Here is a 57,671-nt window from a genome sequence, read left to right on the forward strand (position 1 = left end):
GTTCAGGATTTGGCTTTGGCCGTATTTAAGGGTCAGGTTTTCAATGCTCAGCATAATTTAGCGTCCCAGATACACGTCAACGACGTCTTGGTTTTTGGTGACATGATCAAGGCTGCCTTCAGCCAAAACCGCGCCTTGGTGCAGGACAGTCACCTTGCAATTCAGACGGCGCACAAATTCCATGTCATGTTCAACGACCACCACAGCACGGGTTTTGGCCGCGCGGACCAACAGATCGGTTGTGTGTTCACGCTCGGACGGGGACATGCCAGCGGCCGGTTCATCCACCAACAACAGTCGTGGATCTTGTGCCAGAAGCATCCCGATCTCTAGCCATTGTTTCTGGCCATGGCTAAGTGCGCCCGACATGTGATCCAATGCGTCGCTCAACCCGATCTCGTCGCTGATCGCACGCACCCGCACCTCTGCATCATCGGACCCGCGTTTGAACAACAGATCAAACGGACGGCGCGGGTTTTTAAGCGCCATTACGATGTTTTCGCGCACCGTTTGCGCCTCAAACACTGTGGGTTTTTGGAATTTTCGCCCAATGCCCGCTTGCGCGATTTGGCTTTCGTTCATCCCCAAAAGGGACACGGATTTTTCGCCCCAGATCACACGTCCTTCATCGGGCTTTGTCTTGCCTGTCAGAATATCCATGAATGTGGTTTTGCCGGCCCCGTTCGGGCCAATGACGGCGCGCAATTCCGGCTCACCGATCTGGATCGACAGGTTGTTTATGGCTTTGAAGCCATCAAAGCTGACGCTGACGCCGGACACTTCGAGAAGGGTGTTCATGCCCCGTCTCCTTTGCGGTTGTGCAAAAGATCGAACAGGCCGCCGATGCCTTTGGGGAAAAACAAGGTCACGGCAACAAACGTCAGGCCAAGCAACACCAGCCACCAGTCCGTCCAGTTGATGACGTAGAACCCAAGATTGATGTCGGGTGCACCGCCGCCTGTGAACCAAGACGACATCAGCGACACGACCGCTGCCCCAATGACCGCCCCGTACAATCGCCCACGGCCACCAATCGCAACCCAAACCGCCAAATAGATCGACGCAATCGGCGCGATTTCAGCGGGGTTGATGATGCCAGCTTGCGGATAATAGAGCGCCCCCGCGATGCCTGCAACAATGGCCGTGATTGTGAATATAAACAGCTTATAGCCTTCAACGTGATACCCCAGAAACCGCACCCGCGCCTCGTCATCACGAATGGCGCGAATGACCGATCCAAGTTTGCCTGCGGTGATCCACGCAAACAAAACGTAGCCCGCCCCCAAGGCAACAGCCGACGCCCAGAAGAACCACAAAGACACCGTGGCTTGTGATATCGCCTCTAGTCCGGGGATGTTTTGCAGCCCCGACAACCCGTTGTTGCCCCGCAACCCCGTGTCGTTCTGGAAAAAATACAGCGACAGCGCCAAGGTCATCGCTTGGGTCAGGATCGACAGGTAAACGCCTGTGACACGGCTGCGAAACGCAAGCCACCCGAAGACCAGCGCAAGCGCACCGGGCACCATTACCACAGCCAAAAGTTGCAACGTCAACGAATGGGAAAAAGCCCAGATAAGTGGAAAGTCAGAGCTGCCGACAACGCCGAATATTTGGCTGCCGATGGCGTTGGTGATCTCATCGGGTGTGGGCGGCAACGTCGCGTTTTCAAGCGAAGTCACAACAATCTCTTCGGTGCGTGCATACATCAGCCACATGCCGATTGCGTAACCGCCAATCCCGAAGAACGCGAAATGCCCAAGGCTCAGGATGCCGCAATACCCCCAGACAACGTCCATCGCGATTGCAACAAGGCACAAGCACAATGTTTTGCCGAGCGTTTTGAGGAAGGAGGTTGAGATTATGGCCGTGCCTGAGGCCTCGCTTAGGATCGTCATAGCGATGGTGAACACAGACAGCGCTAGTAGGAACCACAGCACCGATGGATTTTTTGCAAAAAATGAACGCTCCATCTTCAATCTCCTGCCGCGCGGCCCTTGAGGGCGACGATGCCTTTGGGGCGAAATTGGATAAACAGAATGACAAACAGGATCATAAAGGTTTGTGCAGCCAGGGTGTTGGACGGGTTCAACCATTCAATTCCCTTTTGGCCAAAGCCAATCATCGCAGCCCCCGCCAAGGTCCCCCAGACGTTGCCAACCCCGCCCACAACAACAGTCATAAAGCTTTGCACAATATAGTCGGACCCCATTTCAGAGGTAACTTTGGCATAAAGCCCAATGGCCACCCCCGCGATCCCCGCGATGCCAGAGCCAAGCCCGAAAGTCATCATATTGATCCGGTTCGGGTTGATCCCCATAGACGAGGCCATGCCGGGGTTTTGGGTGACGGCGCGAACCTCAAGCCCCAAGCGCGTGCGTTTGAGGATATAGATGATCAGCGCCAGAAAGATCAGCGCCATTCCAAAAATTGCAATGCGAATAAAACTGATCTGGATCACATCATTAACGATCCATGCACCCGCCAGCCAATCAGGGGATGTCAGGGGCCGTGCTTGGGTGCCAAAGACGTTCTTGGCAATCTGTTGCAGCGCTATGGAAATCCCGAAAGTCGCCAAAAGCGTTTCAAGCGGGCGATGATACAGACGCCTGATCACCAGACGTTCCATCACCACACCCGCCGCAAAAGTCACCGCAAAAGCCAAAGGCAGCGCGACAATGATCGACACGGTGTAGTTGGGGATGAACAGCTGTACGACATAGCCGGTGTAGGCGCCCATCATGATGAATTCGCCGTGAGCCATGTTGATCACGCCCATCACCCCAAAGGTGATCGCAAGGCCAATGGCCGCAAGGAAAAAGATCGACGCAAGCGACAAGGCATCAAGTGTCAGATCGACGGTTTGTGCGGCAGCCACTCGGGTTTCAACGGACGCAAGGGCCTTTTCGGCGGCCTGCGTAATGTCGCGACTGGGTTCGTCGTAAAGCGCAAAGAAAACATACGCAGAAAGTGTCGCATCACGCAGATCTTCGGTGATCAGTTCAGGCACTGTGCCGTCTGCGGCCAACGCGGCATAGGCCGCGACACGGACATCAGGATCGTCCATTCGCGCCAACGGCAGCCCGCCGATACGTCCCGCAACGATATTGGCCTCCAAGGCACCCCGAATATCCGCAGCGGTTTGGCGCGCCGGGGCAAGACTCGCATCAACCAAGGCTGCATAAAATGCGTCTGGTTCAGCCATCGGGTCAAGGATTGCGGCGATATTCCCATCTGGTTCGCTCAACGCGGCGCCAGAAGATGTGGATAGAATTTGGTTCAGCACGGCGCGGGCTTCGACTGATGTGTCCGTGGCAAGCCCGTCTATTGCTGCGATCCGGTCCGTCGGGGTTTTCGCAAACCGTGCCGACAAAAGGGCCGCCAGTTGGATCTTGCGGGTTTTTAGGGCCGCATCCGTTTCACCGTCGATGGACGCCATCAATGGCGCCAGTTGCGCGGCTTCGGGGCGGCGCGCGATGGACGCGACGGCAGTTTCGCGACGGTTCAGATCAGGGTCGGACAGTTGAAATTGCACAAGCGCCGTGCCAATCACGCGGCGCACGCCACCGTTGGGCTTAAGGCGCGTAAAACTCTCGGTGGGTGCCGTGCTTTGCGCACCTGTGTCGATGTCGGTCAACGTCAGGTCTTTGTCGGCTTTACTGGCAATGAAGAACACACCATCACTGCGCTGCCAGATATTTTTATTTGTCCATTGTTCCAAAAATTCAGTGACTTGCGGCAATCCGGACGCGACCAGATCATCCAAAGCCACCCCGACAGAATTACGCGATGGGCTGGCGATTTCTTCGGCGTGGGTTTGCAAAATCGTTTGTAAGGTCTGGCTGGATGCGGCCAGCGTGCCGCCGAGCATCATCATCAAAGCAAGGAGGATATGGCGCATAGTGATCTTTCGGTATTGAGCAAAAAACAGGCGCACGACGTCTCTATCGTGCGCCTGAAAGGTGACTTAGTAGTTTGACGTCAGCTGAACGCAGGTCTTGGTTTTGGTGTTGTACATACCGCAGCCCAACTCTTTCCAATCAGACGTCAATACGGCGGAGTCTGGCAGGAAATCCGTCCATGCATCGCCCGGAACTTCGGTTGTTTGAGAAATGATGTCGAACTGGCCGTCTGCGGTGATTTCACCGATCAAAACCGGCTTGGCCAAGTGGTGGTTTGGCAGCATTACCGCCGTACCGCCGGTCAGGTTCGGGAATTCTTGCCCGTACATCGCCGTGCGCACCGCGTCTACATCTGTGGTGCCAGCCGCTTCGACCGCAGCGACCCACATGTTAAAGCCGATGTAATGGGCTTCCATAGGGTCGTTTGTGACGCGGTCTGCGCCCGCAAAACCCTTCCAACTGTCGATGAAGGCTGCGTTTGCGTCCGATTCAGCAGACATAAAGTAGTTCCACGCCGCCAAGTGCCCGACAAGGTTTGTTGTATCGAGGCCCGACAGCTCTTCTTCGCCCACCGAGAACGCGACAACCGGAATATCGTCAGCAGAAATTCCAGCGGCAGCCAGTTCTTTGTAAAATCCGATGTTGGCGTCACCGTTGATTGTTGAAATCACACCGACCTGTTTGCCGTCTTCGCCCAGTGCCACAACATCCGCGACAATTGTCGCCCAGTCGGAATGGCCAAACGGCGTGTAATTGACGAAGATGTCCTCTGCGGCAATACCGTTGTCTGTGAGATACTGTTCCAGAATATTGTTGGTTGTGCGCGGGTAAACATAATCCGTGCCCAACAGTGCGAATTTCTCGACGCCAAGTTCTTCAAGGAAGTAATCCACCGCAGGAATGGCTTGCTGGTTTGGCGCGGCGCCGGTGTAGAACACGTTACGAGAGCTTTCTTCGCCCTCGTACTGAACGGGGTAAAACAACAGGCCGTTCAGCTCTTCGATGACCGGCAAAACCGACTTGCGGGAAACAGATGTCCAGTTGCCAAAGATCACATCGGTTTCATGTACCGTCAGCAATTCACGGGCTTTCTCGGCAAACAGGGGCCAGTCAGACGCCGGATCAACAACCACCGCTTCAATCTGACATCCCAATACGCCACCGGCAGCATTTTGCTGTTCGATCAGCATCAGCATCGTGTCTTTCAAAGTTGTCTCGGAAATCGCCATAGTGCCAGAAAGCGAGTGAAGAACGCCCACCTTGATGGGGTCGGCGCAGTCCGCGAAGGCCGCGGTGCCCGAAGCGGCCAGTGCCAGCGCGGAAAAAGATGTGAGAAGTGTGTTACGAATAGTCAATGGAAAGACCCTCTAGAGTTGGCCGCGCACGCCATCAGCCTGCTAGGCAAGGCCTTGTCAGTTTGATATGCGGATCACGCAGCTCTTTTGTTGCAGCCATGCGAGGGTCGTTATCTGCCAGGATTGCACCCTCGCGTGGCATTGAAGCGCCCTTAAGCGGACAACCAAACCTTTGAACGTGGTGCGTAAGAGGTGAAGCGCTATTAAGTCTTCCGTGCGCATTGCTGGCCATAGTGCTGAAAATTGCGTCTTTTCCGCTGTGGGCGCTTAAAAATGAAGCGCCATTTGCATACTGCAGTGCAACAACGCTATGGAATGGTCTTCGGACAAAGGGGTGAATCCGGTTGGACCTGCTGTAACGCCACGGCCAATACCCACCTGACCATCACGCTTCAGTTGGCTCTCATACAACTCAGTATGGTTCAATTTTGACCGAAGGTTATTCTATGGGTGGCCGCTACGCCCCACATAGCCCCTAGCCAAATACTCCTTCAAACGCCGCCTCGCCCGTCTTCTTAAACGCTACGATCCGTGTTTTCTGGTCGCGTGTCGCCCAGCCCAGTTCTTCCATACGCGCCAGCATGGCACGGCCAAGACTGCCTGCCAGATGCGTGCGCCGTTCGCTCCAGTCCAGACATGCTTTGCACAGGGGCGCCTTTTGGCGGTTTAGCTGGGCCACATCGATCCCGAACTCAGTTGCAAAAGCAGTGCCTGCATCCGTCAAAGCGACATCGCCGCCGCCTTGGATCAACAGTCGATGCGCGATCATGTGATCGAACATCCGGGTGCCCATTTCGCCAGCCAAATGGCTGTAGCACACGCGCGCCTTGCGCAAGGCGGCGTCTTTGGGGCCAGTGCGGGTGCGCAAGTGCCCCGAACTGGCCGCCAACCCCATCAAACCTTCTAAAACCCCGGCCACGTCATCGGACGCCAGCGCAAAATACTTGTGCCGTCCCTGTTTGTCAGCTTTCAGCAACCCGCCTGCATCCAGCTTTGCCAAATGCGCACTGGCGGTTTGGGGCGTCACGCCAGCCTCACCCGCCAGTTCGGTGGCGGTCAGTGCCTTGCCTGACATCAGAGCTGTCAGGATGTTGGCACGGGCGGGATCACCGATGAGCGCGGCGATAGACGCAATATCTGGACCTTCTTTCATACTTCGACCGTAGCCGAAGCATCGGCTGCGGGCAATCCTTTAGACAGGCCCCAGCATATGAAGGAGACACCCATGCTGACCTGCATTATAAAATACCAAATCGACCCCACCAAAAAAGCGGACTTCGTGCAGTATGCCCTGAACTGGGGCCAAGCCATCCCACGCTGTGGCGCCGATCTGGTGGGGTACTATGCGCCACATGAAGGGTCATCAACATTGGCCTATGGCATCTACAACATTCCCGATCTTGCCAGCTATGAGACCTACCGCGCCCGCCTTGCCGCAGATACATTGGGACGCGAGAACTATGAATTCGCGCAATCAGAACGCTTTATCTTGCGCGAAGATCGTACGTTTCTCAAACTGGTGTCAGCGCCACATTCGGCGCCATATGGAGAAACAAAATGATTGCCGTGATTTTCGAAGTCGAACCGGCTGAGGGCAAAATGGAGCCTTATCTGGAGATGGCCGCCAAGATGCGCCCGTTGCTGGATCAGGTCGACGGGTTCATTTCTGTGGAACGGTTCCAAAGCCTGTCTAACCCCGACAAATTATTGTCGCTGTCGTTTTTCCGCGACGAAGCGGCCGTGACTGCATGGCGCAGTTTGCATGCGCACCGGGGGGCGCAATCGGCGGGGCGTGATGGTCTGTTTTCAGGGTATCGTTTGCGGGTGGCGCATGTCATGCGTGACTACGGGCTGCATGATCGCGCACAGGCCCCAACAGACAGCGTGGCTTTGCACGGGTGAGATATTGACAACGGTGCTCGGCTCGGGCGACGTGGCGCGACCGCACCTAAGGGGAATCGCACCATGGAACTGAGCCAACGCATTTCGACCATTCTGGGCACAGGGTCCGACGGATGGGACGTGTTTTATCGCGCCCGTCAGATGATCAAGGACGGCACCCCCGTGACGGAACTGACCATCGGTGAACACGACATTCGCACAGCTGCCCCTATCTTGCGCGACATGCATGCCTCTGCGCTGGGCGGGCACACAGGTTATGCAATGGTGCCAGGCACGACGGCCCTGCGCGAAACCATCGCAGCGCGCGTACAAGAGCGAACAGGCGTGCCCACCACAGCCGCCAACGTCATGGTCACACCGGGTGGGCAATCAGCATTGTTTACCGCACACACCTGTCTGTGTGACCCCGGCGATGTGGCGCTGTATCTTGATCCATTTTATGCCACCTACCCCGGCACCATTCGCGGCGCCTCCGCAATCCCGCGGGCAATCCAGACCCGTGCAGAAGATGCCTTTCAACCGCGTGCCGCCGACATTGCCGCGCAAGCCAAGGGTGCAAAAACCCTTCTGATCAACAGCCCCAACAACCCCACCGGCACCGTCTATTCCCGCAGCACATTGGACGGCATCGCACGGGTGTGTCTTGATCATGACCTGTGGCTGATCTCGGATGAAGTCTACGACACGCAAATCTGGGAAGGCACCCATATCAGCCCCCGCGCCCTGCCCGGCATGGCCGAACGCACTTTGGTCGTGGGTTCTATGTCCAAATCCCACGCCATGACCGGATCGCGATGCGGATGGATCGTGGCCCCCGAACACGTGATCGAAGCCACGATCAACCTGTCGACCCACACAACCTACGGCGTGCCGGGTTTCATTCAGGACGCCGCAGTATTTGCCATGGATCAGGGCCCTGCTTTTGAAGAAGAAATCGCAGCCCCGTTCCGCCGCAGACGTGCCTTGGCCAAACAGGTTCTGGCCGAGCAAAACACAGTGGGTCTGGTGCCTGCCCAAGGGGCAATGTACCTGATGCTGGACGTCCGGGCCACCGGTCTGTCGGGCGAAGGTTTTGCAAACGCCTTGCTGGATGCCCACCACATCGCTGTCATGCCGGGGGAAAGCTTTGGCGCTGCTGCCGCGGGTCATGTGCGTGTGGCCATGACCATCGAAGACACGCAATTCTCGGACGCTTTGCGTACCCTTTGCGCGTTTGCCCAAAGCCTAGATACGTAAAAACCCGACCTAAAAGGGTCTGGAAAACACAACCTGACGGACAAGGGTCCTTGCGGTAAACTGCCTGCATCTACCAAGGGGGAGTTTACCGTGATCCGTTACCTTTTTGCAGTCCTGCTGTGCCTTTGCCCGTTGGCTGGCAGCGCACAGACCTTTTATCCCGACTATACATCGACAACCGTCAACGATTTTGCCGGGTTGCTGACGGCTGAACAACGCATGCAGCTGGATAGATCACTGTCAAAGCTGCGCGATGAAACCGGCGTGGAAATGACCGTTGTGACCCTGACGCGGCAAGCCACTTACAATCCGGATGTCACGATGGAGGCCTTCGCCACAGGGTTGTTCAATCATTGGGGCGTTGGGGACGCAACCCGCAACGATGGGATCATGGTGCTGGTGCTATATCAGGACAGGGCCATGCGCATCGAACTGGGTAAGGGATATTCGGGGGCCTGGGATGGTGTCGCTAAAACCGTCATTGACCGCAGCTTCTTACCCAAATTCCGCGACAAGTATTACGCCACAGGCATCTTGGAGGGGGTTCAGGATACGGTCGATACAATTGCTGTGCCCCACAGCGCCGGTGAAGAGGCCCCGAAAGGGAAAGGCGCGCCGTGGTGGTTGGCCGTGATTGCGGTGCCTTTCATCTGGCTTTTTGGCGGCAATTGGATCAAGGACCGCTTGATGCGTCTGCGCAAGTGTCCGCAATGCGGCCAGACAGGTGGGCTTCGCGCCACACGCCGCATTCTGCAACGGGCCACAACCCGCGCAAGCGGTTCGGGTGAACGCACAAAATACTGCACCAATTGCGACTACCGAATGGTCAGCGCCTATTCAATTTCCAGAATTTCGAAATCCTCCAGCGGATCCAGCTTTGGTGGTGGCAGCTCGGGGGGTGGCGGCGCATCAGGGCGGTGGTGATACGTCCATATGCCAAGACCGCTGGCGCAATACAGCGCCAACGGCCATGGCGTTTGTTTAGAAACGAAGCGACGCGCGTACCGTCACAGCCGTGGCATCCGCGTCAACACCACTGCCCGAAATATCATCAAAGCGATGTTCTAGAACTTCGCCCCCGACTACAAAACGGTCATTGACCTGATAGGCAACGCCAAGGCCCAGAAACTCTCCGGTTTCATTCCCCAAAGACGTATCGACCCGCGCCGCACCAGCTGTGGCATAAATCAAGGTGCGTCCCAAATCGTAGCCAGCTTTCAATTTTAGACGCATCACATTGTCAACGGTGGCCGCCCCGCCAAGATCAATATCGCCAAAGTCATAATCGAATTCCCCACCGACCACGAATTGGCCAAAGTCGTAGTTGTAGCCGCCGTGAAAACCAAAAATCACATCGTCACCGTCCGCAGCACCTGTTCCATCCACGTCCAGATTGCCCAATTGCAAACCGCCGTAAAAACCACCCCAATCGCCGCCCAATGACACCGGAGGCGGTGGGGGTGGCGGGGATGCGATCACCGGTTCGGGTGCGACTGTTTCCGTGGGGCTGCCCGCCAAAGCCGGCAGCGCGACAAGACTGGTGCCCAACCCTGCCAAAGCGGTGATCATTATCTTGCATTTCATAGTGTTTCTCCTGTTACTTGCCACAATATCCGCAGAAACGGTCCCTTATGCGGGTGCCGCTTTGCATGGGACAACACATGGTCGTTTTTCAGGTGCATGCCAGCCTTGACCATCCAAACACGCGCCGCTCGGCAAGCCTGTGCCAGAATGCAAAATCCCGCCGACATTTTCCCGCCTGTTGCGTGTTTTTCCGCCGAAAAAACCGCATTGCGGGACGCGATCGAAAAAACACATGCACGTCGCAAATGGACAAGACGTCGCAGGTAGACCACGGGCACACTGGCGACGTACGCGATGATCCACGCGTGATGTTTGGGAGGACGTCTGTGCAGCGAAGCCGGTGCAAAATCGCACTTGTTGTACGCACCATCGGTGCGGAACGCGGCCGTGCGGCGCGGGGGCGACCTGTGCAGGGCTAACCGCCAAGCCCTTTCTCTGACGTACCAAATGGATATTCCACAAAATGAACGCACAAAATCCGTCTCGCAGCGGCGGTCGCGCCGCACGCCGCGCCGCCCGCGCTGCCCCGTTGGCAGACAGCCTCCGCCCCATTCGCCCCGGCATGGAGGGTGGCCGGTACAATCCACTTTCCGATGCAGACGTCCAACGCATCCACCACGCCGCATTGGATGCACTTGAGCGCATCGGGTTGGCAGACGCGCCACCTTCCGGGATCGATTACCTGACGGGAGCCGGGGCAATTCTGGGCGATGACGGTCGCATCCGCTTTCCCCGCGCCTTGGTCGAAGACACCCTAGCACGCGCCAACCGGTCGGTGACCTACTTCAGCCGTGACGGGAAAACCGATCTGGAACTGTCCGGATCAAACGTGCATTACGGCACCGCTGGCGCCGCCGTGCACATGGTCGATGTTGCAGGCAACGCGTACCGCGAATCCACTGTGCAAGACCTGCACGACGCAGCAAAAATCGTTGATGTTTTGGACAACGTTCACTTTTGCCAGCGCCCAATGGTGTGCCGGGACATCACAGACAATATGGAAATGGACTACAACACCATTTTTGCGGCCTGTTCCGGCACCATGAAACACATCGGCACGTCCTTTACGGAACCCGATTTTGTCGCCCCTGCCGTAGAGATGCTGTACATGATTGCAGGCGGCGAAGACAAATTCCGCGAACGCCCTTTTGTGTCCAATTCCAACTGTTTTGTTGTGCCTCCGATGAAATTCGCCACCGAAAGTTGCGAAGTCATGGAACGCTGCATTGAAGCGGGATTGCCTGTGCTGTTGTTGTCGGCGGGCATGCAAGGCGCCACTGCCCCGTCCACCATTGCAGGTGCGATTGTGCAGGCCACTGCCGAATGTCTGGCGGGGCTGGTCTATGTCAACGCCGTCAAACCGGGCGCGCCTTGTGTCTTTGGCACCTGGCCTTTCGGTTTGGATTTGCGCACAGGTGCGATGTCCATCGGGTCGGGCGAACAAGCCCTTTTGACAGCGGGTTGCGGGCAAATGCACCGGTTCTATGACCTGCCCGGAGGGGCCGCAGGCGGCGCGTCGGATTCAAAAATGCCCGACATGCAAGCCGGTTGGGAACAGATGTGTTCCAGCGTTCTGGCGGGACTTTCGGGTGTGAATATGGTGTATGAAGCTGCAGGCATGCACGCGTCACTACTTGGATTTTGCCACGAATCCCTGATCTTGAGCGACGATCTTCTGGGACAGGCCATGCGCTGCGTGCGTGGCATCGAAGTGAACGACGAAACCCTCGCCCTGGATGAAATTGCACAGGTCTGTATGGGGGGGCCCGGTCATTATCTGGGCACCGATCAAACGCTGTCGCGGATGCAAACCGAAAGCGTCTATCCGACCTTCGGGGACCGCACATCGCCAAAGGAATGGGCAGAAAAGGGCAAGCCCGATCTGATCGCCAAAGCCACGGCACGCAAGGAAGACATTCTGGGTGCCCCGTCGCAGGCACAGTTTGATCCTGCGCTGGAAGCTGCATTAAGGGCGAAGTTCAACATTCACCTCAAGCCGTAACCTACTGAAACAAAAAGGCAACGCGACCCAATGAGTTTGGGGAATCATCGGGTCGCGCGCCCCCACCAACCGGTGCCATCTGGGCGATGTCAGATCTGGCACTTCCACGTGGGCACGCGAAAGCGCAAAGATGGCACCAGTATTCTTGGGTTAGCCTGCCGGCATAAGGCCTGCGTCTTGGGCCGCAGACACTTCTTCTGCATCCAGAGCGCCATCAGCGTTCAAATCCATCGCTGTGAAGCTGTCGGCAGTCACGTCTGGGTAAACGGCCTGGACTTCGTCGATGGTCAGCACGCCGTCGCCATTTGCGTCAGCGCTTTGGGCCAAGGCAGGGGATGCGAAGGCCGCGAAGATGGCCAGTGTACCGATGTGAAACTTTGTCATGTGATAACTCCCTTTCAGGATTTTGTGGTTAAGGACCGTCATCGGCCCTCACACTGATTGATGCGCAATTGGCCCTTTCCGTCCCTGCACCCAGTCCCCGCGCACAGAATCGCCGAATTGAGACAGCGCCATGCGCGACGCCTTGCCCAAAAAATGCGCAAACCAGCCATCGGCAAATTTCCCCCGTATGGTGTATTTCCGAGGATTTGAAACAGTGCCCGCAGGAGGCACTATTCATGCAAAACACATCTCTGGAAGACCTGATGCCCTTATTGAAAAGGCGTGCACGGCGTTTGACCCCATCACCCGCCGACGCCGAAGATCTGATGCAAGACGCGTTGCTGCGGATCTTGCAACGGCTCAAAAAGGGGCATTCCATCGACAAATTGGGGCCCTACGCGATGCGCACGCTGCACAATCAAGCCCGCATGAAATGGCGTGGTCCGCCGCCACCCGAAGAACTGGAAGACGATGCGGTTGCAGTTGATCCGGTGGCATTGACCCGTTTGGAATGTGCCGATGCTTTGCAGGCGATCGATGCACTGCCTGCCGATCAGGCCGTGTTGATGCGACTGATTTGCAGCGGAGAGACATCGCCCGCCACTTTGGCGCATCAGTTGGATGTGCCTGTCGGCACTGTGATGTCGCGCCTTGCGCGTGCCCGCGCACGTCTGCGTGACACTTTGGGCACCACTGAATAACACACAATGCACTCGCCAGCGCTTGAACCGCAGGCCATGGACCGCTAACCAAGGTCAAGTTTTGAAGGAAATACCCCATGGCCTCACTCAAACGCTGGCTCGACCGCCGTCGCAATCCTTGGAAAGGCGTGTTTCATGACGCCTACAAGGCCTGGAAGCGTGACAAAGGCCAAGCCCGTCTGGAACGCTATGACTTGTCCGCGGGCGCTGTTGTGTTTGACTTTGGCGGATATGTGGGCGCGTGGACCGAAGATGTTTTGCGGTCGCAACCCGAGGCCATCGTTCATGTTTTTGAACCCCATCCGGGATTTGCAAAGTCATTGCATGACCAGTTTGCAAATCGTGACAATGTTCACGTCCACAGCTTTGCTTTGGGTGCTGAAGACGGCCACCTGACGCTTTCGGATGCAGGCGACGCGTCTTCTGCTGTGGCCGATCACGCCACTGCATTTGAAGCCGAAATTCGCAGCCTTGACCGGTTCTTTGCTGACAACGACATTCCCGACATCGCATTGGCGAAGATGAACATCGAAGGTGGAGAATACGATCTGCTTCCCGCGCTGATCGATAGCGGGATCATGGCGCGTATTGGGACACTTCAGGTTCAGTTCCATCTGTTTGAGCCCCGTTTCAGTCCTGTGCGGGACGAAATTCGCGCAGGCTTGGCTGTCACCCACAGTTGCGATTGGGAATACCCGTTTGTTTGGGAACAGTGGTCCGTAAAAACCGGCTGAACTGTACACGCCCGTTAACGCGGGGTTTTGGCCGCTGAAATGACAGGTTGCGTGCCGAACACTGTAATATTTCCGACCGCGTCAATCATCGTCCAACGCGATACCATGATTTGATAGGCACGGGTTTCCCAGCCTGACACGTCACGCGAAAATTTTGGCCGAAACGCACCTTCGATGCGCAGTGGTAAACGTAGGCTTTCCACATCAACCGATTTTCCAAGCCCCTGCCCCTGTGCCCACCGCCGCGCATGCGCGACCATCGCGGACAGATGCGTTTCCAAAGGCGCCACTTGTTTGGCACGGCGTCCCGCAAACACCACATCAATCGACCGATCCTGCAAAAAACCGCGTACCACCAAATCCTGTCGCGCATTACGCTGCATTTGCGGCACCAACTCCACATCGATGGGTGACACAGTATTCTTGAACAACCCAGCATCTTCGTAGGCCGGAATATGATGCATGGACGGTTTACGGCGTTGTGGCATAGGCGCTCTGATTGCTGTGATCCATGCCGTTTACAGCCTGAGCCTTAAGGATCAGTTAGAGCGCTGGCTTTTAGCCGCTGAAAAGAAAGATGGGGACACCCAAACCCGGAAACAGCCATCAATGCACAACACAAGAAAAAAGGGAGGACCGAAGTCCCCCCATTAGTTTCGCCGTCTAAGCTCACTATGTTAACCGCTCGGAATTTTTTTGCCTGCGGCCTAGACGTCGTTAGGGGCGAGCGCACCCGCCCCGTGTACCAGAGACCTAAAAGAAGGCCCCCGTATAAGGTGGGAAGGACTACAGTCGCGCCCCACCCTGTTACTGCGGAAACTCAAAGAATTTCCTAATTCGTCGGGGGTCGGTCATTTGCATGGAGCCGACCCCCTACACATCTCCGGATCGGAGAGGTGAATTTCAGCTGCAGCCCGAAGTGCCACCGCATGTATTGCACTTCATGCAGGTGCCGTTGCGCACCAACGTGTAGTTGCCACATTCGCCACAGGCTTCGCCCTCATAGCCTTGCATTTTGGCTTTGACCCGTGCGTCCATTTTGATTGAGCCGGAACTGACGGTTCCAGAACTGACAGCCGTTGCCCCACCACCCGAAACGACGGCGGCTGTGGCGATTTCCGGCACCAGAGTTTCCAATGCACCCACAGGATCACTCATGCCTGCTTCGGCCATGCCTCCTTGCAGAACCACAAGATCTTGCGGCAAACGCTTGCGCAGATAGCCCGTTGAGCTGATTTGTTTCAGCACTTCCAAGGACTTGCTGGCCGCTGTTTCCGAAATCTCGGAGACGTTGCTGACGCCCTCTTCTTCGCCGCGCCCAAGGCTGTCAAATGACGCGCCTTCGGGTTGGACATGCGCCAGATCGGTGCGGTCCAGATAGGACACGGCCAGTTCGCGGAAGATGTAATCAAGGATTGAGGTCGCATTCTTGATGCTGTCGTTGCCTTGCACCATGCCGGCTGGTTCGAATTTGGTGAAGGTGAAGGCGTCGACAAATTCCTCCAAAGGCACACCGTATTGCAGACCCACGGACACAGCGATGGCAAAGTTGTTCATCATCGCCCGGAAGCCTGCACCTTCTTTGTGCATGTCGATGAAGATCTCGCCCAGATTGCCGTCTTGGTATTCACCTGTGCGCAGGTACACTTTGTGCCCGCCCACGATGGCTTTTTGGGTGTAGCCTTTGCGGCGCTCTGGCATCTTTTCGCGGTGCGACTTGACGATTTCCTTGATGATTACCTTTTCGACGATCTTTTCGGCCAGAACTGTGGCCTTTTCGTGCATGGAACCGCTTTCCAGTGTTTCCTGCGCGTCGTCGTCGTCTTCGACCAAAGCTGCCGCCAAAGGCTGGGACAGTTTGGAACCATCGCGGTACAAAGCGTTCGCTTTTACACCCAACGACCATGACAGTTCATAGGCTTTCTGGCAGTCTTCGATCGTTGCATCGTTTGGCATGTTGATCGTTTTGGAAATCGCACCCGAGATGAAGGATTGTGCCGCGGCCATCATGTGGATGTGGCTGTTCACGGACAAGTAACGCTTGCCGGTTTTGCCGCACGGGTTGGCGCAGTCAAAGATGCTGTAATGATGTTCTTTCAGATGCGGCGCACCTTCAACGGTCATTGTGCCACAAACGTGGTTGTTGGCTGCCTCGATGTCCGCCTTGGAGAAGCCCAAGGATTTTAGCAGATCGAAGGTTGGATCGTTCAGCTTTTCCGTTGGTATACCAAGCACTTGCGTGCAGAACTCTTCGCCCAAGGTCCATTGGTTGAAGACAAAGCGGATGTCGAAAGCTGATTCCAGCGCCGCGTCCACTTTGGCCAGCTCATTTGGTCCAAACCCATGCCCCATTAAGGACGTGTGGTTGATGCCCGGCGCGTTGCCGATGCTGCCGTGGCCCACGGCGTGGGATACGATTTCTTCGATCTGCGCCGACCCGTAGCCCAGCTTTTCCAAAGCCGCTGGCACGGATTGGTTGATGATCTTGAAGTAGCCGCCGCCCGCAAGCTTCTTGAATTTCACCAGCGCAAAGTCAGGCTCGATCCCTGTCGTGTCGCAATCCATCACCAGACCGATCGTGCCTGTTGGTGCGATCACAGAAGTTTGCGCGTTTCGGTAGCCGTTCTTTTCACCCAAAGCAAGCGCCTCGTCCCATGTGGACATTGCCAGATCAATCAGACGGGCATCCGGGCAGTTGGCGTGGTCCAATGGCACGGGTTTCACGGCCAATGCTTCATAGCCTTCTTTCGCGCCATAAGATGCGTTGCGATGGTTGCGCATGACCCGCAGCATGTGGTCGGCGTTCTTTTTGTAACCCGGGAACGGGCCAAGCTCGCCTGCCATTTCAGCAGATGTCGCATATGCAACGCCTGTCATGATCGCGGTCAACGCGCCACACAAGGCGCGGCCTTCGTCGCTGTCATAGGAATAGCCCATGTTCATCAGCAAGCCGCCGATGTTCGCATAACCCAGACCCAGCGTGCGGAAGTCATAAGACCGCTGCGCAATCGCTTTGGACGGGAACTGCGCCATCATCACCGAGATTTCCAGCGTCACAGTCCACAGACGCGAGGCGTGCATGTAGTCTTCCACTTGGAACTGGCCGTCTTTCAAGAAGGTCAGCAGGTTCATGGACGCAAGGTTACAGGCGGTGTCGTCAAGGAACATGTATTCGGAACACGGGTTTGATCCGCGGATTTCGCCGTCTTCAGGGCATGTGTGCCATTCGTTCACGGTGTCGTGGTATTGGATGCCTGGATCGGCACAGGCCCATGCGGCGTGGCCGACTTGTTCCCACAGATCACGCGCTTTGATGACCTTGTGTACTTTGCCGTTTGTACGGTTGACCAATTCCCAGTCTGCGTCTTTTTCAACGGCCGTCAGGAAGGCGTTTGTCACGCGGATAGAGTTGTTGGAGTTTTGGCCGGAGACAGAATTGTAAGCTTCGGAATCCCAATCCGTGTCATACGTCGGGAATTCGATGGATGTGTGGCCCTGCTTTGCGTAATCCAGCACGCGTTTCACGTATGTCTCTGGGATCGCAACCTTTTTAGCGGCACGCACGGCGTCTTTCAGCTGTGGGTTGGTCTTTGGATCGTAGGCGTCTGCCTCGGCGCCGTCCCATGCTTTGATCGCGTCAAAGATCAGGTTCAGCTTTTGCTCGTGCATTTTGGAGCCTGCGACGATGGACGCCACTTTCTGCTCTTCCAGCACCTTCCAGTTGATGAAGTCTTCGATATCGGGGTGATCCGCATCGACGATCACCATCTTGGCCGCGCGACGTGTTGTGCCACCGGACTTGATGGCCCCTGCTGCACGGTCACCGATTTTCAGGAAACCCATGAGGCCAGAGGATTTACCACCACCGGACAGATTTTCGCCCGCTGCCCGCAAGGACGAGAAGTTGGTGCCTGTGCCAGAGCCGTATTTGAACAAACGCGCTTCACGCACCCACAAATCCATGATGCCACCGTCGTTGACCAGATCGTCGGACACGGACTGGATGAAGCAGGCGTGGGGCTGTGGGTGTTCGTAGGATGATTTGGACGCAGTCAATTTGCCTGTCTTGTAATCGACATAGTGGTGGCCTTGGGCCGGACCATCGATGCCGTAAGCCCAGTGCAGCCCTGTGTTGAACCACTGCGGGCTGTTTGGTGCTGCGCGCTGCGAGGCCAGCATGTGGCGCATCTCGTCGTAGTAGGCCTGTGCGTCGGCTTCGGTGGTGAAGTAGCCACCTTTCCAGCCCCAATACGCCCACGCACCTGCAAGGCGGTCGAACACTTGCTTGGAAGATGTTTCGCCTGTGAACTCGACATCGTCGCCATCTGGAACAGAGCGCCACAGGAATTCGGGAACGTCTTTTTCTTTAACTTTCTTCAAACGGCTTGGAACGCCTGCTTTGCGGAAGTATTTTTGCGCGATGACATCTGACGCGACCTGGCTCCATTTGGCCGGCACCTCAACGTTGTCGAGGTGAAACACGATTGTACCATCAGGATTGCGGATTTCCGACACTGTGGACACGAAATCCAAGGATGCGTAAGCGTCCTGCCCGGCTGTCGTGAATGTTCTTTCAATCTTCATAGCGCTGCCTCATCACAAGCGTTTCAATTTTTTTGGCAGCCCCGGCGTTGCGGGCCCCCCACCTCAGTCGTTTGGGCGCAAAAATCGACGCTGCACGCAACGCATGTCACGCTGCACAGCCAGTTCAATTTGGAAAACCGAAGCTTTTTGCCGTCCCTACCGTTCCAACGTCCTGCTTAGTGTTAATCACTAAATCTAGTAGTGCGTTGGTTGGTTTACACAACTTGACGTATCTGCACCCATCCGGTCAACGCTCTTTTTGCACTTTTTTAACAACAAACACCCTTGACCAAACAAGATGAAACAGGGGGTCACGTGGGTGCCCGATTCACTTCGTTAACGTTAATAAATGTTAAGGATTTTTACCCCCAGTATCGGGTCACAGTTTTGTGAATGTTTGGGCCAGTTTAGCCCTAATTTGTGAACCATCCGATGAAGTTATCCACAAGTTAACGACCATGACTGTGGACGGAATTTGCTAAATCAATATTTTGTAGACCTTACGATGCGGGCCCTAAATATGGTGACCAAGATGCAACCAATTGCAACGAATCCGACGGTCTACGCCCCACCGATCAAAGGAATCACTGCAGCCGCTGGCGTACGAAACACAAGATGTTGAGATTTAAATGATCAAAACGACAACAGGCGCTACATGTAGATGTAGCGCCTGTTTGCGTCGCAGTCCTATGGGTGTCGGACTGGTTATATATGGTCGGGGCGAGAGGATTCGAACCTCCGACCCCCTGTACCCAAAACAGGTGCGCTACCAGGCTGCGCCACGCCCCGAACCATGTGCGTCTCTTTAGACCGCGTGTTCTGATTTGAAAAGCCCTTAAAGTACATCAAAGGTACCCCAATTCGATTTTATCTCACTTGTGCGCTGTGGCATTCAATTGGAACGATGAAAGCCCCTGCGCCATGGCCGCACAACCCGCCTAACAGGGCCAAGCGGCCAGAGATTTCACAAAAGAAGGATGCCGCATTTCAGATCCAACCGTAATGCCAAGCTGCTTGGCCAAACCGCCGTTGATCTCAAGAACGGCGACAAGCCCGTCGCCACCGTGGATCGGGGTCAGGTCTTGGGGAATCGCATTCGAGTGGATGTGCTTCACAACGCCAAACGGATCGACGAAGACCATATCCAAAGGAATCAGTGTGTTGCGCATCCAAAATGACAACGATTTTGGACGGTCGTAGACAAACAACATGCCCTTGGACAAAGGCATCTCTTCCACAAACATCAAACCGCGACTTTGAGTTTCAAAAGTGTCGGCCACATCGACGCTGAATCGCGCCTGCCCCCAATCGCCGCGAAGATACACAGTATCAGCACGACATTCTGCATACCCTGCCCCGCCTGTAGATAGAAAAACAACAGTCAGAGCCAAAGCAGACAGAATATACCGCACAATCAGGTGTCCTTGTGTAATGCAACTTCCCAGGCGTGAACTTCAGCCGCCATCTTACCACGTTTGCCGTCTATGACGCGCATTGCAAGGGCCTCGCCGGGTTGCAAATCAGAAAGCCCTGATCTGCGCAGCACTTCAACATGCAGGAAAACATCTTCTTCACGCGCAAAGATATTGGCGAATCCAAAGCCCTTGCCCTTGTCGAACCATTTGACCCTGCCCGGTTCCAGCGGCGCATCGGCCACTGTATCGGCGTCCAGCTCTGCGATGTCAGACAGGTTTGCTGTGCCGTCTCCTTCAGGCGGTTCAATACTGATAATTCCGACGGCTTGCACGCCGCGGTCGGTATTTTGGACATCTACAGTTATGCGCGCCCCGTCAGCGACAGAGCTTTGGCCAAAATTGCGCAGCACATTCACATGTAACAGGATATCGGGCCCACCTTGGTCCGCGACGACAAATCCAAAACCCTTTACGGGGTCAAACCATTTAACAAGGCCTGCAATCTGGTCCGTGGTATTTTCTTCGTTGGACACAGTATATCTTTCATTCATTTGCCAATAAAGTGGCACAATCTCTAACGCATAGTCTTGCGCGATTTTTGATTAAACATTCAAGCTGAAAAAAACCATACAAAACAATAAGCTGCAATTCACGATACGTGAAATTCAGGGATTTAGGCGATCTATCGCCCATGGAAGGTCGGTATTTTCACGGCGCCAGACAAACCGGTCATGCAACCTGTGATCTCCGTCTGCCCAGAATTCTATCTCAAGTGGCGTAATGCGGTAACCGCCCCAAAAGGGTGGTCGTTTGGGATTGGTGCCATGCGTGGCTGTGACTTTGGCAACTTTGGCCACCAACGCGGTGCGGCTGCTAAGCGGTTTGCTTTGATCCGAAGCCCAAGCCCCCAAGCGACTTTTAAGGGACCGCGAGGCGTAATACGCATCGGCTGATGGCCCGTCTTCCTTTTCGACCAGACCGCGTACACGAATTTGGCGGCGCAGCGACTTCCAGTGCATCACAAAGGCAGCTTTGCCCGCGCTGTCCAGTTCCTGTGCTTTGGCAGATGTATAGTTGGTGTAAAACACAAACGCTCCGGCTTCGATGTCTTTCAGCAAGACCATGCGCGCATTTGGCAATCCGGAGGCGTCTACGGTGCTTAACGCTATTGCATTCGGGTCGTTCAGTTCGCTGTCTTGGGCTTCTGCCAACCACTTTTGTGCAATCACAAAGGGGTCGTCGCCTGCAAATTTACCTTTACGCTCTGTCATAGCCGCTCCTGTTTGACCGATGTGCCGTTATTTCACGCCCTAGTGTACTACAAGCCTTACCTGACGGTAGCCTAAAGCTATTAGGAAACTTGATGCTCTTATCGCATTACCGTATTGGTCAAAACGACGCATCCGGGAACAATCGGTAATAAAAGTGGGGACAGGCATGCAAAACACTATCATGGCGGGAAAGCGCGGGCTGATTATGGGATTGGCCAATGACAAATCAATCGCGTGGGGCATCGCCAAAGCCTGTTCCGACGCAGGTGCCGAATTGGCCTTCTCGTATCAGGGTGACGCTTTGAAAAAACGCGTTGATCCGTTGGCGGCACAGCTTGGCAGCGACATCGTTCTGCCCTGTGACGTTGGTTCTGAAACATCCATGGATGCACTGTTTGACAGCCTGAAAGACCATTGGGATCACTTGGACTTTGTCGTTCATGCCATTGGTTTTTCAGACAAAAACGAATTGCGTGGCCGCTATGTCGACACCAGTCGCGACAATTTCGCGATGACGATGGACATTTCTGTGTTCTCTTTCACAGCGATCATGCAGCGCGCTGAAAAGATGATGTCCGAAGGCGGATCTGCCCTGACGTTGACATACTACGGCGCGGAACAAGTCATGCCGCATTACAATGTCATGGGTGTGGCCAAGGCCGCACTTGAAGCGTCGGTTAAGTATCTTGCCGAAGATTTGGGCAAAGACGGCATCCGGGTAAATGCCATTTCAGCGGGTCCGATCAAAACGCTGGCGGCGTCCGGTATCGGCGATTTTCGTTACATCATGAAGTGGAACGAATACAATTCGCCGCTCCGCCGCAACGTCACCATCGAAGACGTCGGCAAGTCTGCGCTGTATCTTTTGTCCGATCTGGCCTCTGGCACCACAGGCGAAAACCTGCACGTCGATGCGGGGTACCATGTCGTCGGTATGAAAGCCGTCGACGCGCCGGACATCAGCAAAGGGTAGTCGGCGCGTGACTTGGGACGCCCTTCTTGCCTTTAACACGATTCTAATCGTGGCCTTGGCCAGTCCGGGTGCCGCGATGCTATTTGCTATGAAAACCGCTGTAACCTCTGGCAGACGCGCCGGAATCTTTACGGGTTTGGGCCTTGGATGTGCGGCGACATGCTGGACCGGGGCCGCGTTTTTGGGCCTGGAGGCTGTGTTCACCTTGTTCCCATGGGCCTACACCGCTTTGAAAATCGGTGGTGCGCTTTACCTTTTGTATCTCGCTGTAACCATTTGGCGCAGCGCCCCTGACACATTGGGCCAAGCCCCCAAAGGACATGGCCGCGCGTTTCTGGACGGCCTCTTGGTCAACTTTGGTAACCCCAAGTCGATGCTGTTTGCGGCCGCCGTCATTGTGGTGATCTTTCCAAAGGATCTAACGTCAACGGACATCGCATTTGTGATTCTGAACCATCTAACGCTGGAAGTGATTTTTTACGCGGGCTTTGCAGTGCTTTTGTCCAGCCCGCCTGCCCGCGCAGGCTATCTGCGTCTTAAACCTCTCTTTGACCGTATCGCGTCCCTGTTGCTGGGCGGCTTCGGTCTGAAATTGCTGCTAGGAAAATAGTATGACCGCCAAAGATCCAAACCGCCTGCCCCACGAAAAAGGGTTTCACATCAGCTGGGACCAGATGCACCGCGACAGCCGCGCCCTTGCGTGGCGGTTGGACGGACGCGGGCCGGACGATGGCGCATGGCGCGCCATTGTGGCCATCACGCGCGGCGGCATGGCACCTGCAATGATCATTGCACGCGAACTGGACGTGCGCACCGTCGATACGATTTCGGTCAAATCCTACCATTCAGGCGGTGGCAAAGCGGATCAACGTTCTGAGGCCAAAGTCTTGAAATCCCCTGACAAAGAACTGATGGGGGACGGCACTGGCATCCTGATCATCGATGATCTGGTGGACAGTGGTAAAACCCTGGAACTGGTGCGGGAACTCTACCCTAACGCCCATTTCGCAACGGTCTATGCCAAACCCAAAGGGGAGCCTATGGTGGACACGTTCATCACGGGCGTATCGCAAGATACATGGATTTTCTTTCCTTGGGATATGGCGCTGCAATACGTCGAACCTTACCGCGGCACGGACTGACATTCAGGTCGCCTTTAACGGACCTGCCTTGCCAAAGGCATCCAACCTCTGACCACAAAGGCCAAGCATGGGCATCTCGCGCACATCCTCCACCTTCTCGCCCCCCGTCATGGAGGCACGGCGCTGGCTGGATGGCGTCACCCATCCTGATGATCGCCCATTGATCAATGTCAGCCAAGCAGCCCCTGTCGATCCACCCGTTCCACAGATGCGCGAAGCCATGGCACACGCAGCCCTCAATGACGACAACGTGCATTTGTATGGTCCGGTGCTGGGCACAGAATCGTTGCGCACGGCCTTGGCGGACAATGCGTCAAAACACTACGACACCCGGATCACAGCAGACAATGTGGCAATCACCTCGGGGTGCAATCAGGCTTTTGCAGCCGTGCTTGCGGCACTGTGCACGGAAGGGGATGAAGTTCTTGTTCCAACGCCTTGGTATTTCAACCATAAAATGTGGATGGACATGTCGGGCGTCGGGGCTGTACCGATCCCGTGCGAAGACAACATGCACCCCACTGTCGCCGCGGCAGAGGCACGGATCACATCGCGCACACGTGCCATCGCACTTGTCACCCCCAACAATCCAACAGGTGTGGAATACCCTGCGGATTTGGTTCTTGCCTTCTTTAAGCTGGCGCAAAAACACAGGCTGGCGTTGATTGTCGATGAAACCTACCGTGATTTTCACTCAAACCCGGTCGCCCCACACGCGTTGTTCCAGCAACCCGACTGGGGGCAGACGTTTATTCACCTTTATTCCTTCTCGAAATCCTATCGCCTGACAGGCCACCGTGTCGGGGCCATCATCGCCTCGCCCACACGCTTGCAAGAGATTGAAAAGTTTCTGGACACGGTCACCATCTGCCCCAACCAGATCGCGCAGCACGCAGCCCTTTGGGGATTGAACAACCTTGATGCATGGCTGGCCAAACAGCGCCTTGAAATTCTGGCAAGGGCCGCGGCAATCCGCGAAGGCTTCGACGTTCTGGCCGCCAAGGGCTGGACTCTGCGCAGTGCGGGGGCCTACTTTGCCTACATGCAGCACCCGTTTGCCATGTCATCGGCCGAATTGGCCCCGTTCCTGGTGAAAGATGCGGGCATTTTATGCCTGCCCGGCACCATGTTTGTGCCCGAAGGCGATCCAACGGGCGCCACGCATCTACGCATCGCTTTTGCCAATCTCGATGTGGCTGGCATCGCGACGCTTTATGAAAGACTTAGCGCTGTGGCATTGTGACCTGATCGCCCTTGCCACCTTGGGACTTGGCCCATAGAACAACCCTAAGACATACAAAAAGGCGAGCAACATGGCCAAAGGCGGCAACAGCATTTCGAAGACGGCAGTGTGGATATTGATGGGTCTGCTGATCTTGGGCTTGGGTGGATTTGGGGCGACAAATCTGACTGGCACCGTCAATACGCTTGGCACTGTGGGTGACAAAAATATTGATCTAAACACCTACGCACGGGATCTGGGCCGCGAAATCCAGAATATCCAACGCCGTACAGGTGAGCCGTTGCCCTTCACGCGCGTGCGCGAAATCGGGCTGGATCAAGCCGTCTTATCCCGATTGGTGACGCAGCGCGCTTTGGACAATGAGACGTCCAACATCGGCCTGTCGATCGGTGACGAAAACCTGCGCGACCAGATTTTGCAAATTCCTACGTTTCAGGGTGTCGATGGGTCCTTTGACCGCGAAGGCTACACTTTTGCGCTGCGCAACAGCGGCTTGTCCGAATCCGAATTTGAAACGACGCTGCGCGAAGAAACCGCGCGCACCATTCTGCAAGGCGCCGTATCAAGCGGTGTTGTGATGCCACAATCCTACGCCGACACCATCGTCAGCTACGTCGCAGAACAGCGCGACTTTACATGGGCGCGTTTGACCGCAGACGATCTGGACGGGCCATTGTTGACCGCCACATCTGACGATCTGCGCAGCTACTACGATGAAAACACACAAGACTTCATGCGTCCCGACATCAAACGCCTGACGTTCGTGCATCTGTCCCCTGACAGCTTGCTTCCAACAATCGAAATTCCCGAAGACCAGCTGCGCGCTGAATATGAGACGCGCATCGACGAATACAACACCCCCGAACGCCGCCTGGTCGAGCGTCTGGTGTTTCTGGATCAGGAAGCCGCAGATCAGGCCGCCGCAGCACTAGAAGTAAACGGCACCACATTTGAAGCTTTGGTCGACGGACGCGGTCTGGAACTGGCTGATATCGATCTGGGCGATGTCCAACGTCTTGAACTGGGCGACGCAGGCGAAGCCGTGTTCACCGCAGAAGCTGGCGATGTGGTTGGCCCGTTTGCCACTGATCTTGGCCCGGCATTGTTCCGCGTCAACGGCGTTCTGCCTGCACAAAGCACGTCCTTTGAAGACGCACAGCTGGAACTGCGTGACGCTTTGGGATCAGACCGTGCGCGCCGCATCATCGCATCCGAAGCCGAAAATCTAGATGATCTGTTGGCGGGTGGTGCGACTTTGGAAGAGATTGCGGCAGAATCCGATATGGAATTGGGCACGTTGGACTGGTTCGACGGCAGCGGTGACGGCATTGCCGCTTATGTTGATTTTGCCGAAGCCGCCCGCGCGGTGACAGTTGACGATTTTCCAGCCATTAAATCTTTGGACGATGGCGGTGTGTTTGCCATCCGTCTGGAAGAAGAAATTCCCGCACAACCCGCACCCTTCGACGAAGTGCTGCCTCAGGTTCAGGCCAACTGGGAAAACGCGCAAACCGAAAACCGCCTGCGTGAACAGGCCGAAGCCCTTGTGCCGCAGCTTGCCGCTGGCACAGATTTTGCTGGCCTTGGCTTGGACGCCACCCAAGAGGTCGACCAGACCCGCAGCAGCTTTGTGGGTGGCACGCCCCCCAGCTTTATGTCCGAGGTCTTTGAAATGGCCACAGGTGATTTGCGCGTGATCGACAGCTTTGGCACCGTCCTTCTGGTCCGTTTGGATGCCGTATCAGCAGCTTCTGACGATCCAGAAACGCAGGAACTTCAAGCGCAGCTTACAGCCCAGATCAATCAATCATTGGCGCAAGACCTGTTTGATGTTTTTGCCCAAGACACCTTGCTGCGTGCAGGTCAGCACATCGACCAACGCGCTTTGCAAGCGGTTCATGTCAATTTCCCCTAAAGGTCCAGTTTCATGGCTTTGACACCAAGTTTTGATGATTTCGCCACGGGCTATACCGCAGGTGAGCACCAGATCGTATACACCCGTTTGGCCGCAGACCTTGATACGCCTGTGTCCTTGATGCTGAAGCTGACGGGGGCGCAAAAAGACGCTTTTGTACTGGAATCAGTCACAGGCGGCGAAGTGCGCGGGCGGTATTCCATCATTGGCATGAAACCTGACCTTGTCTGGCGCTGCAATGGCACCACATCTGCCATCAACCGTCAGGCCCGTTTTGACGCGGATGCATTTGAAGATGCACCCGGCAATCCTTTGGACGTTTTGCGTGCGTTAATCGCGGAAAGCAAAATTAACCTTCCCGATGACATGCCCCAAGCCGCTGCGGGTTTGTTTGGGTATCTTGGGTACGACATGATCCGGTTGGTCGAACATCTTCCAAACGTGAACACGGATGTTCTGGGCGTTCCAGATGCTTTGATGCTGCGCCCTTCTGTGATTGCTGTCCTGGACGGTGTCAAAGGCGAGGTAACGGTTGTGTCCCCCGCGTGGGTCAGCGATGGCCAATCCGCACGCGCGGCCTACGCACAGGCGGCTGAACGCGTCATGGATGCCGTGCGTGATCTGGAACGCGCCATGCCCACCGAAACCCGCAATCTGGGGGATGAGGGCACAGATTTCGAACCTGTCAGCAACTTTACCCGCGACGGTTACAAATTTGCTGTCGAAAAGGCCAAGGATTACATCCGCGCCGGCGACATCTTCCAATGCGTGCCGTCACAGCGCTGGACACAAGACTTCCGCCAGCCCCCCTTTTCGCTTTACAGGTCTTTGCGCCGCACCAACCCGTCGCCTTTCATGTTCTATTTCAACTTTGGCGGATTTCAGGTTGTGGGGGCCTCCCCGGAAATTCTGGTGCGTGTCTTTGGCAATGAAGTCACCATTCGCCCCATTGCAGGCACCCGCAAACGCGGCGCCACGCCTGAAGAAGACAACGCGTTGGAAGCCGACCTGCTGGCCGACGAGAAAGAGCTGGCAGAACATTTGATGCTGCTGGATTTGGGCCGAAATGACGTGGGCCGTGTGGCCAAAATCGGTACAGTGCGCCCGACCGAAGAATTTATTGTCGAACGCTACAGCCATGTCATGCACATCGTCTCGAATGTGGTGGGCGAATTGAAAGACGGCTGCGATGCCTTGGATGCCTTCTTTGCGGGTATGCCTGCGGGCACTGTGTCTGGTGCGCCTAAAGTCCGCGCAATGGAGATCATCGACGAATTGGAACCCGAAAAGCGCGGTATCTACGGCGGTGGCGTCGGATACTTCAGCGCAGGCGGCGACATGGACATGTGCATCGCGCTGCGCACGGCTGTTGTCCAGGATCAGAAGCTGTACATTCAGGCAGGTGGCGGCGTGGTCTATGACAGTGATCCTGAGGCAGAGTTCATGGAAACCATCCATAAATCTGGTGCCATTCGGCGCGCTGCCGCAGATGCTGCCCGTTTTGGGACTGGCAACAGCTAACAGGCATCGCTAGGCTTTGGTTTTATGTCCAGCGCCCCACATTTCGACATTGATCTGGCTGCATTTGCAGCCGATCCCTACCCCCAATTGGCACAGATGCGTGCAAAAGCCCCAATAGCGTGGGTGCCACAACTTGGTGCCACGCTGTTTACGTGCCGCGACGACATTCACCTGCATGAAAAACGCACAAAGGTGTTTTCCTCACGCCAACCGGGCGGGTTAATGACCACCTTGATGGGCGAAAACATGATGCGCAAAGACGCGGACGCGCATATGGCAGAACGCAAAGCGGTGTTTCCCGCGCTGTCTCCGCGCACCGTGGCCACCCACTGGAAACCGATATTCGAACGCGCCGCTTTGGTCCACATCAAAGCCCTGAAACCGCGCGGATCGTGTGATTTGGTCGCGGATTATGCGATGCCCGTCTCGGCAATGGCTTTGAAAGCGATAACAGGGCTTGTCGATATGTCAGAGACCGAGATGGACCGCGTGAGCCAAGCGATGATCGACGGCTGTGCCAACTACGCTGGGATCCAAGACATTGAAAACCGCTGCCATGCGGCCACGGCCCTGATTGATGCGTATATTGACCAAAACCTTGACACCCCCACAGCTATGTCCGCACTGGCTGTGATGAAGGATGCAGGGCTGCCGATGGACAGCATTCGCGCAAACATCAAATTGATCATTTCGGGCGGGCAAAACGAACCGCGCGACGCGATTGCAGGCACGATTTGGGCGTTGCTGAGCCACCCCGACAGTTTGGACGCGGTCCAAAACGGCCGCGCCACATATGCGGATGCATTTTCCGAATACGCCCGCTGGATGGCGCCCATAGGCATGTCACCACGCGAGGTCGCCCAACACGATTGCATCGACGGGATCACCTTTGCCCCGGGTGACCGCGTGTTCTTTATGTTCGGGTCTGCTTGCCGCGATGCAGCACATTTCGAAAAGCCGGACCAATTCGACGTCACACGCAACACACAAGCCGCGATAAGTTTTGGCGCAGGTCCACATTTTTGCGCAGGCGCTGCAGCCGCCCGATGCATTATCGCGGACATCGCTTTGCCGTTGGCCTTTAAGCACCTGAACGGCTTACGCCTGACTGGCGACGTCCCATTTACAGGGTGGGCCTTTCGCGGGCCTTTGCAGGTGCCGGTGGCGTGGACTGGCGTGGACGGTTAAATCGCTTGCCGAATGGCCCTGCCCGCCCCATATCTTTAACATGATAAAATTTGCACCCATCCTGATCGCCTTGGCCTACGGCATTGCGATGTACCGCTTTTCCGCATGGCGCACCGCCAAAGAGCTTGATGCGAAGTCTACCGAACTGGCGGACCCGATGTTGCGCCATCTATGTGACCAGATGGCCGCAGCACTAGAGCTGCCGCGCATCAAGGTACATATCTACGAAATCGATCCAATCAATGGGCTGGCTGCCCCCGACGGGCGCATCTTTATCACACGCGGGTTCTACAAACGGTTCAAAAACGGGGACGTGTCGGCGGATGAACTGGCCAGTGTGATCGCGCATGAATTGGGCCATGTCGCCTTGGGCCACACGCGGCGGCGCATGATCGACTTTTCGGGGCAAAACGCGATGCGCACGGCGCTTGCGATGGTTTTAGGGCGCTTTCTGCCCGGTATTGGCCCTTGGTTGGCCGGGGCCTTGATGAACCTGTTTATGGCAAAACTGTCGCCCAATGATGAATTTGAAACCGATGCTTATGCCGCAGCTTTGCTTACAAAATCAGGGATCGGCATCGAAGGTCAGATTTCGCTGTTAGAAAAGCGTGATGCGCTGACACAGTCCAACGCAGGGGCAGCGCCGGCATGGTTTCTAAGCCACCCCAAAACGCATGAACGCATTGCCGCTTTGCGCAAAATGGATGATCGCTGGAAAGCGCTGCCCTCACGCAAATAGCTCGTGGGCCAGCTCCAGTGCATCAAGCCACACATCGACTTCATCGGTTGTGTTGTACATCCCAAAGGACGCGCGGCAGGTCGCGTTAAGCCCCATGTGCTCCATCAGTGGTCCAGTGCAATGCTGACCCGCGCGCACGGCCACGCCCCGTTTGTCGAGGATCGTTGAAATGTCATGCGCGTGTGCGGCACCGTCAATCGTAAAGGAAAAAATTGCGCCTTTGTCGGGGGTTGTGCCCTGCACCTGAACCCAATTTAACCCGTTCAGCTTTGCCACCGCATAGTCGCGCAAGCTGTCTTCATGGGCCGCAATCGCATCCATGCCGTGCCCCATCATGTAATCAACGGCCACGCCAAGCCCGATCATTTGCACGATACCGGGTGTACCTGCTTCGAATTTCATCGGCGCATCGTTGTAAATCACACCGTCCTTTGCGACTTCGCGGATCATATCGCCCCCGCCGATGAACGGGCGCATTTCGGCAAAGCGTTCGGGCTTTATATGAATAGCACCGGATCCGGACGGCCCGTATAGCTTGTGACCCGTAATGGCGTAGAAATCCGCGCCAATGTCCTGCACATCCACCGGCAAATGCACTGCCGCTTGCGATCCATCGACCAAAACGGCCACATCTTTTTCGTGCGCACCCGCGCAGATGGATTTCACATCAACTTTGGTTCCAAGCACGTTGGACATATGGGTGACAGCGATCAATTTTGTCTTGTCGGTGATTGCATCCAAAACGGCCTGCGGGTCTAACGCGCCGGTGCTGTCCACATCCACCCACTTCAAAACCACCCCCATGCGTTCACGCAAAAAATGCCAGGGGACGATGTTGGCGTGGTGTTCCATGACCGACAAAATAATTTCGTCGCCGGCTTTCATGTTTGGCATCGCCCAGCTGTAAGCCACCATATTGATGCCTTCGGTGGTGCCGGAATTAAACACGATTTCGTCTTCGGATTTGGCGTTCAGGAACCGTGCAATCTTGGCGCGGACACCTTCGTAGTTGTCCGTCGCAAGGTTGGACAGAAAATGCAGACCACGGTGCACATTGGCGTATTCTTCGGAATAGGCGCGTGTGATGGCGTCGATAACGACCTGCGGTTTTTGCGCAGAGGCCCCATTGTCGAGATACACCAACGGCTTGCCGTTCACTTCACGCGACAAAATCGGAAAATCGGCACGAATTGCGTTCACATCATACATGAAACTACACCCCTATCGCGGCAAAGCCGGTCAGTGTGATTAGAAAACTCAGGCCCACAATGATGCCCACAGCTGCAGTCAGCAAAACGCCAACCGCTTTGAATTTGGATTGTAATCCGGAGGCTTCGTTCACAAAAACCACCAGCAACCACATGCTCATGACGGCTACGGCAAGGTTAAACAACCCCTCAAGCCCGGGCACCGCAATCAGCAAGACCAAAAACACAAACTGGGCCACGGCACGCAATGCCTGCAGCCACGTCAACAATGCCAACATCTCGTTTAGCCCCCCCGGTCCGCCCAACAACGAGCTTAACCAGTGCAGAACATGCACCGTGACCACCAATGATCCGGCCAAAAATACAAAAGCCGTAAGCGGGCTGAACATCCACGCTGGAAACGGGATGGCTTGCGCTGCCAATTCAGGCGGCAAAGGGGGTGTGACAATGTTGGTCACATACATCAAAACGGCGTTGCACAAGGTGACCAGCGCCATCGCCGTCCAAAGGGCATCGCGTGGCAAATTCCATGACAGAACGACCTGTGCCGCTTGCGCAGGTCTGCGCAGGCTTTGTGCAACCAAAGCCCCCCAATTCACATCATTCAACATTGCGCCGCTCCTGTGCGAGGCTGCCTGCGATCCAGAACCATGCAAAGCATAAAAACCAAATCAATCCAACGATTTGCAGCTCAAGACCCGGTCCGATAAACCCTGCGACAAGCCCATGCAGCAGCAACAAAGGGCTGGTCGCAAGCATCGCCCAAAACAGCGCCAGTCGCGCACCGTACCCTGTGCCGTTGCCGCGCAAAACCATGCCAACACCACGGGCAAGCCCCGCCAGAATATACAGCATCAAAGGGGCAATAAAGACCCAAGCCATAAGCGATGCGCCAAGCAGCATATTCAGTTCGAGCCCTTCGATATGGGCCTGTCTCGCCAATCGGGGCAGTTGCGCAATAAAGGTGATCACGCAGGCTGCCATCAAATAGGCCAAGGCCCTGTCTTCACGGGGCCCCATCGCCAAAAGCCCACGCACAACACGCGCGGGCCCTTTGTAGGTTGCCACAATATTGGTGCTGACACCCATCAGCTGCGACGACGCTCCAGCCAAGACGCAAGACGGCCGTTGATTTCTTCGCGCAAAGCTTCGTTTTCGATTTCCTCGACGGCCTCGGCCAGAAAGGACAACGTCAACAGATCGGTGGCTTCGGCTTGGGGTACACCGCGGGACCGCAAGTAAAACAAAGCTGTCTCGTCAATCGCACCAGACGTCGATCCGTGCGAACAGGCCACGTCGTCGGCATAAATCTCAAGCTCTGGTTTGGCCAGAAACTGGCTGTCCCCGTCCAGAAGCAGCGATTGGCTGATTTGGTAGCCATCGGTTTTCTGGGCACCTTCTTTGACCAAAATCTTGCCCTGAAAAACGCCGGTGGCGCCATTGCGCAGCACTTTCTTGAACACCTGGCGGCTTTCGCAATTCACTGCGTCGTGGGTGATAAACACCGTGTCATCGTGGTGGAAATCGCCGTCCCCGACACATGCACCCGCGACCGTTGCGTTAGCATCGTCACCGTTCAACTCGATGATGCATTCGTTGCGCGTCATCACACCGTTAGCGGTCAAAGTGAACGATTTGAACGTACTTTCCGATCCGAGACGGGCAAAGATATGCGTGGCCGCACGGCGTTCATGGTCACGGCCCTGTGCGCGCACATGATGGAAGGCGGCACCGTCTGCGACGTCCACTTCCATCACTTTGTTGAACCGAGCAGCCGCTGGACCATTTTCCAAAACAGTCACGCTGGCCCCTGCATCAACTTTCACAACATGGTGCAAAATCGCGTCCGAGTTTTCCGATTTGTGCAAATATACCAATGCGATAGGCTTATCGACTTGTCTTGTAACATGGATCAACACACCATCGCTGGCAAAGGCTGTGTTCAAAGCAGCCAAAGGACGTTCCACAGGCTTTTGCCCGTTGGCTTCCAATGTTCCATAGAGATCACGCGCCCAGTGAATGTCTGCGTGTGCTTCGGCCAGCCGTTCAATTGTCAGCCCCTCAAGGGCAAAGTCGTCAGAGGCGTCCGCGTCAAAAACGCCGTCTACAAAAACAATTTTCAAGCTGTCAATGTCTGCAAAAACGGGTGTTTCATCGGTGTGAAAGACAGCCGCAGGTACAACATCAGCCTGAACAAGCGTGTCGGGGCGCGTGTACTTCCAGTATTCATCGCGCCGCCCGGGCAGACCCATGGACTGAACCCGCGCCAAAGCGTCCGTGCGCGCCGCGTCCGACCAGCCACCCTTTGGCAGGGTCAACGTGGCAAGCCGCGCCTCGGTGCTTGTGGTTTGTTGTGCAGGGGCCGCCATTATGCCACCTCAGCCAGAATATCGGCGTAGCCGTTGTTTTCAACTTCCAAAGCCAGTTCAGGGCCACCGGTTTTCACAATGCGACCATCCGCCATGATGTGCACGACATCGGGTTTGATGTGATCCAACAGGCGTTGGTAGTGCGTGATAACCAGAAAACCACGGCCTTCGTCGCGCAGCGCGTTCACGCCCTCAGCCACCAGTTTCATAGCATCAACGTCCAAACCCGAATCCGTTTCATCGAGGATGCACATCTTTGGTTCAAGCATCGCCATTTGCAGAATTTCATTGCGCTTTTTCTCGCCGCCCGAGAATCCCACATTGACGGGGCGTTTCAGCATGTCGGCGTCAATCTTCAGCGTTTTGGCCTTGGCGCGCACGACTTTCAGGAATTCAGCAGCGCTCATTTCTTCCTCGCCGCGGGCCTTACGCTGTGCATTCACAGCGGTACGCAGGAAAGTCATATTGCCAACACCCGGAATTTCGACAGGGTATTGGAACGCTAGAAACAAACCGGCGGCCGCGCGTTCTTCGGGGTCGATGTCCAGCAAATCGACGTCGCCCAAATGCGCATCTCCGCCTGTCACTTCATAGCCGTCACGACCGGACAGAACATAAGACAAAGTGGATTTGCCTGAGCCGTTTGGCCCCATAATCGCGTGGACTTTGCCCGCCTCGACCTCAAGGTTCACCCCTTTGAGGATTTGCTTATCTTCTTCTTCAAGTTTGACGTGCAGGTCTTTGATTTTCAGCATTTTATTACCTTTAAGTGCAGCGCTTTACGCGGTGTGATTTGGGTGCATTTCAACCGAAATGCAGCAATGTTCGGGTGCTGTGCGGACACGGCGAAAGCGCCGGAAACGATCCAGCGCTTGTCGAAAAAAGGGCGCACTGCGAAGGGCAGCGGCTGTTTGAGGTGATATTACAGCAGACTTAGGCTGATTGTACCGATCTGAACTGATCCGGCCTGCGTGGTTGCCAGCACGTGATCGACCCACGGTACGCCAAAGACTTGAACCCAAAGGTCCGGATTTGAATGAACGAAATTGTGCATCATGAACAGCGTGACCAAGACCCCGATCAGATGCGACGCCAACACGTCTTTGTGGTGTTCTTTCAACGGAATGCGCACCGCGACGACACATAGAACGGCCCCTGCCGTTTCCAGCATTGCAAACATGTTTTGCAGGCTCGCGGTGGTTGGTATCCCGAAGAACGCCATCGTTACAAAGCGTGTAAACACCACAGCCATCACGCCAATTACCATTGCTGTGGTGAATGAAATGTGATGTTTGGCGCTTTCCGCCAGCCCTGATTGCGTACGTTTCCCGATGGCCAACGGCTTTGGCGTGAACGGAAGATCCAGTTTGCGAACGCGGTCGTGAAAATCTTGATATGCCATAGAAAATTGCCTTTGAACCATTTAAAATATGGTTCACACCTGCCGCAACATCGTGACCACAATGGGACACCCGTTGGGAAGTGTTATGACGTTCCACCTGCCCCATCAGCCAATAACGACCGCTGTGCCAGAGGCCGAAACCATCAACATGCTGTCGCCCACAACTTCGTAATCCAGATCGACCCCGACCACTGCATCGCCACCCGCGGCCCGTGCGCGTTCTTCCAGTTCACGCATCGCGGTTTCGCGGGCGTCTTGCAGTTTGGATTCGTAGGCGCCTGATCGACCGCCCACGATATCGGTGATCCCCGCAAAGAAATCACGAACGACATTCGCGCCCATGATCGCCTCGCCCACAACGATGCCTTTGTAGGCAGCGATGGGGTGGCCTTCGATGGATTGGGTTGTTGTTAGGATCATAGATCTGCCTTTTCGTTCATCATACTTGGAATAATCCGCTTCAACGCGAGGGCAGTGATAACAGCACCGATCACAAACAAGCCTGCGCCAAATAAAAATTGCCCATCTGTAAAATACTCAGACCCGAATACAGCTTTGCCAATTCCACCAAAACCTAGCGAAACAAGTGCAAACAGTGCAAGGTTCACACCTGAAATCACGGAAGCTGTCTGCTCTTTGGCCGCTTCGCACGACCTGGCTGATACGAGCCAACCGGCAAACCTTGGGCCAATAACGGACAAGAATAGCCCCATCACCGCCAAGTACCCAGCAAAGAGCAACCCTGCAATCAACCCACAGACCCTTCCAACGAAATCGCCACCAAAGCCTGTGCTTCCATCGCAAATTCCATCGGCAACGCCTGCAACACATCCTTGCAGAACCCGTTCACAACCAAGGCCACCGCCTCTTCCTCGTCCATCCCACGCGAGCGGCAATAGAACAGCTGGTCGTCGTCCACCTTGGATGTGGTCGCCTCGTGTTCAACCCGGGCCGAGTTATTCTTTACCTCAATATACGGCACAGTGTGCGCCCCACATTTGTCACCAATCAGAAGCGAGTCACACTGCGTGTAGTTCCGCGCGTTCTGCGCCTTGGGGTGCATCGACACCAACCCACGATAGGTGTTCTGCGCCTTGCCCGCCGAGATGCCTTTGGACACGATCCGCGACTTGGTGTTTTTGCCCAAGTGGATCATTTTGGTGCCAGTGTCGGCCTGCTGCATGTTGTTGGCGATGGCGATAGAATAGAACTCGCCCTGTGAATCTTCCCCACGCAGGATGCAGCTTGGATATTTCCACGTCACCGCAGAGCCCGTTTCGACCTGCGTCCACATCACTTTAGACCGCGCGCCACGGCAATCGGCACGTTTGGTCACGAAGTTATAGATGCCACCTTTGCCGTTCTCATCACCGGGGTACCAGTTCTGAACAGTGGAATATTTCACCTCTGCGTCTTCTTCGATGATGATCTCGACCACGGCCGCGTGCAATTGCGCGATGTCGCGCTGCGGTGCGGTGCAGCCTTCAAGGTAGGACACGTAAGACCCTTTGTCGGCGATAATCAAAGTGCGCTCAAACTGGCCAGTGTTTTCCGCGTTGATGCGGAAATATGTGGACAGCTCCATGGGGCAGCGCACGCCCGGCGGCACGTAGACAAAGGAGCCATCGGAAAAGACAGCAGAGTTTAGCGTTGCGTAATAGTTATCCGACACTGGAACGACGGTTCCGAGGTATTTCTTGACCAGCTCAGGATGCTCTTGGATCGCTTCGGAGATCGAGCAAAAGATCACGCCCGCTTTGGCCAATTCATCCTTGAAGGTCGTGCCAACGGACACAGAATCAAACACTGCGTCCACAGCGACCTTGCGCTCACCTTCAGGGGCTTCGACGCCCGCAAGCAGCGCCTGCTCCTTCAAAGGAATGCCAAGTTTTTTGTAGGTTTCCAACAGCTTGGGGTCGACCTCGTCCAAAGACTTCGGCTTGACCTCCATCGATTTAGGACGCGCGTAGTAATATTGATCCTGAAAGTCGATCTCGGGGTAATCGACCATCGCCCAATCGGGTTCGGTCTTGGTCAACCAACGCTCATAGGCTTCGAGCCGCCAGTTCAGCATCCATTCGGGTTCATCGTTCTTTTCTGAAATCAAACGCACGATATCGGTGTTTAGCCCTTTGGGGGCATATTCCATCTCGATATCAGTTTCCCAGCCGTATTTATAGGCGCCGCCCACCTCGCGGACCGCATCCACCGTGTCTTGATCTACGCCGTCTTTTACAACCACATCATCCGTGACTACATCCATTTTGCGTTCCTCTCGTTGGCGTCAGGCCCTAAGCCGCACGCGCCTCGTGTTTCGTCAGTTTATCGGCCCACACATCGGCAAACCGCATTATTTCATCTTCGGAGGTATCCAAACCCAGCGACACACGCACCGCGCTGGCAGCCTCTTGATCCGAATACCCCATCGCCAACAACACTTTGCTGGCGCGAACCTTACCGCTGGAACAGGCCGATCCCGCCGAAATGGCAAAACCGGATAGGTCCATTTGCATCACCTGCGTCTCGCCTTTCCAACCGGGTGTTATGAAACACGAGGTGTTGGGCAATCGCGTCTCTGCTTTCCCGACAAAAATAGTCTTCTTTGAAGCAGCCTCAAGGGCCTTTTCTAGAATATTTCTAAGTTCCGCAACCCGTTCCCATCGCCCATGCACCACATCGCGCCCAGCAGCAGTCGCAGCAGCCCCAAAACCGGCAATTCCCACGATGTTTTCAGTACCAGACCGACGGCCCATTTCCTGTCCGCCGCCCTTAAGCAACGCAACCGGATCTTCGGAGGTAAAGTTGATCAGGGCGCCGACACCTTTGGGACCACCGATTTTGTGTGCAGACAGGATCATATAGGATGGCGTCTGATGATCGCGGTACTGCACGGGCATTTTGCCAGCCATCTGGGTAATATCACACAAAACGGAATAGGCATCAGGACTTGGCACCACACAGCCATCGACTTGCATAACCCCCGTCTCGCTGTTGGCTGCAGACACTGCCCGCAAACAGCCCGCATCCGTATCGTGCCATGCCAAAACGCAATCGTGTTCTGTCTGGGCGGATGAAAACCCGCCTCCATGCTGGTTCGCTTGGGCCGCAGCCAAAGCGGCGGCTTCAGTGGCAGATCCAGTAAATATGACTTGATTGGGCTTACAACCGACCAAATCAGCTACCTCTACGCGGGCACGTTCAACCAACAATTTGGCCGCACGGCCTTCGGCATGAACCGATGATGGATTGCCAACAACATCCATGGCGGCAATCATCGCTGCGCGGGCTTCCACACGCAAAGGCGTAGTCGCGTTATGATCAAGATAAACACGATCCATTTTCATCTCGCCAAATAAACCTCGGGGTCTGGGGCAGCGCCCCAGCGCATCGGATCAAACATCAACAACGTCAAACAGATTTGGAACGGCTGGGCATGGGGCCAGTTCATTAGCGACAATATCCGACAGACGGGTCTGGTGCAAAAACACGTAAACATGGGCGCTCAGGCCTTCCCACAAGCGGTTGGTCAAAGATTGCGCCCGCGATCCGGATGCACCGCCCGACGCGCCAGCCCCTTTGTGCATGGCATCTACGGTTTCATCGACGGCGGCCAAAATATCAACAACCCGAATGTTGGATGGCGGGCTGGCCAAACGGTATCCCCCGCCCGGACCACGGACCGACATCACCAACTCGGCGCGGCGCAATTTTACAAAAAGCTGTTCAAGATATGGCAGTGATATATCTTGTCGGCTAGAAATTTCAGCCAGCGTGACAAGGGTGCCTTCCGGCTGCAAAGCGATATCGGTCAGCGCGACCATGGCGTAGCGGCCCTTTGTCGACAGTTTCATAGCAGCCCCCAAATATCACAATTGATTGACCTTCCGGCCCCAAACCCATACATCGACAAAACGCAGGGCAAGCCCTGACTGTGATGATTTAGAACCGTTCTAAAGTGCCCGCGCAAATTCGTCAAGAAATCTGCCGCCCCTTAGGACCAAAAATATAAGGACGCTCATGCCTGAGGTCATTTTCCCTGGACCCGAAGGACGCCTTGAAGGGCGCTACCACCCCCAAAAAGAACGCGACGCACCCATCGCGATCATTTTGCACCCCCATCCACAATTTGGCGGGACGATGAACCACAAGGTTGTGCATTCTATGCACTATGCCTTTCACAAAATGGGGTTCACGGTCTTGCGGTTCAATTTCCGCGGCGTGGGACGGTCTCAGGGTGAATACGATCAGGGTGTCGGCGAACTTAGCGATGCGGCGTCCGCTCTCGATTATCTGCAGTCGATGAACAACAATTCCAAACACTGCTGGGTGGCGGGCTTTTCGTTTGGCGCGTGGATCGGCATGCAGCTGTTGATGCGCAGGCCGGAAATCACCGGATTTATTTCTGTGTCGCCACCCGCCAACATGTACGACTTTTCGTTTCTGGCGCCCTGCCCGTCCTCGGGCTTGATGATCAACGGCACAGCTGACCGCGTGGCACCACCCGCGGATACACATGCGCTGGTGAACAAGCTGCATGAGCAAAAAGGCATCACGATCACCCACACAGAAGTTGAAGGCGCAGGCCACTTCTTTGAAGACGAACATCTGGATACGCTGATCGACCACACCACGGGTTACGTCAAACGTCGTCTGACAGAAACCACACGCTGATGGCGGATCAAGCTGTCATCGACATGGCGAACAAACTCGCCGAGGAATGTCTGGCTGTGCAAAAAGAGACCGGCGATGACCGGCTCTTTATGCAGGTCGGGGATGTCCTTGGTGCATCGTCACAAACGCTGGAAGAAGCCTTTCTGACAGCAATCCGCACGCGTATGGCCGAAATTTCAGGCCGCAGGTTTTTGGCGCAAAAGCTCAAGGCGCACCGCGATGCCGCCTCAGATGGAGCCTCGAATGGCTAACCCTGTCAGTCGCGCCTTAAAACGCGCGACTGAAACGCAAATTATCCCCGCATTGCTGCAAGCCGGCATGTTTCGGATCACAGACGATCCGCATTTCGGGGCATGGTCCACGAGCATCAAAACCTACAACTGGACGCTATTTCACCGTGTATCCCCTGACACGGTAAAACGCTTTCAGGTCTGGACCGGCACCCCAACGCAACGTGCTATCCGAATTGATGTCACTACATTGCATGCCGACAAAACCCTAAATGATGACGCCGCCGCCAAAGCCGCGAATGCAGCATACCCTATCGGACACATCCTTCCGGAACGGTCGTCCATTTCTGCCTACGTGGATCGGCGCCTCGTGGCATACCACCGATCACAAGCACTGGCTTTGGCATACGACCGCGCCATTGGCGACAATACAAACCTTCGTATTTTTCTGGCACCTGTTTTTCTGATTGTGGTCACATTAAGCGCATTGGTTTGGCCATTCTGCGCGGTGATAACACGCAAAGATCGCACGGCAGAAGACGCAAGCGCCCACATCCTGTCCCAATTGGACCGCCTGACCTCAGACTTTGAAAGTTCCCCAAAATGACCACACGCCTTGACGCGCAGATTGCCTTTTTGAATGAAGCAGACAAGTTGAAATCCATCACCCGCGCCACCACGTTGGCCGACGGATCAAGGGCTGAAAACTCGGCAGAACATTCGTGGCATTTGACGCTGTACGCGCTTGTACTGGCTGACCAGGCCAAACCCGGCGTCGACATTTCGCGTGTCGTCAAGATGTTGATCTTGCATGACTTGGTGGAAATCGACGCAGGCGACAACCCGATATTTGACAACGTCGATCATGCGGAAGTTGCCGCTGCCGAACAAAAAGCGGCAGATCGTATTTTTGGACTTTTACCACCAGATATTGCTGCCGATTTACGTGGGATATGGGAAGAATTCGAAGCTGCGGAAACCGACGACGCCCAGTTTGCCAAATCACTGGATCGCTTTCAGCCCCCAATGTTGAACTTGGCTGCGGGCGGCGGAAGCTGGACAGATTACAATGTAGACGAAGCGACAATCGCGGCCCGTGTCGGATCAAAAATCAAAATCGGCGCCCCGGCCCTTTGGGACTATGCCCAACACCGCATCTCTGCTTTTTTCAAATCCCGAAGCTGAAAATAAAAAAGCGCCGCAAATGCCTGCGGCGCTTTGGTTTTAACATTCAGTCTGGCAATCAGGCGAAGATCGCGTTCAACGTCTCGCTTGGGCGCATGACTTTAGCGGCCATTTCGTCATCATTGCGGAAGTATCCGCCAGTGTCCGCCGGTGCTGTCCCCGCCCCTAGTTCAGCTGTGATCGCCGCCTCGCCTGTCGCCAAAGCTTTGGCGATTGGTGCAAAGTGTGCGGCCAATTCGGCGTCGTCAGATTGCGCCGCCAAGGCATCCGCCCAGTAGCGTGCAAACCAGTAGTGGCTGTGGCGGTTGTCCGGCTGGCCCGCCTTGCGGCCCGGAGACCGGTTGTCGTCCAGAATGCCTTGCGTTGCCGCTTCGGCCGCCACACCCAACACACCCGCTTTGGTGTTGCCTTGTGTGTCTGCCAGAAAGTTCAACGATTCACCCAAAGCGCAAAATTCGCCCATTGAATCCCACCGCAGGTGGTTTTCGCTGTGCAGCTGCTGCACATGTTTGGGGGCCGATCCGCCAGCGCCGGTTTCAAACAACCCGCCACCCTTCATCAGCTTCACAATCGACAGCATCTTCGCAGATGTGCCCAGCTCCAGAATCGGGAACAAGTCTGTTAGATAATCCCGCAAAACGTTTCCTGTGATCGCGATGGAATCTTTGCCAGACGTGATAGTTTGCAGCGATTGCCGCGTGGCCTCTCGTGGCGCCATAGTTTGGAATTTGTCCGCAACACCAGCAGCTTCCAAGGCAGGCTTCACGTATTTGATCAACTCCACATCATGGGCACGATTGGCATCAAGCCAGAAAATGGCTTCTGTTCCGGTCAAACGCTGGCGATCCATCGCCAGTTCGATCCAGTTTTCGATAGGTGCCTTTTTAACCGTACATGCGCGCCAGATGTCGCCTGCATCCACATCATGGGAATGCAGTGTTTCACCATTGGCCAACACGATCCGCATCACACCTTTGGCAGGCGCTTCAAACGTTGTCGGATGCGACCCGTATTCTTCCGCCTTTTGCGCCATAAGACCGACGTTTGCGACGGCCCCTGCCGTGGTCACATCCAATGCACCGTTGGCTTTGAAGAAATTGATCGTCTCGTCGTAGATCGTGGAATAGCAACGATCCGGGATCACGCAGTTTGCATCGCCCTTCACCCCTGTTTCATCCCAGCCCTTGCCGCCTGCGCGGATCACGGCAGGCATGGATGCATCAATGATCACATCTGATGGCACATGCAGGTTTGTGATGCCTTTGTCGCTGTCGACCATATACATGGACGGGCGATCCAAAGCGTCGATGTCCGCCTTGATGGCATCGGCATTTGGCATCGTGTCGATTGCGGCCAGCACGTCTGCCAAACCGGAATTCGGGCTGCCACCTGCGGCTGAAATCGCATCACCATGCGTGTCCCAAACCGGACCCAACCATGCTTTGACCGCGTGACCAAAGATAATGGGGTCAGACACCTTCATCATCGTCGCTTTCATGTGCAACGAATACATTGTGCCATCTGCTTTTGTGTCTTCGATGGATGCGGCAAGGAACGATGCCAGATCAGACGCGCTCATGTAGGTCGCATCGGCCACGGTGCCTTCTTCCAGCGGCCATACGTCTTTCAACACCGTCACAGCCCCGTCGGCCGCCACAAATTCGATTTTCGCGTCACCGGCTTGTGCGCCTGTGATCGTCGCGGATTTTTCGTTGGCGTAAAAATCACCGCCCGTCATGGATGACACTTTGGTTTTGCTGTCGCTGGACCATGTGCCCATGGAATGCGGGTTCTTTTGCGCAAAATTCTTAACGGCTTTGGCCGCGCGACGGTCAGAGTTGCCTTCGCGCAAAACCGGGTTCACAGCAGAGCCTTTGATGGCGTCATACCGCGCCCGAATGGCCTTTTCATCGTCGGTTTGTGGGTCTTCGGGATAGTCTGGCAGCGCGTAGCCCTTGGCTTGCAATTCTTCCACCGCGGCCACCAGCTGCGGCACGGACGCGGAAATGTTGGGCAATTTGATGACGTTGGCGCCGGGTGTTTTGACCAATTGCCCAAGTTCGGCCAGATCATCGGACTGGCGTTGATCTTCTTTTAGGAATTCGGGAAACGTCGCAATAATACGGCCCGCCAACGAAATATCCTTGGTGCCGACATCAATTCCGGCGGCTCCTGCAAACGCGCGAATGATGGGCAGGAAAGACGCGCTGGCCAATTCGGGGGCTTCGTCTACCTTGGTGTAAATGATGTCAGGTGTCTTGGACATGGGAAGGCTTCCTTTTGATGCGGCTATCATAGGCATGTGGCGGTTCGGGATCAGAGCCGAACGTCCTTGGCGCAGGCCCTAAAGGAGGGTGTGGCGCAAGTCAATGCATACAACGGTATACAATGCGCGATATTTTAGGCATCCCGTTAAATTCCGCCCCAAAACACAGACGAATGCGTCATAGCCTGCCCGCAAAACTGTTACGCTGCATCCCTGAATGTGTCCGCTGCAGGCATCGCCACGATCGAAATTTCACCGTCCTCAACACAACACACAGAACCCTGCGGCACCGCGTGCCACCCTTGAGTGTCTGCTTCCAATGGTTCTGACACAAGCATAACCCCGGACGGGCTTGAACCGCATTTGTAGTATAGCGTCGGAGCATTCGCATCAGAAGCATACCGCATCGCAAACAGACGCTTTCCGTCTGAAAACGCGCCCGAGAACCGCATATGAGGCGTATGCCCTCTTTCGCGTGACAACCTTTCCATTTCGTAAACCGCACGCGACATCGCCTCAACCGGGTCAGCATCCAAATTGTACCCCAAAGCATTCAGAAACAACGCTTCGCTGTCGGTCGCCCCTTTGCGGTGATTGTAGAAAACCTCTGGAATGCTCATGTCTGCCGCTTTGCGGAACTGATCAAAACCACCAACTTGCCCGTTGTGCATAAAGCTCCAACGACCGACAACAAAGGGGTGACAATTGTTGCGGCTGATCGCGCTTCCTGTGGTGGCACGCACATGGGCTAAAAACAAAGGTGAACGAATTTGCGCGGCAATGCTGGGCAAATTTGAATCAGACCACGCGGGATTTATGTCACGAAACAACCCCGGTTCAGGCAAATCCGCGTACCAAGCCACCCCAAAGCCATCACCATTGATGGCTGTTTTGCATTCACTTGCATTTTGACTTTGCACAATCAGCGAATGTTCTGGTGCGGACAAAATATCTTGTAGAAAGATGGGTGTGCCACTCCACGCAGCCCATCTGCACATTTAAGCGTCCCTCGCGTTTAGCTTGTCGGACATTTGAGTGATCATCCGGCTGGCCGTTTTTTCAAACAGGCACGGGATCACCGCGTGAACAAGTGCCGCAGCCCCTGCGCCCAGCAATTTCAGTGCGAAACTGCCTGCAAACACGGCGTGTTCCACGTAGCTTTCGTTGACGGTGCGGGGATGGTTCAAAAAAATACGGGTGATCATGAGGCTCTCCTGTTGTCATGTGGACAGATTAACCGAAACACTGTGTGACACGGTCTCAAAATGCATCATGATCACCTATTGATTTGGGATATTTTCCCACGTATTGACGGGTAATGGCAGAACTTGACACAATTGATCGCAAAATCCTGAAGCATTTGCAACGTGACGCAAGCCTATCGCTTGAAACCCTTGGCGAAGAGGTCGGCTTGTCGCGCAATGCATGTTGGCGCCGGGTCAAGACCCTTGAAGACAGCGGCGTCATCACTGGCCGTGTCGCTTTGGTTGCCCCTTTGGCTATCGATCTGGGCTTGATGGTCTTTATGCAAGTGCGCACCAACCAGCATGATCCCGATTGGGCCGTTCGGTTTTCGCAAGCCACCCGCGCCATTCCCGGCATCCTGAGCGTCTACAGAATGACCGGTGATCTGGATTATCTGATCCGTGCGCGCGTCGCGGACATGGCCGATTACGACCGCCTGTATCAACAGCTTATCAAGCGGCTGCCGCTGTCGGATGTGTCGGCCAGCTTTGTCATGGAAGAGATCAAAGACGGCACGGCGCTGCCCGTTTGAAAACACCCGTCATCTTGGCCGCATTATCCTTGTGGCATTATTCCCCCTAGCTTTCTGCGATGCGGCGCTGTATGCGCGGCGCAAACCTCTCAGAGGCACCTCCTTAAAGGGCAAGAACTATGGACCTTCGCAATATCGCGATTATCGCACACGTTGACCACGGCAAAACCACACTTGTGGATGAACTGCTGAAACAATCGGGCACCTACCGTGAAAACCAGGCGACAACAGAACGCGCCATGGACAGCAACGATCTGGAACGCGAGCGCGGCATCACGATCTTTGCAAAGCCCACGTCTGTTGAATGGAAAGGCACCCGCATCAACATCGTGGACACGCCCGGTCACGCGGACTTCGGCGGCGAAGTGGAACGCATCCTATCCATGGTTGACGGTGTTGTGTTGTTGGTGGATGCGGCGGAAGGCCCGATGCCCCAAACCAAGTTCGTGACGTCCAAAGCGTTGAAGCTGGGTCTGCGCCCCATCGTGGTGGTCAACAAAGTCGACAAACCGGATGGCGAACCAGACCGTGCGCTGGACGAATGCTTTGACTTGTTTGCCAACCTCGAAGCCACTGACGAGCAACTGGATTTCCCATCCATGTATGCCTCTGGTCGTTCTGGCTGGGCTGATATGGAACTGGACGGGCCGCGCAAGGACTTGTCCGCGTTGTTCGATCTGATCCTTGAACACGTCCCTGCCCCTGCGCAGATCAAAGAACAAGACAAACCCTTCACAATGTTGGCCACAACCTTGGGAAGCGACCCGTTTTTGGGCCGTATGCTGACTGGTCGCGTCGAGACTGGCACGTTAAAGGCTGGGCAAACCATCAAAGCAATGTCGCGTGACGGCACGCTGATCGAGAACTTTCGCTGCACCAAGATCATGGCGTTCCGCGGCCTGGATCAAGCCGCTATTGAATTGGCAGAAGCTGGCGACATCGTATCCATCGCGGGCATGAGCAAAGCCACAGTGGCTGACACGCTGGCAGATCAGTCTGTGTCTGAAGCGATCCCTGCCCAACCGATCGATCCCCCCACCATCACTGTGTCCTTTGGCATCAACGACAGCCCATTGGCCGGCCGTGACGGCAAAAAAGTGCAATCGCGTGTGATCCGCGACCGCTTGATGAAAGAAGCCGAATCCAACGTCGCCATCAAGATCAGCGACACACCGGGTGGCGATGCCTTTGAAGTCGCCGGTCGCGGCGAATTGCAAATGGGTGTTTTGATCGAAAACATGCGCCGCGAAGGGTTCGAGCTGTCTATCTCGCGTCCTCAGGTTCTGTTTCAAGAGATTGACGGCGTACGCCACGAGCCCATCGAAGAAGCCACCATCGACGTGGATGACGAATACTCTGGTGCGGTGATCGAAAAGATCACTGGCACGCGCAAAGGCGAATTGGTTGAAATGAAACCGGCCGGTGCAGGCAAAACCCGCATCGTGGCCCATGTGCCATCGCGCGGTTTGATCGGCTATCACGGCGAGTTTCTGACCGACACACGCGGCACAGGCGTTATCAACCGCGTCTTTCATTCCTGGGCGCCCCACAAAGGCACAATCCCGGGCCGTCGTGCAGGCGTTCTGATTTCAATGGAAAATGGCACATCCGTGGCCTTTGCTTTGTGGAACCTGGAAGAACGCGGCAAAATGATGATCGGCGCACAGGCTGATGTGTACACAGGCATGATCATCGGTGAACACAGCCGTGAAAACGATCTGGAAGTGAACCCGTTGAAAGGCAAGAAGCTGACAAACGTACGTGCGTCTGGCACGGATGAAGCTGTGCGCTTGACCACGCCCATGCAGCTGTCTTTGGAGCAAGCCATCGCCTACATCGACGATGACGAGCTGGTAGAAGTCACGCCAAACGCCGTGCGTCTGCGCAAGCGTTACCTAGATCCGCATGAACGTAAGCGTATGGCCAAAGCTGGTTAATTTCTCCTGGCAAGGCATGGGGGCGCTGCCCCCAAACCCCCGGGATATTTTTAGCGAAAAGAAACTAAGGCTTCGCGGCCTTAGTCCGTTGTTTCGACAATCATCAACTCGCGCTCAGATGCCCCGCGCGCGTGTTCAAGCGCAGCCTGATATTCGGCGGAGTGGTAGCATTTTTCTGCTGTTTCAATGTCAGGAAAGCGGGCCACAACATTGCGCGGACGTTCCTTGCCTTCGAGTTGTACAAAGCGGCCCCCACGCGCGATGAACGTGCCCCCGTGTTCCGCTATCGCCACGGTCGCCCCGGCTGCGTATTTTTTGTATGCCTCTTCGTCTGTGACAGTGACATGTGCGATCCAAAGTGCGCCCATAGAAGTGTTCTTTCTTGTTTGATGTCTAAAGCCTGACTGTGACATGTGCGCTTGGCCTATGTCCAATGCTATAGCTTCGAAATGAAAAAAGGCGCCCCCGTGTTGGGACGCCTTCTACTTTTTCTTTTTTAAAGATCAGCTTTCAGCCGTCCAGCACGCCGTCATCTTCGATGCGTTCACCTGCGGGCATTTCAAAATCCAACCCGTGCGCTGCACGTATTTTGTCTTCGATTTCGTTGGCGATACGTGCGTTTTCCTTCAGGAAGGTTTTTGCGTTTTCACGCCCCTGCCCCACGCGTTCGTCGCCATAGCTGAACCAAGCACCTGACTTGTCCACGACGCCCGCTTTGACACCAAGGTCAAGAAGTTCACCCATCTTCGAGATACCTTCGCCATACATAATGTCGAATTCAACCTGTTTGAACGGCGGTGCCACTTTGTTTTTCACAACTTTCACACGTGTCGCGTTGCCGACCACTTCGTCGCGATCTTTCAAAGCCCCGATGCGGCGGATGTCCAAACGTACAGACGAATAGAACTTCAACGCATTGCCGCCCGTCGTGGTTTCAGGCGATCCAAACATAACCCCGATCTTCATCCTGATCTGGTTGATGAAGATAACCATGCAATTGGAACGGCTGATAGACCCAGTCAGCTTACGCATCGCTTGGGACATCAAACGGGCCTGAACACCGACAGAGCTGTCGCCCATGTCGCCTTCAAGTTCGGACTTCGGCGTCAGTGCCGCAACCGAATCGACGATAACCATGTTCACGGCACCAGACCGCACCAACGTGTCTGTAATTTCCAATGCTTGTTCGCCGGTGTCGGGCTGTGAAATCAGCAGCTCATCGATGTCCACACCCAGTTTTTTGGCATATTGCGGATCCAAAGCATGTTCAGCATCCACAAATGCACAGACACCGCCAGCCTTTTGCTGTTCGGCCACACAGTGCAGTGTCAGTGTGGTTTTGCCCGACGATTCAGGGCCGTAAATCTCGATGATACGGCCCATCGGCAAACCACCAATGCCCAATGCGATATCCAACCCTAATGAGCCGGTGGAGCTTGCCTTGATGTCCTGAACGGCACCTTCGGCCCCCAGTTTCATGATGGAGCCCTTGCCAAACTGGCGTTCAATCTGGGCCAAAGCGCTATCAAGCGCCTTTTGTTTGTCTGCTGCTTTCTTATCGGTCATTGTCAAAAGATCTGCCGTTGCCATTGCTGTTCTACCCTATGTGTCACACCCATGGTGTAGCGGCAATGGTTGAGGCCGCTATATCTTGGGTTTGCATCCAATGTTCTCATTACGTTCTGTATGAGATCAAAAAGAGAACATTTCAAGTTAAATTTTACAATCCACATCGGCAAATACGTCTAAAACACCAACAATTGGACCTAGCCAACGGTAAGAGTTCTATGGTTAAATTTCCCTAAATACGTGCAGCATTGCGCAAGCCATTTAGCCCGCATTCAAGCATCATATTGAAACTATGGGATTAATTATGAGTATAGAGTTCGAAAAGCCGACCAAACAACGCGACCACATAAAGCTTTTGGAGCTTGCGGTGCAAATGATCACCAAAGCGGTTGGCTCGGATATGATCGGCACTGCCTTTGCTGCGGAAAAACTGTTCAAAGCGGCCACAGGTAAAGACACAGACACTCAAGCCAACAGAAACTGGGTCTGGGTCACACAAACTCTGGCCGAGGCCACATGCGCCGTTCTGCAACATCCGCGCCTGCATTGCGTGTTAACCGAAATCGAACTGACCCCCAACATTACAACCCTGATCCAAACCGTACCGGATCGCGGCACAATCGAGCCTGTGCACCTGAACAACCCAAGTGCACATCCGGCCTTTGCCGAAGCCCGCAACATGATCGCGGGAATTGCACGCACGGTCAGCCCTGAGCACCCCTTCGATGACAAGGTGATTGAACAAAAGTTCTTTTCCGTTTTGATGACCGCAGGCGCGACTGTGGTGGCAAGACACCCCGACTATTTCAACGGTTTGAACCTGGCGTTATCCTCCCCCACGCAAGAACCCCAGAAACGCGAACTGGCCCATGCACGCCACGCGCGCTTCATCAGCAAAGGCTTTGTCAGCGATCCTATTTTCACAACGGATTTGGACGAAACCGTATCATTATCAGAGGTGTATCTGCATCTTCGCTGCTTTTGGCACAGACGCCAAATTGATGAAGACGGCAAAATCTCTATCACCTCCCATGTCGATGACCTTCACAAAACGGCCAAGGATTGGTTGTTGCATGGCGAAGACGGTCTGCGCGTGATCGGGGGTGGGCCGGGGTCTGGCAAATCATCTTTTGCCCGCGCGTTTGCCCATCAGATATTGCAAGACAACAGCCACCGCGTGATCTTTGTTGAACTGCAACATCTGACCTTCAACGCAGATCTTTTTCAGGCATTGGGAACCTATGTCCAATACAGAAACACGGGCGTCGGTGACGGTAGCGCCGGGTTCTACGAGAATCCCCTGTCATGGGCGGCTGACGATCAAACGCCTGTTCTTTTGGTTTTTGACGGGCTGGACGAACTGAGCGCCCAAGACACCGAAGCGCGCACATTAACCAAAAATTTTGTGGACTCCGTCTCATCATTGCTAAGCATGCAACGCAGTTCAGGACGCGACATAAAGGCGATGATCCTTGGACGGTCCAGCGCGTGCCAAGCGGCTTTGTCCTCAAGCGATCAGGGCAAGTTGCTGCATGTCGCCCCCATCAAAACCTTGGCCGATGCAGATTTCAAGCTGGACGTCACGGATCACAGTCCTGATCACGGCCCTGAGGGGCGCAAGGACATCACGTGGCATGTGGACGATCCGCAAAACCTGTCCGAACTGGATCAACGCCCCGATTATTGGCGGCGGTGGCAAAAGGCCAAAGGGCTGCCCGCCGAGGATGTGCCTGACTCTGTCACACATGAGGACATGGCCGAATTGAACGTGGAGCCGTTGCTGCTGCACCTGCTGCTGATCTCGGATTTTGCAACAACAAGATGGCGCGAGGCCGCCAACAACCGCAACTATGTGTACGAAGATATTCTGACCAAAATCTACGACCGCAATGCCACAAAACCACCGATGAACAAAACGGACCTAAGCTGTGATGATTTCTTCCGTTTGATGGAATGCCTAAGCTTGTCTGCGTGGCGTGGTGGCGGGCGCACAGGCGACGAAAAAAACTTTGGCAAGCTGCGCAAAGCCTACCGCCTCGGCCCAGACTGGCGACGTGTGATTGATTTGCCCATCGCCCATCTGGAAAACATTGCCTTGCATATTCACACGCGTTTGGACAGTGAACGGATTGGGTTTTCGTTTATTCACAAAAGCTTCGGGGAATACCTTGCAGGCCGCGCCGTCTTTCGAACAGCGCTTTATCTGGTGGTCCGACTGTCGGGTGATGATGAACCCGCGGACGCTGCGGGCAAATGGGCAGAGCTGTTTTCGTTTGCACCTTTGACCCGCCCCATTTTGCGTTTCTTAACCGATGAAGCACGGCGGTTTGAACATCCTGACGAGATGCGCGGCACTGTTGATGCATTGACGGAGGTCTTTAACCACACGTTGAGAAACGGTTTTCCCATGGACGTAATGTCAACGCCGGATGTGAGGTATAGGGATTTGGAGGACAGACAACGCAACGCAGAAAGCACTTTGGTGTCGACCTTGTCCGTACTGGCGCAGGCCATTCCACTGCCTAAGGGGCAAACGAGGATTACGAACGCACAGCGCGTTGTTCCAGATTGGGGTAGACCACATTTCGCTGCTAGCCTTTTTGAACGTATTCAGCCACGAGGTCGCCTAGGTACCCCTTTAAGCTGTGCACGTTTTGATTTCTCAGACGCTGCTATGTTGGGTATGATTTTCCGCGACATTGCGTTTGACGGATGCACCTTTGAAGGGGCTTTTCTATTCCGTACTTTTATTTTCCAGTGTTCTTTTAAAGATAGCAGCTTTCGGAACTCGCAAATTGCCGGCTCGTTTCTTGCCGGCGGTGGTTATTCGAAAGCTGACTTTGAAGAGGCGAATTTGAACATGGCTGATTTACTAACAGCACAAGGGTTAACTGAAGTTCAACTTAGTAAGGCACAGGGCAACCAAGGAACAAAACTGCCCCTCTACATCGACGCATCGAAAATTCCATGGGCTGACAAGGAAGACTAGAAGGCGACCAAGCACCAAGACGCACTGCATCACCCAACTTTAAGCCAACCGGTCCGCAAGCGGGCTTTCGTCCATTTGCGCCATCAAGTGCTGGTTCATACGCTCTGCCAGCTGGGCACGGATTGCATAGTGATCGGCGCTGTCCCACAGGTTGTGGGTCTCTTGCGGGTCGTTCGCCAAATCGTAAAGCTCGCCCCAGTCCTGATCCTTGTAAATCGTGTACCGCCAGTCCGGTGACACCAAGGCACGCACGCGGGCGGGTTCCTCAAACCCCAGCCGTCTCCCGCCGTCATTGTATTCAATCAACACGTCGTCGCGGACCGTTGCTGCCCCTTCAAGGACAGGTTTCAGGCTTTTGCCCTGATTGCCGTTGAACGGCTTTAACCCCACGCGGTCCAGAACGGTGGCTGCAATATCAATGGTGGATGCAAGCGCGTCTGACGTGGCCGCCTTGCGGTTCTCGGGGTCCGACCAGATGAATGGCACACGGGTTATGCTGCGAAACGGCAAAGCGCCTTTCAGCAGCATGTTGTAGTCGCCCAGATAATCGCCGTGATCAGAGTTGTAGCAAATCACCGTGTTGTCCAATTGCCCGTTGCGGGTCAGGGCCGCCATGATGTCACCCACCGCGTCATCGACAAAGGCCATCATGCCCGCAGTCAAAGCCATGGCTTCTTTGATGTGCTGATCGTCCAGCATCATGGCCGTTTGCGGCGTGGTTTGCCCCCCTGCCCCTTGCCAATTGGCATGAAGCCATTTCATCGGGATCGTCGGGTTTTGGTGGGCGTCAAAGGGCAGTGAAACGTCAAAATCATCCGGCGCATACATGTCCCAGTATTTGCCGGGCGGATTGAACGGGTGGTGCGGATCAGGAAAGGATACAAACGTAAAAAACGGCGCGTCGTCGTCCACACAACTGTCCAGATGCGCGATGGCGCGATCCCGAATATACGCCGTTGGGTACAGGTCTTCGGGGATCGGGGTGCGGTTGGCTTGCGGGCATGTGTAATCGTGGGGCAACTGGTTTGCAGGGTCGTGCAGGGCTTCCCAATCATCGGCGCGTTCGCGGAACCACTGTTGATAATGCCCGCCACATTTGTCGCCATGTGACGTGACCATATCGACATGGTTGTAGCCGTAATACGGCGTCTTGAAATCATACCGCCCGTCGGCCGTATAACGCCCCGGTTCTTCTTGACCGTAATTGCCGTCATCCCAACGCCATGCATCGGGACGATCTGCAACCTCATCCGCGTTTACCCCGATTGGCGGCATGTCGGTGAAAGGCTGCAAGTGGCTTTTGCCGATCGCGGCGGTATTGTATCCCGCCTCGGCCAGTTGCGACACAAAGGTGTTGGCAGACAAGGGCAAACGGCACCCGTTATAGCGCAAACCGTGCAAGCTGGGGTAGCGCCCAGTCAGCAACGACGCGCGGTTGGGCATGCACACAGGCGACGCTGTGTGGAAGTTGTCAAACCGCGTGCCTTGCGCCGCGATGGCATCAATGTTGGGCGTTTTGAGCACCGGATGCCCATAACACCCGAGCCAATCAGCGCGTTGTTGATCGGTGATGAAATACAAAAAATTCGGGCGCTTCGTCATTGGGTCAATCCTTGGGCTTTCATCAAGCCGGCACATGGTTCCGGTATCGGATACGGTGCAGGACAAGCATGCCAGCTGCCGCTGCAATCGCCGTCAAATGGACCGCTTCGGGACGCATCAGGATCGCAACGGCAAGGCCAAGGCGCACAAAGACCCACGCCAGACCCAACGGGCCTGAATCGTACCGCGCCAACGCACTTGCCACCAAAAACAGCGCCAGCATCAATCGCGCGATCACCCAAGCCAAAGCCCCAAAAGACACGCCGTCCTCGTATCCGGCCAAAGGTGCGCCACTTGCGCTGGAAGGATCCAGCAGCGCCGCGTCGATCAACAGCAATTCGGGGTAGAACGCAAAAACAAACGGGATCGTGAACATCACAATGCCAGAGCGTACAGCACTAAACCCGGTCGCCATCGGGTCCGCCTTGGTGATTGTTGCTGCGGCAAATGCAGCCAATGCGACAGGTGGTGTGATGGCCGACGCCACAGCGAAGTAGAAGATGAACATATGGGCCGTAAAGGTCGCGATCCCAAGCCCCACCAACAGCGGCCCCATCAGCAACGCCACGTTGATATAGGCGGGCACAGCTGGCATCCCCATGCCCAAAAGCACAGCCAACAGCATCGTTATGACAAGGGCTACAAACTGGAACAAAACCGACCCGCTACCACCTAAATCCAGCGATAACAAAAAGCCCAGCACATCGACAGCTACGAATTTCGACAGGCCGGTAAAGTTCAGGCACACATCAATCACAGTGACCGCAAGAAACATCAGATACAGGGTCGAAATCGTGATCCCCGCCTCTGACAAAGCATCAAGAACCAAACGTGGCTTGTCGCGAAACTTTTTGTCCAGAAACAGCAACACAGTCACAAAAGCCGCAGCCCACCAGCCCGTCGCACCGGCATTACCAGCAGCGTTCTGGAACAGCTCGAATATCCACGGCAGATTGGTCGCGCGGCAAGTCCCGTCCGTCATGATCTGCTCGACCCCGAACAGCCAACCAAACGGCCCGCAGCCGATCCCGTCTTTGGGGGTCAGCAGCAGCACAAGGATCAACAGGATCGGCAAGAAGATCTGGCACAGATGCAGCAGATCGGTCTTTGTGAATTTCATATCATCGGTCAAATCCCCCAAGGCGGGAATGTTCTGCTTGCGCGACTGGAACATGGCCGACAGGAACAGGCAGACGAAATACGCAATGGCAGGCAAAGCTGCAGCCACCACAATCTCGCGGTAGGGCACAGCCGTCAACGCGGCCAAAATAAACGCGGCCACCCCCATCACGGGGGGCATAATGGATCCGCCTGAGGATGCAGCGGCCTCGACCCCGCCAGCGAAGGTCCGGCTAAAGCCACGTTTCAGCATCATCGGGATCGTCAAAACACCAGTGGACAGCACATTCACCACAGGGCCACCGGTGATGGTCCCGAACATGGCAGACGATACAATGGCCGCATGCGCAGGACCGCCCTTTAGTTTGCGGGTCCAGCGAAACGCCAGTTTGATCAACGCCTGCCCGCCCGCCGATTTGCCAAACATCGCGCCCAGAATGATGTAGGGGAACACCATGTTCATAATGACATTCATGAACCGCCCCAGCATTCCAGCAGAGTTGTTCACCAAAGCATCATGCACATTGGGGCGACCATCCAAAAAGCTGCGTGGTTCGCCGCCCAATTTGGTCATCAGATATTTGTTGATGTCATCGGGACCGTGAAAGTACCAAACCAGCACCGTGCCAATCGTGTAAATTGCGATCACCAAAGACACGAGGACAAGCGGAAGCCCCCAAACCTTGACGTTGTAGCCAAGGAAAATCAGGATCGACGCGCCCATGATCGCCACCAACCAGATGCCCGTTGTTTGCACGCATTTGGGATCATCAACCGTGTCAGGTACGGGCATGAACATCTCTTCTGCAAACTTGATCTCTGCCTCTAGTGTTGCAGCGATCAGGCGCGCACGTTCGCCGGTGACGGTGTCGATCAAACAAACGCTGTCGATCTCAATCAGGTAAGTCAGCGATACAGCCCCGGCTGCCACAACAAGGGCTGCGTCCATGAAAAGTCCAAAGCCAGCACGCCGCGTGCCGCGCCAGTCACGCCACATGGAATGACGCATAGCGACCACACACATCATGATGAAAAAGACGATTGGGTAGAACCACTCGGTCGCAAAATTGCGCACTTTTAGCGTTTCACTGCCAAACAGGTTGCGCCACATTTCGTCCCAACCCGGTATGGTCGGCATTGAATTCATGATCCCAAGGAACACAAAAAACAGCGCTAAGGCGTAAACAGCTTTGGTTGGAAACAATGTGCGGTGTTTTTGCGCGTCGGTCTGCTCGTCCATGCGGGAAACCCAATTTTCGTCTTGATACTGCACCCGCCCCCATTGGTAGGAGGCGGGTGTCTATTGGCGTCAGCTAAATCGCTTAATCTTTGGCGCAATCAGGAATGTCGTAACCTGCGTCTTCCCATGCCCGCACAGCACCTTTGTGGTACTTCATCGGGTTCAGGCCGCACATGCCCAGCGATGGGTTGTCAAAGTTCACGGTCTCACCAAATGGCGCTTTGGCTTTCAAGTCGTCCATGGATGCGACATAGGCAGACACCAGATCATAGACCAATTGTTCGTCCATATCTTTATGCACCACGTCACCGCCGATGGTGGCCATGCCGCGGAATGTGGCGTCCTCTGACACGAAGGTCCAGCTGTCACCCATCGCCGCCTGCAAAGTCGCGACCGGAATTTCTGTAGGTGCCGCGCCAGGAGAGACCATATATTTCTGCATGGCTTCGCCTTCATAAAGCTCAATCGGCATGGACCACGCCGTCACCTTGCCAGCAGACCCAATCGTTGACAGACGGGTGTTCGGAAACAGTTCCGGTAGGACGACAGCATCAGGTTCACCGCCAATAATAACGGTCGCGGCCTGCCCCCAATTGGCTTGCATGCCTGTGTATCCTTCACCGTCCTGTAGACCCGTCGCGATCTGGATGATGCTGCGCGCATTCGTCAAAGCGCCCCCGCGTGGCGGGCCGTTAAAGATCGTGCGGCCTTCGACATCATCCCAGCCACCAACGTCTTTGGAATCGAACGCGAACAGAAAGAAAATGCCCAAAGTATAGGGGTAAATAGAGCGCAGATTGCCAGCAAGCTCGGCCCCTTTTTCAGCCCCCAACGACCCGTAAGGCCCAACACCGCGGCTCATCAGGAACGGCAAGATATGCGGCGCACTGGCAATGTCTGTTTTGCCTTCAGCCACGTTCTGGATAGAATTTGTCAGCGTTTGCCCTTCGGCCAGCTGAATATTTGCAATGCCAAGCGTTCCTGCAATTTCTGTCAGGTGGCTTGGCGCAAGGTGGGTGGCCCCGCCTGCTGATGCCGTTTCAGCTGTTAGGTTTTGTTGTGCGAACGCCGGTGATGCGAAAGCGATTGCCGACGCCAGCGCACCTGCAAAAAGTGACTTAGACATGTGGTCCTCCCAGATCCGTTTATTGCGGGTTACTGTCAAGCAGGCCGCCGAACCTGTCAATAATTTTGTTGCATATGCTACAATGATCGGGTCTGTTTGCCCTATGCCAGACAGTGATCCTTTTGCGCCATTTCTGAACGAAGACGCGTTCGACAAGAACTTTAACATTCGTGTTTTGCGATTGGCGTCGTCGATGTCGACGATCCTGCAACGATCCACCTTGCGCGATAGCAATGTGACAACGCAAGAATACCGCATTTTGATTTCGATCGCGCGCCACGGTGCGGGGCATTTGCGGGCCATATCGCGCAAAGCGTCAATGGATGCGGCCCATGCCAGCCGCACTATGAAGGCCATGCAATCCAAAGGCTGGCTGGACCGGAACCCCGACCCCGAAGACAAGCGGTTGGCAGTCTTTTCTATAACGGATCAAGGTCGGGCCGTGTTTATGCAAGTCTACCCTGCCGCCGTCAAACTGTCGGACGACTTTTCCAAGCTGTTTACCGAAGACGAGGTGCGCCAGTTGTGTGGCATGCTGGACCGCGCACGCGCCTATGCGGCAACGCGGCTTGATGATGCGGGCCCGGCTGAAACCTGAATTCGATCTTCGTCGATGTGCTCTAAAGAGACCCCTGTTCAATTTGCAAATGTTTGCGCCCGTCAACAGAAGCCTTGCGCATGTTTCGCGCAAACAGTGTCACATCAATTTCTGTTGCGATAAAGGTCGCGCCCAGCTTTCGGCATGATGCCTGCAAATCCTGATCCAGTGTCAAAATCCCAGCCGCCTTGCCAGATGCCACGATCTTTTCAATCGCGCCCAACACAGCAGCTTTGACCTCGGATGCGCCCGCCTGCCCAATGAACCCCATATCCGCCGCCAGATCGGACGGCCCGATGAAGACACCGTCAATGCCATCCACCTTCAGAATATCGTCCAATGCCGCCATACCTTTTTGGTTCTCAACCTGTGCCAAAAGGCAAATTTCATCACGCGCTGTTGTCAGGTAATCGCCAATCGCCGCAAAATCAGAGGCCCGCGCCAAAGCAGACCCAACGCCGCGCACCCCGTGTGGTGGATAGGTGACTGCATCCACAAGGTCTTTGGCCTGTGCCGCACTTTCGACCATCGGAATCAACAGCGTCTGTGCCCCTGCATCAAGCAGTTGTTTGATGATCCATGTCTCGCCAATGGG

At 55.2% G+C, this 57,671-nt stretch carries 57 protein-coding genes and 1 tRNA gene (2 of these 58 cut by a window edge); 24 read left to right on the forward strand and 34 right to left on the reverse strand.

Annotated features, from left to right (window positions below; all coding sequences use genetic code 11):
• The 6 genes from urtE to ABJL60_RS06255 all read right to left on the reverse strand — a co-directional run.
• A protein-coding gene (urtE, locus tag ABJL60_RS06230) for an urea ABC transporter ATP-binding subunit UrtE (RefSeq protein WP_348373558.1) crosses the window boundary here: on the reverse strand, positions 1-54 show its beginning. It extends 642 nt beyond the left edge of the window; only the first 54 of its 696 coding nucleotides appear in the window; the start codon lies at positions 52-54; its stop codon lies off the left edge, out of view.
• Positions 55-57: 3 nt separating this feature from the next.
• Positions 58-798: an urea ABC transporter ATP-binding protein UrtD gene (gene urtD, locus ABJL60_RS06235; RefSeq protein ID WP_348373559.1), complete on the reverse strand. Its 741-nt coding sequence runs from the start codon at positions 796-798 to the stop codon at positions 58-60.
• Positions 795-1,970: an urea ABC transporter permease subunit UrtC gene (gene urtC, locus ABJL60_RS06240; RefSeq protein ID WP_348373560.1), complete on the reverse strand. Its 1,176-nt coding sequence runs from the start codon at positions 1,968-1,970 to the stop codon at positions 795-797. Before urtC ends, urtD begins: the two co-directional genes overlap by 4 nt.
• Before the next feature lie 2 nt (positions 1,971-1,972).
• Positions 1,973-3,898, reverse strand: coding sequence for an urea ABC transporter permease subunit UrtB (gene urtB, locus ABJL60_RS06245; protein ID WP_348373561.1), 1,926 nt, complete (start codon positions 3,896-3,898; stop codon positions 1,973-1,975).
• 66 nt (positions 3,899-3,964) lie between these two features.
• A complete protein-coding gene (urtA, locus tag ABJL60_RS06250; RefSeq protein ID WP_348373914.1) occupies positions 3,965-5,215 on the reverse strand; it encodes an urea ABC transporter substrate-binding protein in 1,251 nt (416 codons plus the stop codon).
• A 514-nt stretch (positions 5,216-5,729) separates the two neighbouring features.
• Positions 5,730-6,407, reverse strand: coding sequence for a winged helix-turn-helix domain-containing protein (locus ABJL60_RS06255; RefSeq protein WP_348373562.1), 678 nt, complete (start codon positions 6,405-6,407; stop codon positions 5,730-5,732).
• A 72-nt stretch (positions 6,408-6,479) separates the two neighbouring features.
• Between ABJL60_RS06255 and ABJL60_RS06260 the strand changes: the two genes are divergently transcribed.
• The 4 genes from ABJL60_RS06260 to ABJL60_RS06275 all read left to right on the forward strand — a co-directional run bounded on the left by ABJL60_RS06260 (position 6,480) and on the right by ABJL60_RS06275 (position 9,316).
• Complete coding sequence (locus tag ABJL60_RS06260; RefSeq protein ID WP_348373563.1) at positions 6,480-6,815, forward strand: NIPSNAP family protein; 336 nt, start codon at positions 6,480-6,482, stop codon at positions 6,813-6,815.
• The gene (locus tag ABJL60_RS06265) at positions 6,812-7,156 is read left to right on the forward strand and encodes an antibiotic biosynthesis monooxygenase (protein WP_348373564.1); all 345 of its coding nucleotides are present in this window, start codon (positions 6,812-6,814) and stop codon (positions 7,154-7,156) included. The genes ABJL60_RS06260 and ABJL60_RS06265 overlap by 4 nt, the downstream gene beginning before the upstream one ends.
• A 63-nt stretch (positions 7,157-7,219) precedes the next feature.
• Entirely contained in the window at positions 7,220-8,392 is a 1,173-nt protein-coding gene (locus ABJL60_RS06270) for a pyridoxal phosphate-dependent aminotransferase (protein WP_348373565.1), read from the forward strand.
• A gap of 90 nt (positions 8,393-8,482) precedes the next feature.
• Positions 8,483-9,316, forward strand: coding sequence for a TPM domain-containing protein (locus ABJL60_RS06275; RefSeq protein ID WP_348373566.1), 834 nt, complete (start codon positions 8,483-8,485; stop codon positions 9,314-9,316).
• A 57-nt stretch (positions 9,317-9,373) separates the two neighbouring features.
• Here the strand turns inward: ABJL60_RS06275 and ABJL60_RS06280 are convergent, their stop codons facing one another.
• Positions 9,374-9,976 carry a porin gene (locus tag ABJL60_RS06280; RefSeq protein ID WP_348285624.1) on the reverse strand — a complete coding sequence of 201 codons (603 nt, stop codon included), beginning with the start codon at positions 9,974-9,976 and terminating at the stop codon, positions 9,374-9,376.
• Positions 9,977-10,221: 245 nt separating this feature from the next.
• Here ABJL60_RS06280 and ABJL60_RS06285 point away from each other — a divergent pair, with 245 nt between their 5' ends.
• Positions 10,222-10,395: a hypothetical protein gene (locus ABJL60_RS06285; protein ID WP_348285623.1), complete on the forward strand. Its 174-nt coding sequence runs from the start codon at positions 10,222-10,224 to the stop codon at positions 10,393-10,395.
• Between the two features lie 44 nt (positions 10,396-10,439).
• Entirely contained in the window at positions 10,440-11,978 is a 1,539-nt protein-coding gene (locus tag ABJL60_RS06290; RefSeq protein WP_348373567.1) for a trimethylamine methyltransferase family protein, read from the forward strand.
• Between the two features lie 150 nt (positions 11,979-12,128).
• Here ABJL60_RS06290 and ABJL60_RS06295 read toward each other — a convergent pair whose 3' ends face one another.
• Positions 12,129-12,362: a hypothetical protein gene (locus ABJL60_RS06295; RefSeq protein ID WP_108828324.1), complete on the reverse strand. Its 234-nt coding sequence runs from the start codon at positions 12,360-12,362 to the stop codon at positions 12,129-12,131.
• Positions 12,363-12,598: 236 nt separating this feature from the next.
• On the opposite strand from ABJL60_RS06295, the gene ABJL60_RS06300 reads away from it, so the two are divergent.
• Together ABJL60_RS06300 and ABJL60_RS06305 are read left to right on the forward strand one after the other, a co-directional pair.
• Complete coding sequence (locus ABJL60_RS06300; RefSeq protein ID WP_348373568.1) at positions 12,599-13,063, forward strand: sigma-70 family RNA polymerase sigma factor; 465 nt, start codon at positions 12,599-12,601, stop codon at positions 13,061-13,063.
• Positions 13,064-13,140: 77 nt separating this feature from the next.
• Positions 13,141-13,797, forward strand: coding sequence for an FkbM family methyltransferase (locus tag ABJL60_RS06305; RefSeq protein ID WP_348373569.1), 657 nt, complete (start codon positions 13,141-13,143; stop codon positions 13,795-13,797).
• Positions 13,798-13,811: 14 nt separating this feature from the next.
• Here the strand turns inward: ABJL60_RS06305 and ABJL60_RS06310 are convergent, their stop codons facing one another.
• The 6 genes from ABJL60_RS06310 to pdxH all read right to left on the reverse strand — a co-directional run bounded on the left by ABJL60_RS06310 (position 13,812) and on the right by pdxH (position 21,067).
• Positions 13,812-14,285 carry a hypothetical protein gene (locus ABJL60_RS06310; protein ID WP_348285618.1) on the reverse strand — a complete coding sequence of 158 codons (474 nt, stop codon included), beginning with the start codon at positions 14,283-14,285 and terminating at the stop codon, positions 13,812-13,814.
• 415 nt (positions 14,286-14,700) lie between these two features.
• Complete coding sequence (locus ABJL60_RS06315; RefSeq protein ID WP_348373570.1) at positions 14,701-18,381, reverse strand: vitamin B12-dependent ribonucleotide reductase; 3,681 nt, start codon at positions 18,379-18,381, stop codon at positions 14,701-14,703.
• Between the two features lie 712 nt (positions 18,382-19,093).
• Positions 19,094-19,170, reverse strand: a tRNA-Pro gene (locus ABJL60_RS06320).
• Between the two features lie 149 nt (positions 19,171-19,319).
• Positions 19,320-19,784, reverse strand: coding sequence for a DUF192 domain-containing protein (locus ABJL60_RS06325; RefSeq protein WP_348373915.1), 465 nt, complete (start codon positions 19,782-19,784; stop codon positions 19,320-19,322).
• A gap of 11 nt (positions 19,785-19,795) precedes the next feature.
• Positions 19,796-20,329 carry a cold shock domain-containing protein gene (locus ABJL60_RS06330; RefSeq protein WP_348285615.1) on the reverse strand — a complete coding sequence of 178 codons (534 nt, stop codon included), beginning with the start codon at positions 20,327-20,329 and terminating at the stop codon, positions 19,796-19,798.
• A gap of 132 nt (positions 20,330-20,461) precedes the next feature.
• On the reverse strand, positions 20,462-21,067 hold the full coding sequence (gene pdxH / locus ABJL60_RS06335) for a pyridoxamine 5'-phosphate oxidase (protein ID WP_108828318.1): 606 nt from the start codon (positions 21,065-21,067) through the stop codon (positions 20,462-20,464).
• A gap of 166 nt (positions 21,068-21,233) precedes the next feature.
• Here pdxH and fabI point away from each other — a divergent pair, with 166 nt between their 5' ends.
• The 8 genes from fabI to ABJL60_RS06375 all read left to right on the forward strand — a co-directional run bounded on the left by fabI (position 21,234) and on the right by ABJL60_RS06375 (position 29,788).
• Positions 21,234-22,040, forward strand: coding sequence for an enoyl-ACP reductase FabI (fabI, locus tag ABJL60_RS06340; RefSeq protein ID WP_348285613.1), 807 nt, complete (start codon positions 21,234-21,236; stop codon positions 22,038-22,040).
• 7 nt (positions 22,041-22,047) lie between these two features.
• Positions 22,048-22,650: a LysE family translocator gene (locus tag ABJL60_RS06345; protein ID WP_348285611.1), complete on the forward strand. Its 603-nt coding sequence runs from the start codon at positions 22,048-22,050 to the stop codon at positions 22,648-22,650.
• A gap of 1 nt (position 22,651) precedes the next feature.
• Positions 22,652-23,182, forward strand: a complete 531-nt coding sequence (gene gpt / locus ABJL60_RS06350) for a xanthine phosphoribosyltransferase (protein WP_108828315.1) — start codon at positions 22,652-22,654, stop codon at positions 23,180-23,182.
• Between the two features lie 67 nt (positions 23,183-23,249).
• Positions 23,250-24,425 carry an aminotransferase gene (locus ABJL60_RS06355; protein WP_348373571.1) on the forward strand — a complete coding sequence of 392 codons (1,176 nt, stop codon included), beginning with the start codon at positions 23,250-23,252 and terminating at the stop codon, positions 24,423-24,425.
• Positions 24,426-24,495: 70 nt separating this feature from the next.
• Positions 24,496-26,340: a peptidyl-prolyl cis-trans isomerase gene (locus ABJL60_RS06360; protein ID WP_348373572.1), complete on the forward strand. Its 1,845-nt coding sequence runs from the start codon at positions 24,496-24,498 to the stop codon at positions 26,338-26,340.
• A gap of 12 nt (positions 26,341-26,352) precedes the next feature.
• Positions 26,353-27,861 (forward strand): anthranilate synthase component I, encoded by a 1,509-nt coding sequence (trpE, locus tag ABJL60_RS06365; protein WP_348373573.1) that lies wholly within the window; start codon positions 26,353-26,355, stop codon positions 27,859-27,861.
• Between the two features lie 24 nt (positions 27,862-27,885).
• On the forward strand, positions 27,886-29,049 hold the full coding sequence (locus ABJL60_RS06370; RefSeq protein WP_348373574.1) for a cytochrome P450: 1,164 nt from the start codon (positions 27,886-27,888) through the stop codon (positions 29,047-29,049).
• Between the two features lie 40 nt (positions 29,050-29,089).
• On the forward strand, positions 29,090-29,788 hold the full coding sequence (locus ABJL60_RS06375; protein WP_348373575.1) for a M48 family metallopeptidase: 699 nt from the start codon (positions 29,090-29,092) through the stop codon (positions 29,786-29,788).
• Here the strand turns inward: ABJL60_RS06375 and ABJL60_RS06380 are convergent.
• The 11 genes from ABJL60_RS06380 to ABJL60_RS06430 form a co-directional block, all read right to left on the reverse strand.
• The gene (locus ABJL60_RS06380) at positions 29,777-30,997 is read right to left on the reverse strand and encodes a cysteine desulfurase (RefSeq protein WP_348373576.1); all 1,221 of its coding nucleotides are present in this window, start codon (positions 30,995-30,997) and stop codon (positions 29,777-29,779) included. The two genes, ABJL60_RS06375 and ABJL60_RS06380, sit on opposite strands and share 12 nt — an antisense overlap.
• A gap of 4 nt (positions 30,998-31,001) precedes the next feature.
• A complete protein-coding gene (locus ABJL60_RS06385; protein ID WP_348285598.1) occupies positions 31,002-31,607 on the reverse strand; it encodes a YIP1 family protein in 606 nt (201 codons plus the stop codon).
• A complete protein-coding gene (locus ABJL60_RS06390) occupies positions 31,597-32,085 on the reverse strand; it encodes a YIP1 family protein (RefSeq protein WP_348285596.1) in 489 nt (162 codons plus the stop codon). The genes ABJL60_RS06385 and ABJL60_RS06390 overlap by 11 nt, the downstream gene beginning before the upstream one ends.
• Positions 32,085-33,365, reverse strand: a complete 1,281-nt coding sequence (sufD, locus tag ABJL60_RS06395; protein ID WP_348373577.1) for a Fe-S cluster assembly protein SufD — start codon at positions 33,363-33,365, stop codon at positions 32,085-32,087. Before sufD ends, ABJL60_RS06390 begins: the two co-directional genes overlap by 1 nt.
• Positions 33,365-34,120: a Fe-S cluster assembly ATPase SufC gene (sufC, locus tag ABJL60_RS06400; protein ID WP_348285593.1), complete on the reverse strand. Its 756-nt coding sequence runs from the start codon at positions 34,118-34,120 to the stop codon at positions 33,365-33,367. Before sufC ends, sufD begins: the two co-directional genes overlap by 1 nt.
• Positions 34,121-34,287: 167 nt before the next feature.
• Entirely contained in the window at positions 34,288-34,767 is a 480-nt protein-coding gene (locus ABJL60_RS06405; protein ID WP_348373578.1) for a hypothetical protein, read from the reverse strand.
• 105 nt (positions 34,768-34,872) lie between these two features.
• On the reverse strand, positions 34,873-35,187 hold the full coding sequence (locus ABJL60_RS06410; protein ID WP_348373579.1) for a heavy metal-binding domain-containing protein: 315 nt from the start codon (positions 35,185-35,187) through the stop codon (positions 34,873-34,875).
• Positions 35,184-35,519, reverse strand: a complete 336-nt coding sequence (locus tag ABJL60_RS06415; protein WP_348373580.1) for a hypothetical protein — start codon at positions 35,517-35,519, stop codon at positions 35,184-35,186. The genes ABJL60_RS06410 and ABJL60_RS06415 overlap by 4 nt, the downstream gene beginning before the upstream one ends.
• Positions 35,516-37,030, reverse strand: coding sequence for a Fe-S cluster assembly protein SufB (sufB, locus tag ABJL60_RS06420; protein WP_348373581.1), 1,515 nt, complete (start codon positions 37,028-37,030; stop codon positions 35,516-35,518). Before sufB ends, ABJL60_RS06415 begins: the two co-directional genes overlap by 4 nt.
• Before the next feature lie 28 nt (positions 37,031-37,058).
• Positions 37,059-38,105: an aminotransferase class V-fold PLP-dependent enzyme gene (locus ABJL60_RS06425; protein ID WP_348373582.1), complete on the reverse strand. Its 1,047-nt coding sequence runs from the start codon at positions 38,103-38,105 to the stop codon at positions 37,059-37,061.
• Positions 38,106-38,159: 54 nt separating this feature from the next.
• Positions 38,160-38,618, reverse strand: a complete 459-nt coding sequence (locus tag ABJL60_RS06430) for an Rrf2 family transcriptional regulator (protein ID WP_348285585.1) — start codon at positions 38,616-38,618, stop codon at positions 38,160-38,162.
• Positions 38,619-38,784: 166 nt separating this feature from the next.
• Here ABJL60_RS06430 and ABJL60_RS06435 point away from each other — a divergent pair, with 166 nt between their 5' ends.
• Genes ABJL60_RS06435 through ABJL60_RS06450 form a run of 4 tightly spaced genes read left to right on the forward strand, consistent with a single transcriptional unit; the run spans position 38,785 to position 40,853 of the window.
• Positions 38,785-39,438, forward strand: coding sequence for an alpha/beta hydrolase (locus tag ABJL60_RS06435; protein WP_348285583.1), 654 nt, complete (start codon positions 38,785-38,787; stop codon positions 39,436-39,438).
• Positions 39,438-39,689: a hypothetical protein gene (locus ABJL60_RS06440; RefSeq protein ID WP_108828298.1), complete on the forward strand. Its 252-nt coding sequence runs from the start codon at positions 39,438-39,440 to the stop codon at positions 39,687-39,689. Before ABJL60_RS06435 ends, ABJL60_RS06440 begins: the two co-directional genes overlap by 1 nt.
• Positions 39,682-40,275: a hypothetical protein gene (locus ABJL60_RS06445; RefSeq protein ID WP_348373583.1), complete on the forward strand. Its 594-nt coding sequence runs from the start codon at positions 39,682-39,684 to the stop codon at positions 40,273-40,275. Before ABJL60_RS06440 ends, ABJL60_RS06445 begins: the two co-directional genes overlap by 8 nt.
• Positions 40,272-40,853: an HD domain-containing protein gene (locus ABJL60_RS06450; protein ID WP_348373584.1), complete on the forward strand. Its 582-nt coding sequence runs from the start codon at positions 40,272-40,274 to the stop codon at positions 40,851-40,853. The genes ABJL60_RS06445 and ABJL60_RS06450 overlap by 4 nt, the downstream gene beginning before the upstream one ends.
• A 58-nt stretch (positions 40,854-40,911) precedes the next feature.
• Here ABJL60_RS06450 and ABJL60_RS06455 read toward each other — a convergent pair whose 3' ends face one another.
• The 3 genes from ABJL60_RS06455 to ABJL60_RS06465 form a co-directional block, all read right to left on the reverse strand.
• On the reverse strand, positions 40,912-43,119 hold the full coding sequence (locus ABJL60_RS06455) for an NADP-dependent isocitrate dehydrogenase (protein WP_348373585.1): 2,208 nt from the start codon (positions 43,117-43,119) through the stop codon (positions 40,912-40,914).
• A gap of 200 nt (positions 43,120-43,319) precedes the next feature.
• On the reverse strand, positions 43,320-44,117 hold the full coding sequence (locus ABJL60_RS06460) for a class II glutamine amidotransferase (RefSeq protein WP_348285574.1): 798 nt from the start codon (positions 44,115-44,117) through the stop codon (positions 43,320-43,322).
• A complete protein-coding gene (locus tag ABJL60_RS06465) occupies positions 44,118-44,324 on the reverse strand; it encodes a DUF6356 family protein (protein WP_348373586.1) in 207 nt (68 codons plus the stop codon). It lies immediately after the preceding gene.
• Positions 44,325-44,437: 113 nt separating this feature from the next.
• Between ABJL60_RS06465 and ABJL60_RS06470 the strand changes: the two genes are divergently transcribed.
• Together ABJL60_RS06470 and typA are read left to right on the forward strand one after the other, a co-directional pair.
• A complete protein-coding gene (locus tag ABJL60_RS06470) occupies positions 44,438-44,896 on the forward strand; it encodes an Lrp/AsnC family transcriptional regulator (protein ID WP_348373587.1) in 459 nt (152 codons plus the stop codon).
• Positions 44,897-45,015: 119 nt separating this feature from the next.
• A complete protein-coding gene (gene typA, locus ABJL60_RS06475) occupies positions 45,016-46,833 on the forward strand; it encodes a translational GTPase TypA (protein WP_108828291.1) in 1,818 nt (605 codons plus the stop codon).
• Positions 46,834-46,913: 80 nt separating this feature from the next.
• On the opposite strand, the gene ABJL60_RS06480 is transcribed toward typA, so the two are convergent.
• Both ABJL60_RS06480 and recA read right to left on the reverse strand, forming a co-directional pair.
• Entirely contained in the window at positions 46,914-47,201 is a 288-nt protein-coding gene (locus ABJL60_RS06480) for a DUF1330 domain-containing protein (RefSeq protein WP_348373588.1), read from the reverse strand.
• A 142-nt stretch (positions 47,202-47,343) separates the two neighbouring features.
• Complete coding sequence (recA, locus tag ABJL60_RS06485; RefSeq protein ID WP_348285571.1) at positions 47,344-48,423, reverse strand: recombinase RecA; 1,080 nt, start codon at positions 48,421-48,423, stop codon at positions 47,344-47,346.
• Positions 48,424-48,706: 283 nt separating this feature from the next.
• Here recA and ABJL60_RS06490 point away from each other — a divergent pair, with 283 nt between their 5' ends.
• Positions 48,707-51,391, forward strand: coding sequence for a hypothetical protein (locus tag ABJL60_RS06490; RefSeq protein WP_348373589.1), 2,685 nt, complete (start codon positions 48,707-48,709; stop codon positions 51,389-51,391).
• A gap of 39 nt (positions 51,392-51,430) precedes the next feature.
• On the opposite strand, the gene ABJL60_RS06495 is transcribed toward ABJL60_RS06490, so the two are convergent.
• The 3 genes from ABJL60_RS06495 to ABJL60_RS06505 form a co-directional block, all read right to left on the reverse strand.
• Positions 51,431-52,993: a sulfatase-like hydrolase/transferase gene (locus ABJL60_RS06495; RefSeq protein ID WP_348373590.1), complete on the reverse strand. Its 1,563-nt coding sequence runs from the start codon at positions 52,991-52,993 to the stop codon at positions 51,431-51,433.
• A 22-nt stretch (positions 52,994-53,015) separates the two neighbouring features.
• Positions 53,016-55,352, reverse strand: coding sequence for a TRAP transporter fused permease subunit (locus tag ABJL60_RS06500; protein ID WP_348373591.1), 2,337 nt, complete (start codon positions 55,350-55,352; stop codon positions 53,016-53,018).
• Positions 55,353-55,434: 82 nt separating this feature from the next.
• Complete coding sequence (locus ABJL60_RS06505; protein WP_348285567.1) at positions 55,435-56,478, reverse strand: TAXI family TRAP transporter solute-binding subunit; 1,044 nt, start codon at positions 56,476-56,478, stop codon at positions 55,435-55,437.
• Positions 56,479-56,560: 82 nt separating this feature from the next.
• Between ABJL60_RS06505 and ABJL60_RS06510 the strand changes: the two genes are divergently transcribed.
• Positions 56,561-57,076, forward strand: a complete 516-nt coding sequence (locus ABJL60_RS06510) for a MarR family transcriptional regulator (RefSeq protein WP_348373592.1) — start codon at positions 56,561-56,563, stop codon at positions 57,074-57,076.
• Between the two features lie 22 nt (positions 57,077-57,098).
• On the opposite strand, the gene ABJL60_RS06515 is transcribed toward ABJL60_RS06510, so the two are convergent.
• Positions 57,099-57,671: the 3' portion of an HpcH/HpaI aldolase/citrate lyase family protein gene (locus ABJL60_RS06515; RefSeq protein ID WP_348373593.1), read on the reverse strand. The gene runs 222 nt beyond the window's last position; only the last 573 of its 795 coding nucleotides appear in the window; its start codon lies off the right edge, out of view; the stop codon is at positions 57,099-57,101.

Origin of the sequence: Ascidiaceihabitans sp. (genome assembly GCF_039986515.1) — a bacterium.
GTDB lineage: Bacteria > Pseudomonadota > Alphaproteobacteria > Rhodobacterales > Rhodobacteraceae > Ascidiaceihabitans.

Coding starts and splice junctions, on each gene's coding strand:
- urtD (WP_348373559.1), bottom strand. CDS start 798: ATGAACACCCTTCTCGAAGTGTCCGGCGTCAGCGTCAGCTTTGATGGC.
- urtC (WP_348373560.1), bottom strand. CDS start 1,970: ATGGAGCGTTCATTTTTTGCAAAAAATCCATCGGTGCTGTGGTTCCTA.
- urtB (WP_348373561.1), bottom strand. CDS start 3,898: ATGCGCCATATCCTCCTTGCTTTGATGATGATGCTCGGCGGCACGCTG.
- ABJL60_RS06255 (WP_348373562.1), bottom strand. CDS start 6,407: ATGAAAGAAGGTCCAGATATTGCGTCTATCGCCGCGCTCATCGGTGAT.
- ABJL60_RS06260 (WP_348373563.1), top strand. CDS start 6,480: ATGCTGACCTGCATTATAAAATACCAAATCGACCCCACCAAAAAAGCG.
- ABJL60_RS06265 (WP_348373564.1), top strand. CDS start 6,812: ATGATTGCCGTGATTTTCGAAGTCGAACCGGCTGAGGGCAAAATGGAG.
- ABJL60_RS06270 (WP_348373565.1), top strand. CDS start 7,220: ATGGAACTGAGCCAACGCATTTCGACCATTCTGGGCACAGGGTCCGAC.
- ABJL60_RS06280 (WP_348285624.1), bottom strand. CDS start 9,976: ATGAAATGCAAGATAATGATCACCGCTTTGGCAGGGTTGGGCACCAGT.
- ABJL60_RS06285 (WP_348285623.1), top strand. CDS start 10,222: ATGGACAAGACGTCGCAGGTAGACCACGGGCACACTGGCGACGTACGC.
- ABJL60_RS06290 (WP_348373567.1), top strand. CDS start 10,440: ATGAACGCACAAAATCCGTCTCGCAGCGGCGGTCGCGCCGCACGCCGC.
- ABJL60_RS06295 (WP_108828324.1), bottom strand. CDS start 12,362: ATGACAAAGTTTCACATCGGTACACTGGCCATCTTCGCGGCCTTCGCA.
- ABJL60_RS06300 (WP_348373568.1), top strand. CDS start 12,599: ATGCAAAACACATCTCTGGAAGACCTGATGCCCTTATTGAAAAGGCGT.
- ABJL60_RS06305 (WP_348373569.1), top strand. CDS start 13,141: ATGGCCTCACTCAAACGCTGGCTCGACCGCCGTCGCAATCCTTGGAAA.
- ABJL60_RS06310 (WP_348285618.1), bottom strand. CDS start 14,285: ATGCCACAACGCCGTAAACCGTCCATGCATCATATTCCGGCCTACGAA.
- ABJL60_RS06315 (WP_348373570.1), bottom strand. CDS start 18,381: ATGAAGATTGAAAGAACATTCACGACAGCCGGGCAGGACGCTTACGCA.
- pdxH (WP_108828318.1), bottom strand. CDS start 21,067: ATGACAGAGCGTAAAGGTAAATTTGCAGGCGACGACCCCTTTGTGATT.
- fabI (WP_348285613.1), top strand. CDS start 21,234: ATGCAAAACACTATCATGGCGGGAAAGCGCGGGCTGATTATGGGATTG.
- gpt (WP_108828315.1), top strand. CDS start 22,652: ATGACCGCCAAAGATCCAAACCGCCTGCCCCACGAAAAAGGGTTTCAC.
- ABJL60_RS06355 (WP_348373571.1), top strand. CDS start 23,250: ATGGGCATCTCGCGCACATCCTCCACCTTCTCGCCCCCCGTCATGGAG.
- ABJL60_RS06360 (WP_348373572.1), top strand. CDS start 24,496: ATGGCCAAAGGCGGCAACAGCATTTCGAAGACGGCAGTGTGGATATTG.
- trpE (WP_348373573.1), top strand. CDS start 26,353: ATGGCTTTGACACCAAGTTTTGATGATTTCGCCACGGGCTATACCGCA.
- ABJL60_RS06370 (WP_348373574.1), top strand. CDS start 27,886: ATGTCCAGCGCCCCACATTTCGACATTGATCTGGCTGCATTTGCAGCC.
- ABJL60_RS06375 (WP_348373575.1), top strand. CDS start 29,090: ATGATAAAATTTGCACCCATCCTGATCGCCTTGGCCTACGGCATTGCG.
- ABJL60_RS06380 (WP_348373576.1), bottom strand. CDS start 30,997: ATGTATGATGTGAACGCAATTCGTGCCGATTTTCCGATTTTGTCGCGT.
- ABJL60_RS06385 (WP_348285598.1), bottom strand. CDS start 31,607: ATGTTGAATGATGTGAATTGGGGGGCTTTGGTTGCACAAAGCCTGCGC.
- ABJL60_RS06390 (WP_348285596.1), bottom strand. CDS start 32,085: ATGGGTGTCAGCACCAATATTGTGGCAACCTACAAAGGGCCCGCGCGT.
- sufD (WP_348373577.1), bottom strand. CDS start 33,365: ATGGCGGCCCCTGCACAACAAACCACAAGCACCGAGGCGCGGCTTGCC.
- sufC (WP_348285593.1), bottom strand. CDS start 34,120: ATGCTGAAAATCAAAGACCTGCACGTCAAACTTGAAGAAGAAGATAAG.
- ABJL60_RS06405 (WP_348373578.1), bottom strand. CDS start 34,767: ATGGCATATCAAGATTTTCACGACCGCGTTCGCAAACTGGATCTTCCG.
- ABJL60_RS06410 (WP_348373579.1), bottom strand. CDS start 35,187: ATGATCCTAACAACAACCCAATCCATCGAAGGCCACCCCATCGCTGCC.
- sufB (WP_348373581.1), bottom strand. CDS start 37,030: ATGGATGTAGTCACGGATGATGTGGTTGTAAAAGACGGCGTAGATCAA.
- ABJL60_RS06425 (WP_348373582.1), bottom strand. CDS start 38,105: ATGGATCGTGTTTATCTTGATCATAACGCGACTACGCCTTTGCGTGTG.
- ABJL60_RS06430 (WP_348285585.1), bottom strand. CDS start 38,618: ATGAAACTGTCGACAAAGGGCCGCTACGCCATGGTCGCGCTGACCGAT.
- ABJL60_RS06435 (WP_348285583.1), top strand. CDS start 38,785: ATGCCTGAGGTCATTTTCCCTGGACCCGAAGGACGCCTTGAAGGGCGC.
- ABJL60_RS06440 (WP_108828298.1), top strand. CDS start 39,438: ATGGCGGATCAAGCTGTCATCGACATGGCGAACAAACTCGCCGAGGAA.
- ABJL60_RS06445 (WP_348373583.1), top strand. CDS start 39,682: ATGGCTAACCCTGTCAGTCGCGCCTTAAAACGCGCGACTGAAACGCAA.
- ABJL60_RS06450 (WP_348373584.1), top strand. CDS start 40,272: ATGACCACACGCCTTGACGCGCAGATTGCCTTTTTGAATGAAGCAGAC.
- ABJL60_RS06455 (WP_348373585.1), bottom strand. CDS start 43,119: ATGTCCAAGACACCTGACATCATTTACACCAAGGTAGACGAAGCCCCC.
- ABJL60_RS06460 (WP_348285574.1), bottom strand. CDS start 44,117: ATGTGCAGATGGGCTGCGTGGAGTGGCACACCCATCTTTCTACAAGAT.
- ABJL60_RS06465 (WP_348373586.1), bottom strand. CDS start 44,324: ATGATCACCCGTATTTTTTTGAACCATCCCCGCACCGTCAACGAAAGC.
- ABJL60_RS06470 (WP_348373587.1), top strand. CDS start 44,438: ATGGCAGAACTTGACACAATTGATCGCAAAATCCTGAAGCATTTGCAA.
- typA (WP_108828291.1), top strand. CDS start 45,016: ATGGACCTTCGCAATATCGCGATTATCGCACACGTTGACCACGGCAAA.
- ABJL60_RS06480 (WP_348373588.1), bottom strand. CDS start 47,201: ATGGGCGCACTTTGGATCGCACATGTCACTGTCACAGACGAAGAGGCA.
- recA (WP_348285571.1), bottom strand. CDS start 48,423: ATGGCAACGGCAGATCTTTTGACAATGACCGATAAGAAAGCAGCAGAC.
- ABJL60_RS06490 (WP_348373589.1), top strand. CDS start 48,707: ATGAGTATAGAGTTCGAAAAGCCGACCAAACAACGCGACCACATAAAG.
- ABJL60_RS06495 (WP_348373590.1), bottom strand. CDS start 52,993: ATGACGAAGCGCCCGAATTTTTTGTATTTCATCACCGATCAACAACGC.
- ABJL60_RS06500 (WP_348373591.1), bottom strand. CDS start 55,352: ATGGACGAGCAGACCGACGCGCAAAAACACCGCACATTGTTTCCAACC.
- ABJL60_RS06505 (WP_348285567.1), bottom strand. CDS start 56,478: ATGTCTAAGTCACTTTTTGCAGGTGCGCTGGCGTCGGCAATCGCTTTC.
- ABJL60_RS06510 (WP_348373592.1), top strand. CDS start 56,561: ATGATCGGGTCTGTTTGCCCTATGCCAGACAGTGATCCTTTTGCGCCA.